Source organism: Nitratireductor sp. WH36-1 (assembly GCF_058725515.1).
Genome location: NZ_CM178970.1, coordinates 3,285,296 through 3,342,966 on the forward strand (window position 1 = coordinate 3,285,296; position 57,671 = coordinate 3,342,966).

Genomic DNA, 57,671 nt, shown 5'->3' on the forward strand with positions numbered 1-57,671 from the left:
GCGGCGCTCGCCCGGCGTAGGTTAAAGTTAAACCTGCAGGTGCCAGATCTGGCAGACTTGTTGGCCACCGGAAAGGTATAAGGCTTCTGAAAAGTCTTATGCTAACTGGTGGCCAAAGGAACAGGCGCATAATGCAGATGAGGTCTGCGACGATCAGGAAGCCCCACAGCATGCCACTCGATAGCCAAACTCCCAATGTGCATGTGAGTCGGCAGAAGTTTGCTGAGGTGAAGGCCGCCGCAGAAGAGACCAAACTCCGGCAAAACGCATTTCGTCAAATGCTGCGTGAGGGGAGCCTGTTCTCCCTGACCAAGGCGCTCATTCGTCGGCTGGGCTCTAATCTTGAGAGCGCCGTCAGGATGCAGGGCGGGTTGCGCAACACATTCCGGCAATCCGTCAGCGAGTTGAAGCGCAGTGGCCCGAAAGGCTTCGTTGCGAAGATATACCGTCGACTAGGTGCCCATACCGAGTTTGAACCGCTTGTGGACCAACCCGCACGTGCGAGCCTCTACGACAAAACGGCCCCTTACCAGTTCAAGCCCACAAGCGAGTACGAAGCACTTTATCAGAACTATCTTGATCACCGGACGGACCAAAGGAAGATCGCGATTTTTCGCGCTGTCACCGGCGGCTATGACGCGGTATTGCCTTATGAGCATTACCTTGCCGATGCGGACTATTTCACCTTCACCGACGCCCCCATTGCGGTTCGCGGCCTTAATCTGCCTGTGCCCTATTTCGATGCGTCTCCGACCCGCCGTGCCCGCTTCGTCAAGCTTCACCCACACATGCTGTTCCCCAACCATGATGTCGCCGTTTGGCACGACGGCAATGTCATGATCCGTGACGATATCACGCCCCTAATCGAGGCCGTTCTTTCTTCCGGCCTGCCAATCGGAACCTTCCTTCACCCTACCCGAAGCGATGTCTATGACGAGGCCAAGGCCTGCATCGAACAGAACAAAGACAACGCGGATACAATCCTCCGTCAGATCAAACGCTACAGCGAAGAGGGTTTCCTGACCGATCAGTTGGTCGAGAGCAATTTTGTTATCTACAATCTCCGGCATCCAGAATTGAGGGACGCCTTGACGCGCTGGTGGGCGGAGCTTGACCCGGGCTCCTATCGCGATCAGCTGTCGTTCAACTATGCAGTGGATAACACCAAGACCGCCTTCCTGCCGTTGGCGCAGCGTCCAACATGCGTTCGCAGCTATCCCGCGTTCGCATTCTTCTCAAGTCATGGTCACGAAGGGCGGCAGGCCAATGCCGACAACGCGACCAAGCCTGAATTCGACCTCAACGCAATCGCCACTACGCGCAGCGTTCAAACGACGGCAGATGTTCTGGTCTGTGTTCATAACGCACTGGACGATGTGAAAGACTGTCTGGCTAGCGTGGTCAGAAACGGCCAGCAATGCGTTCAGCACATCATCATTGTCGATGACGGCTCAGAGGAGGAAACGCAGCATTGGCTAGAGCACTTCGCCTCGTCCCATCACAACGTTGTTCTGCATCGCAATGACAAAGCCACAGGCTATACCAAAGCGGCCAACAAGGCGATTTCGCTCTCAACCGCAGAGCACGTTGTTCTTCTTAACAGCGATGCCATCGTCGGAGCGCAGGCCATTCAGAAGATGCTTGCCTGCATGAATAAGCTGGAAGGCTGCGGCGTCGTTGGGCCCCTCTCCAATGCCGCAAGCTACCAGTCTATTCCGCATCACCTCAGCGCGGCCGGGCAGACAGCGGTCAATGCGCTTCCAACCGGCTATTCGGTCGATGACATGGATGCGTGGTGCGCCAAAAATTCCGTAGGCCTTCCAGCGCCTGGCGTCCCATTGGTCCACGGCTTCTGTATGTGCATAAAGCATGAAGTATTCGAAAAGATCGGGCGTTTTGACGAAGAGGCTTTCCCATACGGCTATGGGGAAGAAAACGACTTTTGCATCCGGGCTGCAGAGAACGGCTTTCGCCTGAACATCGCCATCGACGCTTTCGTCTTCCATGCAAAATCGAAGAGCTATTCGAATAACGTAAGGCGCAAGTCCCTCATGACGGCCGGCAGCGCCAAACTCCGCGATATGCACGGAACCGACCGCCTCAACCGTCTCATACAGTCAATGCAAAACAATCCGATCCTAGCACAGATGCGCGACAGGGCCTTGAAGCTCTACAGTTAGGACGAGTGCTGCGTCCCGCTCTTCCGGGCGGTGCCACCCCTACGCCATAAGCGCGGCCATCGTCTCATCGCCAAGCGGATAGAGCGCGTTTAGAGACCTGATGCACTCATAATCGCGGGCGAAAATCAGTTTGAGGTTTTCCCGCGCGACGCTGCTCAAGGACATGTTCTTTTCAAACAGGACATCCGCGCTGACGTTCTGGCGGCCGACATCCCGAACGCCGAGAAATTCCTCTATGTCTGCGCCCAGATTGCCCTGTGTAAAGACGCCAAAGATCTGTTCTGCCGACAGATGCTCGAGCAGACCGGTTAGGTAATATGAAATGTCATGTCGGAAATGTGTGATTTCCAACATGGATCGCATGGCATCATTTGAAAGGCGACCGTCTCTCACGAGGCTTTCCGCGAGGTTGTTCAGGTTCTCGTACTTCGTCAGCGCCTCGAACTCTCCAGGATACTGAAACTCCCGAGATTTCTCTACGACAACTTTTTCGTAGCGCCAGGCGAAGGCGGATATAAGCCGGTCGATCGGGTTTCGGAGCACAAGGAGATACCGCGCATTGCTCTGATAGTAAGGTGGGCGCAAGTGGATCCGCTTGACGCTTCGAAAGCGGCTCTGGATTTCAGGGCTGCTGGCCAGCGCATCTGCAACCGAATACCCGCCACATTTGCCTATGTGGATAAACGTCAGCTCGTCCTGCGACCCATCGGTATATCGCTCGTCACGGAGCACACGCTCGCGCTCCAGGCGGTCGACAGGCGCGAAACGGTAAAACTTTGGACGCGGTTGGCGCGCAGGCCGCTTGGGAGCCTTTACCGGCTTTACAATGTCAGCTTCCGCGTCGACCTCAACTGCCGAAGAAGCCTTAACTTCCGCGCTAGCCTCAGCGGCAACTTCAGCCTCGCTGTCCGTTGCCACGTTTGCTTCGGCTATAGCTTCGGTATCCGGAAGTGTCTCGGTTTTGGCCTCAGACTCCAGACCGTCTGGATCGGCATGGACGTCAGCGTCGGGGACAGCGTCAGCAACGTTATCGGTTCCTACAAGCGTCTCAGTATCGGCGTCTGCGACTTTTCTGGGCAACTGACACACCTCTTTCCCAAATGTCTCGTACGACTTAAATGTTGGCCGAAGGTCATCAACCAGTTTAGGCTATGCCCGAAATGATATGGGGTATAGCTGCTATGGCACCACCGTCTCAGGCTGCATCGCCGCCAACTGCTATGTGCCGAGCATAAGTTTTGCTGGCTATGATTCTTAGTGCAAATAACCGCGGGATCAAGCAAGTCCCACTGAGAAGCTCAATCCCGACTATCCAGCGAGATCGCCTTCAGACAGTGATTCAGAGACACAAACCATGGCGAGCTCCGAAAGCCAAAGGCGTCTTCCAGCTTTGAGCAGTCCAGACGTGAGTTTCTGGGTCTGATCGCCTTTGTGGGGAACGCGTGTGTCCCGACAGGCTTAACCCGCGCCGATGGCAGGCCCAATGCCTCGCTCTGGCGGAACGTTTCTCGTGCCAGATCACACCAGGTCGCAGTGCCAGTGCCGGCGAGGTGATAGATACCCGATGTATCAGCACCAGCATCGCCGGTCGCCGCCAGCTTCTGAGCGACAGCAAGCACGCCATCCGCAATCTCAAAGGCCGACGTCGGGCACCCGTACTGATCATCAACGATTGTGAGCTCACGGCGTTTTTGCGCAAGGTGCAGCATCGTCTTAACAAAATTCTTGCCGAAAGGCGAGTACACCCAAGCTGTGCGTAGAATTATGTGCCGCGGGTTCTCCTCGGCGACGCGCAGCTCGCCTGCCAGTTTCGTCCTACCGTAGACCGACAATGGATTGACCGGATCATCCTCAACCCAAGCAGACGATTTTGAGCCGTCATATACATAGTCGGTGGAAAGATGGATCACCGGTGCACCAACCATTGCCGCGCCTCGAGCGACCTGTCCAGCACTCTCTCCGTTGGTGCGCATAGCGGCGCTCGGCTTATCCTCGGCCAAGTCAACCGCTGTCCACGCCGCCGCAGAGACGACAATGTCCGGCCGATAGGAGGCAAGTGTCTTGCCAATTTTTTCGGGCTGGTCGAGGTCCAGCTCTGGTCGACCGATTGCGATCAGTTCCATGTCATCACGCTGGGCACAACGGTGCTTCAGGGCCGTAGCCACCTGCCCTTGTGTGCCAGTGACGAGAATTCTCACGATCCGCTGCCGGGGCGCTTATTGCGTCCCGCCTCGCCGCTTGAGAGCCTCTTGGGCATCGCGCAGAGGGGCCCACCACCAAGAGTTGTCGATGAACCAGGAAATGGTCTTGGCGATGCCGGTTTGGAAAGTCTCCTCAGGTTGCCAGCCCAACTCTGTGCGGATTTTCGTCGCGTCGATCGCATAGCGCCGGTCGTGGCCTGGCCGGTCGGTTACGAATGCGATCTGCTCGCGATAGGAATTTCCATCTGTCCGCGGCTTCTTTTGATCGAGGATGTCACAGATGGTCTCAACGACGCTGAGATTCGTGCGCTCGTTGTTACCGCCGATGTTGTAGGTTTCCCCAACCTTGCCCGATGTGATGACAAGCGTCAGTGCCCTCGCGTGGTCGTCGACATAGAGCCAGTCGCGCACATTCTCGCCGCGGCCATAGATCGGCAACTCGCGACCATCGAGCGCACTCAGCGTTACGAGTGGAATAAGCTTTTCCGGGAAGTGATACGGACCATAGTTGTTGGAGCAATTGGTGATCAGGATCGGCAAACCATAGGTGTGATGCCAAGCGCGCACAAAATGGTCCGACGCGGCCTTGGAAGCAGCATATGGCGACGAGGGAGCATATGGCGTCGTCTCGGTGAAGAGGCCGCCATCAAACGGTAGATCACCATAGACTTCGTCGGTGGAGACGTGATGAAAGCGAAAACTGTCGCGCCGATCTGCCCGAAGGGTGTCACGATACTTGGTCGCGGCGCGCAGCATCGAAACGGTGCCGACAACATTGGTATCAACGAATACACCAGGGCCATCGATGGACCTGTCCACGTGGCTTTCCGCAGCAAGATGCATGACGCCGTCGACATCATGCGTCTTCATGATCTCGAAAATCTTGTCCATATTGCATATGTCGGCCTGCACGAACGTATAGTTCTTGCGCCCCTCGATTTCCTTCAGCGAAGCCAGATTTCCGGCATAGGTGAGTTTGTCGACATTGATGACCTCGTGATTTTCTTTCACGAGGTGCCGACACACCGCCGATCCGATGAAACCGGCGCCTCCGGTAACGAGTATGCGCACTTCATGCACCTCCTGAGTATTCGTGATTGTTGTCCACATCGGCCAGATGCATTGCATCCCGGTCCTTGTCTGAGACAACCAATGTCTCGAGATCCAAAGGCCAGTCGATCCCTATTTGGGGGTCATCATAGCGAATTGCCCGCTCTTCGCCCCGCGCATAGTAGTTCGACACCTTGTAAAAAATGTCCGTGTTGGGCTCGAGCGTGACAAAACCATGCGCAAAGCCTTGGGGCATAAACACCTGATTGCCCTTCTCGGCCGAAATCTCGAAGCCCACCCACTGTCCGTAGGTCGGGGACCCTTTTCTGATGTCCACGGCGACGTCGAAGATCGAGCCCGACGTCACCCAGATCAGCTTGGCCTGCCCATAGGGAGCCCTCTGGAAGTGGAGCCCGCGCAGTACACCGCGATATCGGGAATGCGAGTGATTATCCTGAACGAACGTCTCATGAATACCGTATTCAGCAAGACGGCGGACGCTGTAAGTCTCGGAAAAAAATCCACGGGGATCAATGAAGCGATCTGGTATGATTTCTAGGACGTTAGAGATTGAGGTTTCGTTGACAGTTGCCATAAATAAACCACTCAAATCAGGCTTCGCAGATACGTCGCGTAATTGGTCTTCCCAAGTGCTTGGGCGCGAGTTTCAACCATCCCAGCGTCAATCCACCCATTAGAGAATGCAATTTCCTCAGGGCAGGCGATCTTGATGCCTTGCCTATGCTCTATTGTGCGTACGAATGCACTCGCCTCATGCAGGCTGTCGTGGGTACCGGTATCGAGCCAAGCATAACCCCGGCCGAACTTTTCAACCTGCAGCTTGCCACACTCCAGGTAACTCCGGTTCACATCCGTAATCTCCAGCTCCCCGCGCGCGGAAGGCTTGATGCTCGCGGCAATATCAAGGACATCATTATCATATAAATAGAGGCCAGTTACAGCCCAATTAGACTTTGGCTTGGCCGGCTTTTCTTCAATCGAGATTGCCCGTCTATTCTGATCAAATTCGACAACACCATAGCGCTCCGGATCAACCACCTGATAGGCAAACACCGTTGCGCCTTCTTTGTTCCCGATTGCTGCCTGGCAAGTTCGTGAGAGGCCAGCGCCGTAGAAAATGTTGTCGCCCAGGATCAGCGCGACACTGTCGTTTCCGACAAACTCTTTGCCAATGATGAACGCTTCCGCCAGCCCGTTGGGTGCCGCTTGCGTTGCATAGGTAATATTGACGCCAAAATTAGAGCCATCACCGAGAAGCGAAGTAAATTGCGCGGCGTCATGTGGTGTAGTGATCACCAGAATGTCGCGAATACCAGACAGCATCAGCACCGACAATGGATAGTAAATCATCGGCTTGTCGTAAACGGGCAACAATTGCTTGGAAACAGCGATGGTACAAGGGAAAAGTCGCGAACCCGATCCGCCTGCCAGTATGATGCCCTTCAAAATAGCCTACCTATCAATTGCTGATGTCTTTGAAAGTGTTTTAAAGGCGTCCCATTAGTGACGCAAGATACAATGAAGCTGTGCCTGCCTTCGTCTGCCTCCATACACCAGATTTCCTTAGCCAATTCAAGCGTTCGAAATGTGACTGTGCCCGCGCCGATTTGAAGGATTGCAAGGCGGCGTGCGCTTCGGCGGTGAGTTGGCCAAGATTGTCATCAAGCAATGCCAGGTGCTGGTCTTGCCAACGCCCCCACGTGCCGTCCCAGACCATGCGTAATCGCGTCAATCGGGCAAAGTAAGAACGGTTCTCGCCGATAAGGTTACCACCGTGCTGTCGGTAGAGGGTCAATGGCTCCGGGTCGTATTTGACGATGCCGCCGCTCCCGCTGACCATAATGTAGGCCCACCAATCGTGACTCACCGGGGGCCCCTTGGCAAGCGAGCGCCTCAGGATATTGAAAGCTTCGCGATTCATGGTCATCGTGTTGCCGCCAGCAATGGACTGGACCAGCGCATTCTCAAAAGCCGGAGGATGCGCGAAGAGCGGAGACAAGCGACCGATATCCCGACCATCGCGATCGATCATACGCGTTCGACCACAATAGAGCGCAGGCACATCGCTTGGCTGTTGGCGAAGCCAGTCAAGAGATCTCTGCGACTTGTCTGCGACCCAGATATCGTCTTGGTCGCTGAAGGCGTAGAATTCCGTTTCGGGCAGAGCGTTGAGCAGAAGGGCCCGGAAATTTTCGGCAAAGCCTTTTTTAGGCCCTTCGGAGTAATGCAGGTCGATATTGGCGATCCCATGTGTCAGGCGGCCCAACGCCTTGCGCGTTCGGTTTGACTGACTGTCGTCGGAAACCACGAGGCGGATGCTCGTTCCAACCTGATTTGCAAAGGACTCAATCTGGGGCGCGAGAAACTCTTCACCTTCATAGGTGGCCATCAGGATTGTTAAATCGCTGGATTTGCCATTCATTTCTCTACCAAACTCCCATTCCGCAATGCGCTGCGCACCATCTCAACCAGCCCGCGAGTCGGTTAGAAGACACTGCGACTAAGCGCACGATTCGAGCAACTGGCGCAACATCAGGGCGTTCGCATCGTTCCCGGGCATGCCGCTTCCCCGACTTATCCGAGTTTCAACCCCATCCGCCTTTGCATGAAGCCTGTAGCGCCATAGTGGTGGCGCGCAGAATGCCTCTGGCCCCTCTATATCGTCGACTTGTTGGCGAGCGCAACGGCGACAAGCATGGGTGGCTTTCGGGTCAGCATGCGCTCCAGCCACACTCCTTGAGCTAATGGGATGAACTGCCTTCCCACCGAGATGCAGCTATTGTTGCGCGTAATGATGAAGAAGAAGGAGCATTCTGATGGACATCACGGTTCGTCGGATTGATCTGGGCAAGTCGGTTTGTGGCCTTGCGGGGCTTGATGCCAGCGGCCCTGTAATTTTTCGCAGACATCTCAAACGGGTCCCGCTGCTGGATTGCTTGGCGGAATTGCCAAGCTGTATTGTCGCAATGGAGGCCTGCGAAGACGCAAATCACATCGGGCGTTTCGGCGACACACGCTACTGCCGCTGGATGATTGTCTTTACGCGCTGCAGCCATCGATCCCACATCTGACACGCTCAGCGCCGCAGCAGTGCCTGCAGCGCCTCGGCATCTCTCGGTTGCCTGACGTGGAAGGCGACAAGCCAAAGCGGTCGAAGTTCACGCAGCACATGCTCGAGGCCGTGCCAAATCAGGACCACACCATTCTCACCGACAACGGCATTCAGTTCGCCGAGCAGCCTCGAAACCGCAAGACCATCTACTCCAGGCCCATGCGCTTCGACATGATCCGTGAGGCTAATGGGATCGAACACCGCCTTACAAAGCCCAATCCTCCTTGGACCAACGGTCAGGTCGAAAGATTAAACCGGACGATCAAGGATCGCGACCATCAAACGGTTCCATTACGACAGTCACAACCAACTCCGCGCCCATCTCGCCGACTTCGTGGCGGCCCACAACCATGCGCGCAGGCTCAAGCCCCCCCCCAGCAGCCTCACGCCCTATGAATATCTCTGCGAGATATGGACATCGGAGCCAGGCACTTTCATCCTAAATCCGATCCACCGGATGCCGGGACTGAACACCTGGGATGTCGCCATCTTCGGCACTTGAAGCTAATTGAAGAGCTTACCGTAAACCTCCTCCGCCATCTCCGGCGGCGATTTTACCGCGCCCCTGAGGATGATATCGGGGGTTTCTGGCGGCTCGAAGGGGCTGTCGATGCCGGTGAAGTTCTTGATCTCGCCCTGGCGGGCGCGAGCGTAAAGCCCCTTGGGGTCGCGCGCTTCGCAGACCTCGAGCGGGGTATCGACAAAGGCTTCGATGAAGGTGATCTCCCCGGCAATCTCGCGGGCCAGCCGCCGCTCGTTGCGGAACGGGGAGATGAATGAAACGAGGACGATCAGCCCCGCATCGGCCATCAGCTTTGCCACCTCGGCCACCCGGCGGATGTTTTCGATACGCGCCGCCTCGGTAAAGCCCAGGTCCTTGTTGAGCCCGTGCCGCACATTGTCGCCATCGAGGATGTAAGTGTGCTTGCCCTCGGCGATCAGCCGTTTTTCCAAAAGGTTGGCAACGGTCGATTTGCCCGACCCCGAAAGCCCTGTGAACCAGACGATGGCGGGTGCCTGCCCCTTTTGCCGGGCGCGTACGTCGCGCGTGACGTCGAAGGACTGGTAGGAAAGGTTCTCGGCCCGCCGCAGACCGAAGCTGATGGTGCCCACCCCCAGCGTCTGGTTGGCGATGCGGTCGATAAGGATGAACCCGCCCATGATGCCGTTCTCGGCGTAAGGGTCGAAGGCAATGGGCCTGTCGGTGGCGATGGTGATCGTACCGACCTCGTTGAGTTCGAGCCGCTTGGCGGCGGTCTTTTCGAGCGTATTGACGTCGGTACGGTGCTTGAGTTCGGTGATCGTCGCCGGGATGAGCTGGGTGCCGAGCTTTAAGAGATAGGAACGCCCCGGATAGGCCGGCGCGTCCGCCATCCACACCATCTCGGCCTGGAACTGGTTGGAATATTGCGGCGTCCGGCCCGGATGCGCCAACACATCGCCGCGCGAGACGTCGATTTCACCGTCCAACACCAGCGTCACCGCCTGCCCGGCAACCGCGTTTTGGAGATCGCCGTCCATGGTGACGATGCGGGCGATCCTGGCCGGCTTCCGCGAGGCGGCGTTCAGCACCTTATCACCGGTCTGCACCATTCCTGAAGCGACCGTCCCCGAAAAACCGCGGAAATCGAGATTGGGCCGATTGACCCACTGCACCGGGAACCGGAAAGCGGCCTCGGAGCGATCCACATCGACAGCGATCTCTTCGAGATAGGGCAAAAGCGGCGCGCTTACGAACCAGGGGGTGCTGGCGCTGTTGGTGACGATATTGTCGCCCCTAAGCGCGGATACCGGTACCGCGGCGATCGAGGCAAAGCCCAGATCTTTGGCAAACTCCCGGTATTGACTCTCGATGCCCATGAATATGTCGGCGTCATAGCCCACAAGGTCAATCTTGTTGACGACAAGGACGATATGCTTCACCCCCAGCAGCGAGAGGATAAAGCTGTGGCGGCGCGTCTGCGTCAGAATGCCTTTTCGCGCATCAACAAGAAGCAGGGCCAGATCGGCGTTGGAGGCGCCGGTGGCCATGTTGCGGGTGTATTGCTCGTGCCCCGGTGTGTCGGCCACGATGAACTTCCGCTTTGCCGTCGAAAAGAAGCGATAGGCCACATCGATGGTGATGCCCTGTTCGCGCTCGGCAACCAGCCCATCGACCAATAGCGAAAAATCGATGCCCTCATCCCCCACATGCCGGTTGCGGCTTTCCTTTTTGAGGGCGGCAAGCTGGTCATCGAGAATGAGCTGGCTGTCATAGAGCAGCCGCCCGATAAGCGTGGACTTGCCATCATCGACCGACCCGCAGGTCAAAAACCGCAGCAGCGATTTATCGGTCTGTTCGGCAAGCCAGTCCGCAATACCGGCGTCGGGGGCCAGAGGAAAGGTGGCCGTCATCAGAAATAGCCCTCGTGTTTTTTCTTTTCCATCGATCCGGCCTGATCGGAATCTATCAGCCGTCCTTCGCGCTCGGAGTTGCGCGAGGCCTGCATTTCCATGATGATCTCGGGCAGCGTTGCCGCAGACGAGCGGATCGCCCCGGTCAGCGGATAGCAACCCAGCGTGCGAAAGCGCACCAGTTCCTCGCGCGGCGTCTCGCCCGCTTCGAGCCGGAACCGCTCATCATCAACCATGATCAGCGTGCCCGCGCGCTCGACGACAGGCCGGCACTTGGCGAAATAGAGCGGCACGACGGGGATGTCCTCAGCATGGATATAGGTCCAGATGTCGAGTTCGGTCCAGTTGGAGAGCGGGAAGACCCGCATCGATTCCCCCGTATTGAGTCGCGTGTTGAACACCCGCCACAGTTCAGGCCGCTGGTTCTTGGGGTCCCAGGCGTGAGCCGCGTTGCGGTGCGAGAAGATGCGCTCCTTGGCGCGGCTCTTCTCTTCGTCGCGCCGTGCCCCGCCGATCGCTGCATCGTACTGCCCGGCACCCAGCGCCTGCCGCAAGGCTTGCGTCTTCATGATGTCAGTATAGCGGGCCGAGCCATGATCGAACGGGTTGATATTGGCGGCCTGCCCCTCGGGGTTGGTGTGCACGCGCAACTCGAACCCGTATTCTGCCGCCACCCGGTCGCGAAAGGCGATCATTTCGCCAAACTTCCATGTCGTATCGATATGGAGCAGCGGAAACGGGATGCGCGAGGGATAGAACGCCTTGCGCGCCAGATGCAGCAGGACACTGGAATCCTTGCCGATCGAATACATCATCACCGGCCGCTCAAAGCTCGCCGCAACCTCGCGGAAAATCTCGATGCTCTCGGATTCGAGTCGGTCAAGATGTGTGAGTTGATTGTCTATTTTCATTCAAAGCTCAAAGTTTACTGTTCGCACTGAAGTCGATACGATCGATAATTGAATGATATCCGATGGCGCAAAACTCAGGATGTCAAAGTCGCCGTCATGGGACTGAATCCCCTTGCCGCAAACCTAGGGCTTGCCAGCCATATAAAAAAACATCCACCTGCGGCTCGAAGAATAGCATCTCCTGCAACCGTATCTCACTCCATCGTCCTGCCGAAGCGAGGGTAGAGGTCGGCTTCACCTTCTGCAATGAGGCAAAACTTGAGAGAAGATCCAACGATCTTGAACTTCTCCTCCTGAACGCGCGATATCCGAGCGTCACTTCTTTCGACCCCATGCGAGCGGCTTCCAACAAGGGTTATACCCTCTTCGGGTAAGTCACACACCATGATCTCAACCCGAGAAACGATCTGGCCGTTCTGAAGGAAACCAACATGCGCACCTAATGGCAGAGCACCCCAACAGATGCGACCTATACGCTTGTGCACAATCCATCGAATCCGGCGCATGGCGCCGACGATCAAGAGCTTGTGGATATCTGCCCGCACCAATTTCTCTGACCGAATCCAGACAGGGCTTGCCGCCCGTCGATCGCAGTCGGAGGACGAGGTCCAACCCCGCAGCGAAGTTCCGTCCGCTCGCGAAGGTGCGTAGATCCGGCGCGAACGCCATAGTCGCATCCGCCGTCAGTGGACCAACCTGTCCCATATCTGCCGATTGCGACATCGACCGACCAAGCGTAGTTCCAATTCAGCCGCCACCGATATAATCAGTTGCAATCCGCACATTCGCTGGAGGCGCACTATCAAACCGGTTGCGACCTAGCAGAACACGAGAAGATCAGGCTTAGACATGAACATTGTTGTTGTGGGATTGGGCTATGTCGGTACGGCGAACCTGCTCATGCTCGCCCCGAACCACAAGGTGATCGGCGTTGACCTCAACCCCGAACGTGTGGCGGCCATTGAACAGGGCTCTTGCCCAGTTTTTGACCCTGATGCTGCGCAGTATATTGCCGAAAACAGGCTGGATCTATCAGCCACATTGGACGGCAACTCGGCTTACGAGGGCGCCGACGTTGTCATCGTCGCCACCCCCACTGACTATGCCCCCCAGACCAATCGCTTCAACACACAATCAGTTGAGTCCGTCGTGCGAGCAGTTGTTAACGTGAATAGCGCAGCAACGATCGTTATTCGCTCGACCGTACCAGTGGGGTTTGTGCGGCAGTTACGAGCAGAAATCGGAAGTGACAGAATCGTGTTCGTGCCGGAGTTTTTGCGTGAAGGTCGTGCTCTTCATGACAGCCTGCATCCATCTCGAATTGTCGTCGGAGACAATTCCAAAGTCGGCAAGGCCATCGCCGACCTTCTCCTCACGGGAGCACATAAAAAAGATGTTCCCTTGCTTCTGACCGGGACGGACGAGGCAGAAGCCATCAAGCTGTTTGCCAACACTTATCTCGCAATGCGTATTGCATACTTTAACGAACTCGACAGCTACGCCATGGTTCACGAACTCAATACGAAGCAGATCATCGATGGTGTTGGCTTGGATCAGCGCATCGGAGACCACTACAACAATCCTAGCTTTGGCTTTGGCGGCTACTGTCTTCCTAAAGACACCAAGCAATTGCTGGCCAACTACGCAAACGTTCCCCAGAATCTTATTGAAGCAATCATTCAAGCTAACCAGACGCGTAAGGATGTTATTGCTGAAGAAATATTGAAGCGAAAGCCCTACTGTGTCGGTATCTATCGACTCACAATGAAAATGGGTTCGGACAATTTCCGTGATTCAGCCGTTCAAGGCATCGTTGAGCGCATCAAGCTGCGAGACGTGAAGGTTCTCATTTTTGAACCGATGCTCGAGGAAGGCAAATATTACGGTTCGGAGGTTACATCAGATTTTTCACGGCTTTTGGATGAATGTGACGTCATAGTCGCCAACAGAATGACCCCAGAACTTGAGCCCTTAAAGGATCGCGTTTTTACGCGTGACGTTTTTGGCAATAATTGAGTAACCCGTTGCCAAGATCTCAGTCTGTTCTGAGTCCGTAAAACTGGATCGCTGCTGGTTTGAGTTTTCCGCTGAGTTGACGCGCACCCCGTTTTTGGACCGGCCCGAACCGGAACTTCCGGGGTGTCTGGCTCAGGCGGCAGGATGTGCCAATGAGCCTTTCATGAGCGATATCGGCGGCTTGTTGCCGATTGCGCTGTTGACGTTGCCCCCAAGTTTTATCCAGTTTGACGGAGACTCTGGCGGTGGGTTTGGCCGATATGGCCGGGGCTATTGACGGGGTCTGACGCGGAGCTCGCGAGCGAGCGGAGCGGCAGATCCCGTTTCGGGTTCAAGGTGTCGGCATATTCGGTCGGGATCAGCCAACCGAGCCGGGAGTGTGGGCGGTTGAGGTTGTAGTCGTTCCTCCAGGCCTGAAGAGTTGCTCGGGCGTGCGAGAGCGACGGGAACAGCGTTTCGTTCAGCAGTTCGTCCCTCAGCCGACCATTGAAGCTCTCGATGAAGCCGTTTTGCATGGGCTTTCCCGGCGCAATGTAGTGCCAGTCGATCTGCATTCGATCAGCGAAGCCCAGGATGGCGTTCGAGGTGAACTCGGTCCCGTAGCACCTCGGGAAGAAGCGCTTGTTTGAGGTTATGGCCGCGCGCGCAGCCCCCAAATAGCGCAGCGGGTGGCCATAACCGGGTCTCAGGTCTCAACAGTGGTTTTGCACAAACCACACCGCTGAGGAGACCGCTATGACCGCCACCGATACTACCGCCTCGACCTTGTTGGTCGCCATCGACATTTCCAAGCACCGCCATGAGGTGCTGATCGGCGCGCCTGGCAAGAAGCGCCGCCGTCGATTGACGATCACAAACACACTCGACGACTTTCGGCGCTTGGCCGCCATCCTTATGGACTACGGTCTGCCTGTGAGGATCGGGTTCGAGGCGACCGGCAACTATCATCGACCGTTGGCGCATCATCTCGGCCAGGCCGGGTTCGATCTGAAGCTCGTGTCCTCTGTTGGCCTGGCTCGAACGCGTGAGGCCCTGCACAACAGCTGGGACAAGAACGATCCGAAGGACGCCCAGGTCATCCTGCGCATGCTGGAGATCGGCGCGGTGCAGTTCTTCCACGATCCGCTTGCGACCGGCGTTGCCGACATCCAGGAGTTGTCGAAGACCCATGAGATCGTCTCGCGTTCGAAGACCGAGCTCTGGCACCGCATTCTGACGCATTACCTGCCGCTCTACTTTCCCGAGGCCGAACGGTTTCATCGAAGCTCGCGAACCGACTGGTTCCTCGCCTTCCTCGAGAAGTATCCAACGCCCGGCATGATCACGGCCATGAGCAAGGAGGTCTTCGTCGCCGACGCCTGGCAGGTGGTCGGCCGCAAGGTGTCCAAAGAGCGCCTGCTCTCAGATATTTACTCAACGCGGTTGGCTCTGTGGGCCAGCCGGTTCACCCGGATTCCGACGCCGTGCGCATGTTCCGCCTCGTGTTGGCCGAAGGCCGAAGCCTGGTTCGCCAGCGCAACGAGATCGAGGCGCGGGCCGTCGAGCTTCTATCCGATCATCCCGATTACCAGCTTCTGACAACCATCCCCGGGATCGGCCCGATCAACGCCCTGACCATCCTGGCAGAGGCCGGGGATTTGCGCCGTTTTCGCCATCACCGCCAATTCCTGAAGTTCTGCGGCATGGACCTCGCCACCGTCCAGTCCAGCATGCTCCGCGGCCAGAGCCGGATCTCCAAATACGGCAATGCCCGACTCCGCCGAACCTTCTGGATGGCTGGGCAGGTTGCCGTGCTCAAACGCACGAACAGCTTCCGCGACAAGTTCGAACGCTACATCGCACGAGATCGACATAACGCCCATTTGCGCCGCAAGGCCTACACCGCCATCGCGGCCAAGATGGCGCGCACCGTACACGCTGTGGTCAAGCACGGCGAACCCTATCGCCCCTTCTTCGAGGGGGTGAGCCCAGGCGGAAGGACCCTTGTCTGATAAGAGCCGTGGAGGCAGTTCGCTGACCTCGTAGATAATGTTCAGGTCTTCCGCTTGGGAATTTGGATCTCGTCTTAAGGACGGTGAGGGCCGCAATCGTGCGTACCCTGTGTTTGCTATGGGAGAGACCGCTTCTTGACGGCGGAGACCGCTTGGGCAACCATATCAGGGCATCCGGGACACCGGATGCCCCATGACCTGCTGACCTAAGCAGCCAAATCTTCCCGATATAGGGCGTTGTCGCTGACCACCATCTTCGGCTTGCCGCGCCGTGCCAGGAGCGCTTCCAGTTCGCGGGCTACGCGAAGACCCGAGAGCGATGTGTCGGCGACCAAGGCCAGACACTCGCGGGTGCAGTCATCCACGATTGTCAGGACCCGGAAGCGCCGGCTGTCGGTCAACTGGTCCGAGACGAAGTCGAGCGACCATCTCTCGTTCGGGGCCATGGGGATCAGCATCGGCCGCCTTGTGCCCATTGCCCGTTTCCGGCCACCTCGTCGACGTACCGACAGCCTCTCTTCCCGGTAGATGCGGAACAGGCGCTTATGATTGACCACATGCCCTTCGCGGCGCAGCAGGACGTGTAGCCGTCGATAGCCGAACCGTCGCCGCTCATGGGCAATCGCCTTCATCCGCTCGCGCAGAACCACGTCGTCCGTTCTCCTGGTCTGATAGCGCATCGTCATGCGGCAACAGCCAAGGATCTTGCACGCCCGCCGCTCGCTCATTCCAAACGCGATCTGGAGATGTGCGACGGCCTCTCGCTCGACGGCGGGCGTCACCATTTTTTTGACAGAAGGTCTTTCAGCGCAGCGTTGTCGAGCATGCTGTCGGCAAGGAGCCTCTTCAGCTTGGCGTTCTCGTCTTCAAGCGTCTTCAGCCGCTTCGCCTCGCTGATGTCCATGCCGCCATACTTGGCTTTCCACTTGTAGATGCTGGCGTTGCTGACGCCGTGCTTGCGGCACAAATCCGCAACCGGAACACCGGCCTCGTGCTCCTTCAATATCCCTATGATCTGTTCTTCGGAAAATCGGTTGCGCTTCATCTCTGGTCCTTCGCGTGGGGCCAGAGCCTACTTCAACCTGGATTAATTCATTGGGGCAACGTCAGGCGGAGTCAGGCAACAGGGGAGTGAATAACATTTTTCTGACAAAAAATTTAGGTGGGTTAGGATTCACTTGGATCTTGAGCCGGAAAAGTCTCCGAAAAGAAGCTTTGCAACTTAATCACGGTATCATCCAAGAGTTGTTTATGCTCGGGAAGAACGGACGTCTGACCAGCATCAAGGGCTAACGCATTGCATTCCTCTATCGCTCCCCAAAGCTTAGAGTAGCTATCAATCCAATCCTTTTCAGGAAACATCAGAGCATATCTTTCGGCATCAATCTTGCCTGCCAATGCAGGAAGTGAAACCCTTCCTTGCTGGAAAGAGGAAAGCAGGTCGGAAAGGCACTGAATAACATCGGCATTGATTTTGTTGCCGTAAAATGGATGCGTCATTTTACAGTAACCACCCGACCAGAAGAGTTAACCACCACATTCACTCCGTTGATGTTGTCTATGTACTCAAACGTTCCCGCAGCGTTGCCCGGAATAATCTCTGCCATTTATGGTGGCGGGTTGATTAATAACCGGCTGTGTCGGACCATTGGTCGTCTGCGGTATCTGCCGTCCGGAGCCGTCTGGCTGAATACCATCTGGGCCGGTGTCATCAAAACCAGTCCGCCGTCCTACCGGTGTGGATGCATCAACTGCATCATCGACCGCGCCCCCGCCCCCTTTGCGACCTTCTCTCCAAACTTCTTACCGACGAATTTCCCGAGAACAACGGCCTTGCCAACAGGCACAAAGCCAACGCCGTGGATCACGACGCCAATCACGTCGCCATTTTTGACGGATTGGACCACGCCAACAACGTCACTAATGGGTGAGAGTTCATAACCAAGTTCGACAAGGCTTGCGATCTCGTGGGGATCGACCAACGGCGGATACTTGGCGAGTTCCATCCCCACAGCGAAGACATCGACGTCACCCGAAGAGGCGTAGCTTTCGACCGCATTCAGGATCGTCGTGGGGTTGTAGATAAGATTCCCGTTTGCCAGGGCGGCAAAACCCGCAGGATTAGCCCGGTAGGCCGCAACCAGGTCTTCTGCCGCTCCGGCCGGATCGACCTCGACGCACCTGATGATTTGCAGGAACGCCTGCTGTACACGCAACACCCCACCAGTGTTTATATCAAGCTGATCGCTGCGGGCGGCTCAGATGATGCAACGGATGAGCCTTGACCAAGAAGCACGACCGGGCTTCCACCATGGCGTGAGACCAAAGGCCGAACCTGTCGGGCGCGTAAAACAAAACATGAGCAGCTAAAAAAGATCCCCGATGGATGACAACACCCTGCGCGAAACCTCACCGTCTTCACCCAAGAGCTGCAACACACCCAGAAGAAACTCGGCGTTCTCAAAACAAACGCTGGCGCTATCGCCCCGCGTCAGACACAGCACACCACCGATATCCGCGACCTCTCCTCCGGTCCGCCACAACCCGCCGCAAACATGTCGCCAACAACAACGCCTTCATGGGCAACCTCACCCACAAGTTCGCAGGCGCTTTCGATGCCAATGTCGAACGAGACCGCGATCTTCGCGACACAACCAAAAACCTTCAGGCCCTCACCTCCCGCCTTGAAGAGCGCGATCAACAATCAAAATGGGACTTCGTCAAGCTGGACCGGCATGGCAATCGCCGCGCTGCTGGCAGGCGGAGGCGCGGTTTATTTCACAAAGCAAAAGCTGGATAACGCGAACTTCCAAGACGCAATCAACCTCATCCAGAACGATGACGACGCATACTGGTGCGGGGCGGCTCAAGCCTAAATAGTCCAAGATCGCGACGGAACACACTACTGCTCAGTCCAGATGCCGGGGTATCAGGTGCCTGAAGCAAATCGGGAATAAGGGGTTTACCTCTTTCGAGTAAAAGAAACTCCACTTCGCGGCCAAACGGAAAATTCCAACTCCTGAATCAACCCGCCATCTCCAAGGGTAATGGTAATTATCTGTCGGCTCTCATCCAGTCGGACACAAGATAGGCATTCATCAAATACGCGCACAACTTCTGCGCCACTCTTGGCCATCGATAGACCAAAAGTCCGATCAACACTTCCAATCCACATCTTGGAGATGTCACCCAACTCATCCTCGAACACATACTCTTCGGTGTGGGCCTGCTGGTCAAAATTCACGTCGCAGCCAAAAGCTGCGACAAAATCCTCAGAAGCTGGAACAACCAAATCTTCGCGGTGAATAGCGGCACGTGTCATAATTCTCTTACCGATAAGGAATAGTGGTAATGAAACGGCTTGTGCCGTCAGCCATCACTTCAAACGTTGTCTCCAACCGGACAAAACCGCCAGGCCCCGGAAGCAACGACTCTCTCACTGTGAAATTTTGAGTGACCCCATCGCGGGTCTCCGAAAAAGTCCGCACAATGCTAGACGAGTCAGAAGCCACATCATCAAAGTGGTTGGTTAGAATACGGCGTCCATCTGCCGTATCGTAGATGCCAATGTGCGACAATTCACTTTGGAGTTGTTGAGAGCGAGCTGTGTTATGCGGGTTCGATGTAACCCGGCCAAAGAGATAATTGAACTTCCCTTCGTCAATGATGAGTGTCTTATTTGCGGTCGTCCTTCCGAACAGGTTACCAACGCTGTCCCAAATCGTCACCCCCTTGGCTTTGAAGTAGTCAGCGGCCTCCTTCCAAACGCCCCATCCAGCAGCGGTGCGAAGCACCTTTACGCCATTGACGACAACAAACTTTCCAGCAATTGTCACGACCGAGCCGGCAGCCAAAGCCACATCGAAGATCCCATCAGCCGTCTCGACGCCGCCATACCTGATATCGACCCTGGCCACCCTCTCGCGCGCACGATCGACAAGCCGGTTCGCCTCACCAAGATCGTAATCTTTGATCTGTTGTTCGACCAAGATGGACAACTCAGTCGCCCCGACATCGTCAGCACACAGGAGGTATGAAAAATAGGCCTGCTCCAACTCCGCCACGATGGCCTTGTAACGTGTACCGTTCTCGAACGTTGGCTCCCCGAAGATTATTAGTTCAAGCGCCGCTGCATATTCCGGCTGCAGCCTGCGGATGTCTTCCTCCGCCTTGGCGACGAGATCTATTGCGGCTTGCTCGCCACCTGCCGTATCAACCGAGCCATTCCACATCACCTGAAAGTAGCAACCCGAACCGTAGGGGCCGCAATCAATCCGGATTGCCGGCTCCCCCTGTGAGAAGTCGATGTTGACGCCCTGCGCAACTGCAACCCGCACTGCCAGAGGCACACTGGCCGGCGAGCCGTAGAAATCGACGGCGCCGTTCCAGTTCTGCTGCATCGACACCAGAGACTGCACTTCCGGAGATCGCAGCGCCTCTCCCGCCTGATCGGTGGTAAAGCCACTGGCCAGAAGTCGGCGGAAGTAATCGACACTCTCCGGGCCCTGCGCGGCAATCGTGTCCGGGACAATGGCGTTCATCGCCCGCACATAGTCCGCGATCGCCTTGACGTTCTTGCTGAAGGCGGCAAGGTCTCGGACATTGAGAGCGCCGGAGAGTTTTGTGTGCGCATCCCTTGTGACCTCCTGCCAGCTGGCCGCATCCCGGTTCACGGATGCGATCAGCTGTTCGGCCACGGCCCTGTCGGCATCGCGAATGGTGACGCCGAGCATGCCCGCAGCATCAAGCGTCGTGCGCGTCTCGCCCTGCCTGTCCTTCTTTTCGTAGGAGAAGCCGACCGTATCGACCGCGCCGCCCTTACCCCCGATGGAGCCGCCGACACTGCCGTAACGGCCCATGTCGTGATTGTCGGAGACTGTGAGCGTCCCGGTCTCAAGCAGAATGTCGCCGTCCGTCGCCTGAAGCAGCGCACCCTGGAGAAGGGTATCCTCCCCAACGACCAAATCCAGGCTGTCGCGGGCAATGACGGAGGACCCGGACGACCAGCTTTTCGCGCCGTCCTCCTTCGAGCCGGAAATCGAAAATGCGGAGGGATTGAGCCCGACGCTCAGACCAAAGGAAAAGCCGTCGCGCCACCCTTGAGCCTGGGGCGAGAGAACCGCCAGGTTGCGATCAACATCGAGGGACACAGTCTTGCCGGAAACATTGCCCCCGGCAATGGTTGTGTCCCGCCCCGAGGTCAGCCGGACATCGCCGCCCGCTGCGACCCCCGCATTGGTCAGAACTTCGTCATAACCTTTCGACTTGCCGACATTGACGCCGAGCGAACCCGGTGACAGCGACATACCAAAGGAGGAGGACTTGTCCCTCGCATAATCGACCAGCGCCGCCATCAGGATATCGCGCTCGGCTTCGACCGTGACATCCCCGCCCGCGATCAGCTTCGTCCCCTGGTCGAGAACAGCGTCGAGGCCGGCCCGCATGACCACATCGCCACCAGCCACAAGTTCCGAAGCCATGCTTTCCGACCAGCCCTGCTCCTTCTTCCACGAAGAAATGGTGAGCCCGACCGTCGAGAGCACAGAGCCGGGCGTGATGCCGCCATCGGTCCCGCGGAACTTGCCGAGGGGGTCAAATTCGCCTGAAAGCGCCCCATTTAGTGCAGCATTTGACCAAGTCGTGTCTGCCCCGCCAGCCGCTCGTGCAGCCCCGCCGAACACCGACGCGCCACCCGTCACGGTGTTGACCGCCGCCAGTCCGGCCGCCAGACCACTGTCGGCATGGGCGAGCCTGGCCAGTGACTGGGTCAACGGGTTGAGATCTGCAAGACCGGTCAAGACATCGTCAGTCGAGCCACGGTTCAACGCCGCGTCCACCGCGCCGGAGCCGGGAAACGACAGGCCTATATAGAAGCCCTTTTCCGTGAACCAGCGCGCATCCTGCGCTGCAGACAGGCGGATGTCCTCGTCCGCCAGCAGCATCAGGTCGGAGGCCGCAGCGATCTTCACGCCGACGCCGTCGATGGCCCCGCCGGCTGACAGCGTGATGTCATCGCCCGAAAGACGCGTGCCGCGCGTGTCGATTTCGTTCCAGCCCCGCTTGACGCTGCCCCAGCCGAGGCCCTGGAAGCCCCACGCCCTGTAGCTGTTGACCACTTCGGCCGAGACCGTGCCCATGTCGATGTCGCCACTCGCCTTGACAGCGAGAGCGCCATAGGCCGAGACCATCGCACCGTTGAAGATCGCGTCGGACGCTGCCGCGCCCTCCCTGCGGCAGAGATCACCGCCGTCGCACAGCGAATAACCGGCGAGGATCTTCATATCGCCAAGGAGTGTTTCAGCAGCCGCTTCCTGCGTGGTGATGGCATGCTCGACCACCTTGAGGCCTGACAGGAAGCCACGCTGCCGGTAGTCCTTCAGAAGGTAAGTGTCCTGCAGGGTCTCGAAAGTGACCTCGCCGGCAGCAGCCAGAAGCATGTCGTTGACGGCGCCGATCGAGCCGCCACGATTGGTCAGGTCACCGCCCACGATGACAGTGAGATCCGCACCGGAAGCGATCTGTGCGACATTCCAGTCGGTTCGCGTCGTGCCACAGGCCTTGCCGATGCAGCCGTCCATGAAGTCGACGGCGCGCTTGACCTTCATGGTCTCGTTGACAAGGTTCCCCCCGATGCGCAGATCCATCGCACCCGCCGTCGAGATGGCCCCGCCCCGGTTGATCAGATCGCCATCCGTCGTCATCAACAGCCTGCCGGCCGAGATGAGGCCAGTGTCGCCCCGGCCGAAGGCGCCTGACGAGGCCCCGTCGGCGCGGAACTGCGTGCCGTGGTCAGCCACCCGCTCATTGAGGAGGTCGCGCACGGTGACCGCGGCAAGATCCTTCGCGACAATCGCCCCCTTGTTGGTCAGACGCCCATCGAGTTTGATGACGAGCTCATTTCCGGCAACAAGCCCGGCTCCACGTCCGCCGCGCAACAGATCGTCTGCAGGGGGAAGATAAAGAACCGGAACAAGGACGCTGGCGCCATCGACGATACGGGTCTCGTGCCAGACAAGCGGTTCGGTGAGTGTAGCGCGTTGCGCTTCTGTCAGCCCCACGCCGTAGCGCGAACCCGTCGCGTCGGCGAACGCCTGGGCATTTTTGTAAAGCTGCTGTCGCGCTTCCTCATCGCCAAGACCGTCGAGGGTCATGGAACGACCGGAAGCCCGTCGCATTGCATCCGCAAAAGCCGCCGCCTCCGCCACGGGATCAGCAAAGAAGCGAATCCCCGAACCTGCAATGTTCGCGTCGCGCAGCAGACTGGCGGCCTCAAGCGAACCTGTATAGGCCTCAAGCCGACCGAAATCGCTCGGATCTGGGCTCCAGGAAGGCAGAGCGTCGATGGGGCCAAAATCGAGGACCGGAACGTACACGTCATCGAGCACGAAGTCGCCGCCAGCACCGTTATTCAGCCTGCCCCCTTCGATCGCGACAAGATTGCCGGCCAGCGTGCTGCGGTTCGTCGTCGTGTCAATCTTCAGCAGAAGGTCACCGCCCGACTTGATCAACGACCCCACCGAGACTGTCGATTTTCCGACAAGCGTCTTCCTGTGATTGCCGTAGGGCGCGCTGTTGATATCGACACGGCGATTGCCGATCATGATCACGCTTGGAACATTGTCCGGATCAACGCCGAGCGCCTCAAGATCGAGGAGGCTTGCGATATCCGCATTTTCGATAATCTCGATCTGGCCGCTGGAAATGACACCCGCCTGGTATTTCCCTTTGCCTGCATAGGTAACCGTGACAGGAGATTTGCCGCTGGATATGACGACCATGCGCTGGCCGCCCCTCGCGAGAGCGTCGAGCCCCGCACTCTTGAACACGTCTGCGCTGTACGGACTCACCAGCCAGTCAGGGTGGCCCCCTACGGGAGCGTGAAACGCGCCGCTGCCGTTATCCATGAAGCGGCGGCCGCCGCCCCATTCATGCCGATAATGATCGACCGTGTAGGTAAGCGCATCATTGAGCGTACGATCCATCTTGATGGACAGATCGCCAGCCGCAAGGATACGCCCATCCAGGTTCTCAAGGCTGCGGCCCTCAATGCGCATGTTCCCGCCAGCACGCACCATTCCGGGAAGGTTCAGCCGGATGGTCCCGGAATATTCATCGCGGGCGGCGCGCATGGTGCCCCAGTATCGGGCTGGCCCACTTGTTCGCTCGGTGGCGTAGAGAATGTTCAAATCACCGAGTTCATTGACATCCTGCGTTCCGCCATCGGTTCCGGCAAGCGCACTGTTGACCAAATCCGTCGCACTGATGTGCAGGTCGCCCGTTGTCTCGATCGCGCCGGAGGTGTTGGTCAGCGTCCCGGATGTGCGCAGTATCAATGGTCCAAGCGCCTGAATACGGCCAAGCACGTTATCCAAGCGTGCGCTTGCTTCGATATTGAGTCCACCGCCCGACACGATCTTCGTGTTGGCGCCGGTGTTTTCAAGTACATCGGCCTTTAGTTCGAACTGACCTTCGGATTGTATGAGACCACTGTTTGCAACAAGGTCCGCCGCAATCAACCGCAGCGTTCCGGCGGATATGATCTTGCCGAGATTGCTAAGATCTCCATTGAGATCCAGCCTCATCCCGGAGCCTCCCGCAATCGTCCCGCCATCGGTTCCGGCAAGCGCGCTGTTGACCAAATCCGTCGCACTGATGTGCAGGTCGCCCGTTGTCTCGATCACGCCGGAGGTGTTGGTCAGCGTCCCGGATGTCCGCAGTATCGATGGTCCAAGCGCCAGAATACGGCCAAGCACGTTATCGAGGCGTGCGCTCGCTTCGATATTGAGTCCACCGCCCGACGCGATCTTCGTGTTGGCGCCGGTGTTTTCAAGCACATCGGCCTTTAGTTCGAACTGACCTTCGGATTGTATGAGACCACTGTTTGCAACAAGGTCCGCCGCAATCAACCGCAGCGTTCCGGCGGATATGATCTTGCCGAGATTGCTAAGATCTCCGTTGAGATCCAGCCTCATCCCGGAGCCTCCCGCAATCGTCCCGCCATCGGTTCCGGCAAGCGCGCTGTTGACCAAATCCGTCGCACTGATGTGCAGGTCGCCCGTTGTCTCGATCACGCCGGAGGTGTTGGTCAGCGTCCCGGATGTCCGCAGTATCGATGGTCCAAGCGCCAGAATACGGCCAAGCACGTTATCCAGGCGTGCGCTCGCTTCGATATTGAGTCCACCGCCCGACACGATCTTCGTGTTGGCGCCGGTGTTTTCAAGCACATCGGCCTTTAGTTCGAACTGACCGTCGGATTGTATGAGACCACTGTTTGCAACAAGGTCCGCCGCAATCAACCGCAGCGTTCCGGCGGATATGATCTTGCCGAGATTGCTAAGATCTCCGTTGAGATCCAGCCTCATCCCGGAGCCTCCCGCAATGACCCCCGTCGCCGTATTGGTGAGATTATCCGCGTTGACGGCCAGACTGTCGCGCCCACGCAGAATGCCGTTGTTGATGACGGAGCCGTTGGTGACGACATCGATATCCGCCCGGTCGATCGCCCCACCTCCGCTGACGACAAGATTCTTGAAAGCCAGATCGAGCTGCCGGTAATCGAGATCGCTGACCGTTGTGCCAATTGTAAGTGTGTCGGAGGCGGCAGCGTTGAGAGTAGTGGTATCGAACAGCACGTTCGATCCGAGCGCCACATCCGTGCCGACAATCTCCGCCTTCAACGGCGCAATCAGCCAGGAATTGACGAGATCGGCGGTTCGTCCAGCAAGCTGGATTTGCGGCGACTGAAGCGTGGCGTCGGCAACAGAGAGGAGACCGGATGCCTCAAGACCCACGGCCTCACTGGAAGCGGCCAGACCGCTGAAACGCGCGTCACCTCCTGCCTTCGCCGTCAGTGCGCCACCTGCCTTGAGCATAGCAGCCGACTGAAGGTCGCGAACGGTTATGATCGAAAGTTCTTCACCGGTCGACACCCCGGAGGATGCGAGCAGTGAGGCGTCCTCGGCCGCAATCGCAATATTTCCACTTGCTGCAAGGTCACGGTTGATCGAAAGGCGGCGGGCTGCCGTCAAAGCGATGCCACCTGTTGCCTGTGCGGAGACGATCTTCAACGCGCCTTGCGAGGCAACCGACACATCCCCCGCCACGCTGGAAGAGCCTGTAGCCTGCAGATTGCCCGAAAGCACCACGCCCATATCGACATCAGTCGACAGCGCCATGATGGAACCAGCCGAAATCGTCCCCGCCGATGTGGATACGATGGCGTCGGCTCCTGACACGGGGCCGACACCAGAGAGCGCGGAGATCTGACCCGTGGCGTCATCGTAACGTGTTGCACCGGCGATGATGCGCAGCGTCTCACGCGCCTTCACCACGCCGTCGATCAACACCGTTCGACCAATAAGGTTCACATCGCCAAGCGGCTGGTCGGCAGGAGCACTGACACCACCGCCCGCAATTGTCACATCACCTGATCGGGTCTGCCATGAGATCGTTCCGGCATTCGCGTCCACATCTGGAACCCCGGATGAAAGCGTGACATTACCGGTGTTGATGAAACCGCAGCCAATACAGCCCACTCCGTTCGGATTGGCTACAATGACATCCGCTTTCGTTCCGAAAACCTCTGTCATCCCGTTCAGCAACGAGCGGTTCGTGCCCGTCACTTCGTTGAGAATGATCCGCGCGGATCGCCCTCCTGTGAGATTGGGATTGGCTGCCACCGCGCCGCCCAGTACGGATGTCCCGCCCGCACCTGAATTGTTGAGGATCAATCCGCGTGTATCGATGTTGTATTCACGGAACTTGTTGTGGCTGATCCCGCCCTGACCGGGTTTCACGATATCGACTGTCGGCGTTCCGTTCCCCGAGGACGTCACGCGCGGCTGGAATTCGATTGGCGCTGTCGGGTCCGTAATTGTCTGCGCAAAGGCCGGTGTGAACGACGTCGCGAGCGTCGAGAACAGAACGCCCGCCGCTGTCGCCGAAGATATTGATCTTGTGAGCAAGCGCGTTCGCGTGGCGCGGACTACGGCCGTCCGCAGCGCTGAGCCGTTCTGCATATTGTCTGTCCCATGGATTTAATCTGGAAAGGCCTGCCTAGCCCCTACTGCGCACCTGGACGGGTCACCGGCTTCCAGTTCCTCGCCCGCGACTGCGCATCAGCAATTTGCGCCGGCTTCATCGCCCCGGTGACTCGCATGAGCGCATCACGCGCGGCGGGATGTCCGCGCTCGCTGGCAAGATTGTAATAAAGGTGGGCGCGCACCGGGTCTGGCGCAGCGCCTTCGCCACGCTCCAACATCTCACCGAGATTGAACAGCGAAACGGGGTTACCAAACGATGCGCCACGCTCGAAGAGCTTGAGCGCCCGCTTCGGGTCGGCTGCGGTTCCTGTCCCCGAGCGGATCAGCGCTGCCAGCATATTGAGCGCTCCGACATGTCCGGCAGCCTCGGCTTTCGCAAAATAGTCATAAGCGGCTTTGGGATCCCGTTCGCGCCCTGTCCCTTCAAGTGCAAGGCCGGCGCAGTTAAAAGCGCCTTCCGCATTGCCTTGATCAGCCGCCTTGCAAACGAGTTCCGCCCCCGCTGCATAATCCTGCCGTACGCTCTCGGCGCGAAGATACATCAGGCCGAGCCTGTTCATCGCCGCTGCGGAGCCTTGGTCGGCCAAGACGATGTAAAGAGCGCGCGCTTTTTCGAGGTCGACCTCAAATCCCACGCCAAGCTCGATCATGCGCGCCAGATGGAAGCCGGCCTCGCTGTCTCCGTTGTCAAATCCTGCAGCGAACTTCCTGGCTGCTGCGGAATAGTCCTTACTTGCGAGCAGTTCCTTTCCGTCGGTCAGTTCGTTCGCCTGTGCGACGATCGTCGATGCAGAGCCGAGGAACAAAGTGCATAGCGCCGCGCGTAGCGTTTTCCAGAAGGCGTTTCTCATCATCAAAATACTTTCATGCGTAGTGTTACGAACAGTTCCCCGGGCGCATCTCCTTCCTGCCGGCTTCCCGGCTCGCTGAGGAGGCGAAGCGCATAACCTGCGTCGAATGAAAGCGATGGCCCGCCATAGCGGACGCCTATGCCGGCACCGATCCGGTATCCATTGGCGTCGTTGGCAATGTCATGACCAAAGCCAGCATCGAGAAACGTGTATGGATTGATGTGCGACAGGACCGCCGACACCGGGTCAACCGTTTGCGCATTGTCGGCATTTTCACCGCTTGACCCAGTCAGCGAGATTGGCAGGGCAAAGGCCACCTCATTGCGCCATATCAACCCGCTATCCGCCTTGAGGCTGCCATTGGAGAAACCCCGCACCGATGCGCGCGAGCCAATCGTCAATTGATCATCGGAATAAAGAGGATCGGCAGACCACTGCCCCGACAAAGAAGACGAAAAGGAAGCCTTTCCCGGCATGACGTAGGAACCCGAAAACGAGCCCTCCAGCTTGGCGAACTGGCTGTGCGGGGTTTGTCGACCGAGGTCGTCGGGATCAATGCGGGCATGGAAGGTCGGAACGCCCACGGTTGAGGCGATGCGTGCGGACAGGGCCCCATGCTCGAAAAAGCGGCTGTAGGTGAGACCAGCCTGGAGAGCCGAGACCCGTTGATCCGTCAGCCCGATACCGTTGATGTAGCGGTTCTGCTCACGATGCGTAAACGTCATGTCGGCGGCAAGGCGCTGTTTGCGCGAGGCGTGGACGATGTAATCCGCGCCCAGACCAACGTTCCATGTCGCGGTGAACAGCTCGGAGAGCGGGCCAAGATCAGCAGTGTTCTCCGACCAGTCTCCCCGCGCACGCAGTGTTGCGCGGCCCAAGGGGACGGAAACGTCTCCGGCAAGCTCATTTGTGTCGATGCCCGACTTGAGTGTCAGGCCCCAACTGTCGTTGATGCCAACAAGATTGTCCTTCTGTACGGTCACCCCGAAGCGCAGCTTGTCGACACCTTCGATCGATTCCGTATCGTAACCAGCGTAAAGTCGGAACGCGTCCTCAATACGGTTGGTGATTTGAACATGCGAAGTCGCCGGGCGTCCGCCCGGTGTCAGGTCCGCCTTGGCCTTGCTGGAGGGCACCCGGTTAAGGCTGTCCAGCGTGTCCTGTAGTTGATCGACATGGACGACGTCATCTGCCTTGGTCGTTCGAGCAAGAGCAATGCGTACCGATGCCGGCAGCAGAGTCAGCGCGTCCAGATCATCGTCGAGGCCATCCCACCAGGCGGCCATGCGTTCGGTGAACTCGTTTAGTGAATGAGAGCCGACAAGCTCAGCTCCCAGCGACGTCATTCGGGGGAACGGCCCACGATACGGTTTGCGCTCCTCCCTGTAGATAATCTTGTCGATGCGGCCAGCAACGACACGCACCACCAATTTCTGGCTCTTTGCAATATCCTGCTCGGGGAGGAAGGCCTGCGTCGTAACGTATCCTCTGTCGACGTAGACCGCGCTTAACGCCTTCAAAAGCGCTCCGACACTCTCGTTACCCTGGCAGGAACTGGCAAAGGGACGCGCAGCAGCCTCCAAAGCAGCCTGATCGACGAGATCATGTTGCCCCTCAATCCGAATTGCATCAACGGCAAAGCAGGGAGCATCCTCGCTACGAGAGTTATCATCCGCCGTTGGGATCATCAGAGGTGCAGGTTCTTCGTCCCGAAGCGAATGACCTGTCGCCTCGGCTGTTCCGGCCGCCAGCGTGCCCGCGATGGACAGTCCCGCCAGCGCAGCGCCGCAAATGATGGATGGCCTTGGGAGAAGGCAGAGGTGGCCCCACATCCTACTCTCCCACCAATTGGCTGAAGTGCCCGACCGGACGCTTTGCGGTCGTAAGCCCGGTGAGCGGTGCTCGCACAAGTGCGACCCCGCCCGGGACCGTGACGCCATTGCGCGCTTCCAGGACGCCGGCATCAACAATGACGGGTTTGAAGGCTTCAATGGCAATGGAACCGAGCGGCGCGGTCATAACACCCCCGACATCCAGCTCTCCCATCCAGATGCTGGAGCCGCCCCAGAAATTGTAAAGACCGGGCGACCGCCGATAGATGCTCGCGACCCGTGTCCCTTCAATCGTCACTTCAGGTGCCTGAAGATGCAGATCACCGTAAGACGTGACCTGCCCGGCGTTGGAGATCGCATCCCTGGCTTTTAGAACGACGTCTGAATGGCCGTTGATTGCACCGCCAAGCAGAGCGATGTCCGAGCGGCCGGAGCCGATGCAGGAGAGCCCGCACGTCTGGATGAAGGACAGGGAACCGGTAGCAGGCGAACGATTTTCGATCGCGACAGCCTCGATGCTGACGCTCCCGCCAAACCCGGCTGCGTCGCCATTCGCATTGATGGAGCCACCGATATTGACGACATTTCCCGTGGCTGTGAGCGTTACGTCGGAGCCGACGATGTAGGCCTGCTGACCCGCGATCCGCTCATGGCCATAATCAAGGGACGCGTATGTAGTGACCAGACGCTTTTGCCAGAGCGAATACCAGATCCGCTTTCCGACATCTTCTCTGTAAGTCCACTCGCCCGCGGGTGATGCTCCCTCGACGATATCAACCGTGTTCGTGATATCGCCTCCCGCATCGATCCGCGTTTTACCGTTCGCCAACAGCCTGCCGGTGTTGTTCGTGATGGAACCGCTCGCATGGACGTCGAGGTTTTCAGCCGAGGCGAAAACGATGGCGAGCTGATCGGCATGTTCGCTCAAAAGGCGGATATCTCCGGCCGCTTCGAGTGTGACACCGCCCTTCGATAGAACATTATCTGCATCCCGTGTCGCACCCGATATCAAGACACCGGTGTTCGCTATGTCGCCAGACGCTGCCACAAGAGTGAGCGCACCGCTTACTGCCTCCACCGTGGCCTGAGATTTGCGCACATTCGAACGCGCCTCTATTTCAGCCCCCTTGATGGTGACATGACGCGCTGCCTTAATATTTGAGGCAATGGCAACCTTGCCACTTGCGTCGATGACAAAATCACCGCTGGCGGCCAGTCCGGAACCTGCATGGGTGACACCCGCACCGTTGTCGGTTGCCAGGATGCGTACTGTGTTGGCCTTCAGTGATCCTCGCTCGGTGATTTCGATCGCCCTGCTGTTCGCCGCCGTGGCGGGAACGACGCTCAACTCACCCCAGCTTTCGAGGTCCGCATTCGCAAGCACAGCACTGTCGTATTCAACACGGCTGCTTCCGGCATGCAGCCGGATCTCTGATCGCACACTGTTCGACGTGGTCTCTACGGGGCCGTCTATCCTGATCTCGCTGGCAAGCAATTGGAGGCTCGCCATTGCACCTGACAGCCCTGCTCCCGTGACATCGATGCGTCCGGAAGCCGTTTCCAGAACGACATTGTCCATGCTGACGCCCGGCGCTTTATGGGTCGTGATGGATACGCTGCCGGTCGAAAGCGCCACCCCGCCTGTATTGATGAACACGCCTCCATCGACAACGATGCCGTTCGGATTGGCCAGAATGACGTGAGCGGGAGCGCCAAGCACCTCCAGTGCGCCGTTCAGATTGGAGATCCTCGAAGACGTCACTTCGTTGAGGATCGTGCGGGCAATGGCGCTGCGATTGTCGAGGTTAACACCGGCTGCCGGAACCGAGAATTCCGTATAGGTGTTGTGGCTGATCCCTGACGGGCTGGATGGCGCGATCGAGACAGTTGAAACGCCCGCCGCATCAGTGGAAACACTCGTTGCCGTACCCCCATCGGGAACAACCTGCGCCACCGCATCCGGCATTGGCGCAACCAAGGCAACACCAGCAAAGAGCGCCACGCACAGTTTTGGTCGACCTGATACAATGGGGCTCATCGCGACTGCTCCGCTGCCCGCTCTGCCTTGCGGCCAATACCGAACGGGCAGTTGACTTGCATTACAGCAGGACCGCCGGCGACCCACACAAAGTCAAACTCATCCGTCTCCCGCATTGCCTTGGCATCCACGGCAGAAAACGCGCCAATAACAACAATCTTTCCGGGTTTCGCATCAGCCTGCTGCATCAATGCGTGGAACAGCGATCTGTCCTTACGGACGTGGCCACGGCCGGCGTGGACAAGAACGGCAGGATCGGTCTTTGATCGGGCTGCCAAACGCGTATGTAGTGCGATCGCCCGCTCAGCCATGGACAGGTCTCGCATGATCTGCTGCTCGCCGAGCCGGGCCGCTTCCTTGCTGTCGATAAGTTCGCAATACGCGCGTTTCATCGCGCTCGCCCAGGAAGCACGGACTGCGGTCAGATGCCCTCCCAGCCAAGGCTCGGGCGAGGACACGCTTCCCTCACCGGCGTCCCCCCCTTTGATATCGATCCTCAATGAGAACGCCCTGTCAAAGAGGGCAAGCCAATGTTCGAACGCCGGCCAGCCGCGCTTCCACCATTGGAGTACCACTCCAAGCCCGGCAGCATTTTCCGGATTTTCCCTACGATAACGATCAACCACCGGCTGATCGTCTACAGACAGAATCTCCACCACCAGACCCGCAGGCCGGCCGCCTTCTGCCAGCATGGACAGCAGGCAAGCTGACGCTCGCGCATGCTCCGGCACGCCATGCACTTCGCCGAACAAAACAACTCCGGCGTCCCGCACCCGCTCTGCCAGGACGTCAAATGTCAGTGTTTCTCCGGTCTCGGTCGATACAACCACCCCAGGACAGTCGGCATATGCGCCCGGATATCCATCGGCCGGCGTTCCAGACGCAGACCACAGTCCAAGAGCTAGAGAGAAAAGTCGCGCGCTCGAGCCAATCTGCATTCCCAATGACCAGCCCGACATCATTGCGCACCCGCCCTGTCGTCTGAGCGGCCGCCCTGGCTGAGTTCTTCAAGACGCTTCAAGCCTGCCGTGATCCCCTTAAGCGACACGGTAACCGGTATTTTTTTCGAGCGTCCATCCTGCAGAGAAGCGACGAGCTTCGCACCTCTCTTCAAGGAAACCAGAAGCGCCTCATTGAGGGCGAACCCGGCGTGACATCCCCTGATATTACAGGTTTCGAATGCTGCGCGCTGGGTCTTCCCCCGATCAATCGTCAACTCGACGCCGCCCGGAAGGTAAACGTTCAGCGGCGCGGACACGATCGCAATCGGCTCACTTTTCTGCAGGACGATGTTGAACAGAAATGCAACATCCCGACCTCCATTAATCGCCTGGGCCTGCTGAAGCCGGCAGGCGCTCGCACCCGTCGCATCCACCTCCCGCACCACATTTACCTGTGCGGATGACCTCGCGCATACAATCTCCCAATCATCGAAACGCTCAGCATGTACAGGCGGCAGGATCTGCGTATTATTTTCGCCTATCTGCTCCGCCCGAGCGGACACACCAGACAGCAAGAGCAAGCCGATGACCGCCACTGCGAAACGCATGTTTCGATTGGAGTTAGCCGGCACCATCCGAGAACAGGGCGCGTTTTGGATCAGGACTACACAGACATAAGCACGGCAATATTCTGCCCACACCCAGAGCCGACGCGCTGTATGCATGATAGAAAATCCAATTATTATAAATAATATAAATCAATTAAATTATTTATATTATAATTTTCATTATATAAATTCGAGAAACCTAATTCATCACTATGTATCAGGCTTTCAAAAAATACAGAATACCCTTGTCTAGAATTTTAAATTCACAAATGAAAATGTAATCAAAAATAAAATATGTTTATTATCTCTAACTTTATATTCAGTAGAAAAAATCTGTAACATTGGGGCAAATGAAATATTACGGATGGTTTCGTTCAATATTTTACAGACCCTAAAACCATCTGGGAAGATCCCATCGAACTTGCGACCGCATTACAGCGTGCCGCGAGAGATTTTGGCGTTCCGGATTTAGATAACAAAACTGGGCTAGCAAGATAGAAAGCCTCAGCCTGCGGTAAACTCCATACGCTGGCATGATGGTCTTGGCCATCTGGCGATGAATGTCGATGGTGACCTGTCTGGAGGCCGGAATGGGGAAGCACGCCTGCGCATCGCTGGAAGGCAGTGAGGCCGATACAAGGGGAGTTTCCATTGCAGCGCCGCAGCGTTTTTACGTTGCCGCTGATAGGGATTGAAAGCCTGGTTCCATTGGCGCAAACTCTCGCCCAATGGGCCAAGTGACCCGCTGATCGAAAGGCTGCCCAGGGCTGGACTGACGCCCAAGACAAAGGGGCCGGAGGGAAGCACTATTCGCCCCCCGGCAGCTCTCACGGCAGACGCCGCTCCCGCGCCCTACCCCCGCAAAATTCCCGTATCAACGCCGACCCGCCGATAGGCCGCGCCGGCGACGAAGCCGCCATCGATGAGAAAATCCTCGCCTGTCACGAACCGCGAGGCGTCCGAGGCGAGATAGAGCACGAGCTGCGCAACCTCCTCCGCCTCACCGGAGCGCCCCGCAGGGGTCAGGTCGATCATCGGGCGCAGATGCGGTGACTCGCGGTTCAGTCCCGTCACGATCAGGCCGGGGCAGACCGTATTCACGCGAATGCCATCTGCGGAAAACTCGTTCGCCGCCGACCGTGTCAGGCCGCGAAGCCCCCATTTGCTGGCCGTGTAGGCCGGATCCGCATGGCCGGAGAATGCGGAATTGGAGGAGATGTTGATGATGCTGCCGCCGCCGCCCTCCACCATCAGGGGAGCTGCGGCGCGGATGCCGAGAAAGGCGCCCGTCAGGTTCACATCAAGAAGCCTGCGCCAGGCTTCGGGCTCCGTCGACGCGATCAGCGTGCGATTGATGATCCCCGCATTGTTGACGAGGATATCGAGCCTGCCAGCCCAGTCGTGCATTGCCGCGACCGTATTTCCCCAGGCTTCCGCATCGGTCACGTCCAGCTGACGAAAGCACGCGCGCTCGCCGAGCTCTGCCGCCAGCGCCGTTCCTTCATCCACGAGCACATCGCAGATCATGACCTGCGCGCCGCACTCGGCCAGAAGGCGCGCTTCCGCCTCCCCCTGACCGCGCGCGCCCCCGGTGACGATTGCCGCCTTGCCGGAGAGATCCGTCATCTGCGCCCGCCATTCGGCAGCCGTGCTCACGCCTGCACCATCGTCTGACGCTGCTCACCGAGACCGGAAATGCCAAGCCGCACGACCTGCCCTTCCCTCAGGAAGGTTGGCGGCTTCATGCCAAGGCCGACGCCGGGCGGCGTGCCCGACGAAATGACATCGCCCGGCTCCAGCGTCATGAACTGGGAGAGATAGCTGACGAGTTCCGCCACACCGAAAATCATCGTGCTGGTGTTGCCGGTCTGCCGTCGCTCGTCATCGACATCCAGCCACATGTCGAGATTCTGCACATCGGCAATCTCGTCCCGCGTCACAAGCCAGGGGCCAATCGGGCCAAACGTGTCGTGGCTCTTGCCCTTCGTCCACTGCCCGCCTCGCTCCGACTGGAAACGGCGCTCGGACAGGTCATTGATGAGACAGAAACCGGCGACATGATCCATCGCCTCGGCTTCGGAGATGTATTTCGCCCGCGAGCCGATCACCACGCCCATCTCGACTTCCCAGTCGGTGCGGTCCGAGCCACGCGGAATTTCGACATCGTCATTGGGTCCGCAGATCGCGGAGACGGCCTTGGCAAAGACAACGGGTTCGCTCGGAGGCTCCTTGCCCGTCTCGCGCGCGTGGTCGGCGAAGTTCAGTCCGATGCAGAGAAACTTGCCGACCCGACCGACGCAGGGGCCAATCCGTGGCGAACCCTCGACCGCTGGAAGGGAAGCGATATCCAGCGCAGCAATCGCCGCGAGCCCTGCGGGAGAAAGAGCATCGCCGGCAATGTCGGGAACATGGCGCGACAGGTCACGGATCTGACCCTCCGCATCGACCAGACCGGGCTTTTCCTGCCCTTTCGGCCCATAGCGCAGCAACTTCATCTGTGTTTCTCCTCCTTGAATGGGTCGGGCTTGGATGGATCGGGCATTTCGTCGGCGATCACGCTGATCGACGAACTCAGCCCCGATAGACGGGAACGCGGCGCGGACGCGCTGCCGCGGTTGGTGCGGTTGCGGCAAATTTGCTGGCGCGCAGAATGCCGTGCTCGATTTCGGACGCGATGTGGCGGATCTCCTGTGCCAGCGCATCACGCTCGAGACTGTTGAAATGTTCGATGGACAGGACGAAGACGACGCTTCCCAGAACGCGCTCTTCACCGTCGCGGATCGGCGCGGCTATTCCCACGAGACCGTCGACCACCTCGCCCTGTGTAATGGTCACGCCTGCACTGCGGATTTCCGCCATGCGCGCGAGGAACGCTTCCAGCGTTTCGCCGAGGCCACTTTCGCGAATGCGCTCGGCGTTCCACGAATGGATGCTCTTCAGCTGCGAAGGCGAGAGATTGGCCAGAATGACCTTCGCCATCGCACCCTTGAAAATCGGCATGGAACGGCCGGGCTTGTAGATCTCCGGGATGCTGTGGTCGGGCCATGCATTGTCCGCGCAGAGCACCTTGTCGCCATAATAGCTGCACAGCATGATGTTCATGCCCATGCAATCGGCATAGTAGCGGATCAGATAGCGCGCCGCGCGCAGGAGCGGATCGTTCTCCCGCTTCAGCATTTCCAGCTCGATCACGCGCGAACCGATCACGTAGCTGCCGCCGCTCGCGGGCGTCAGCAGGCCCGACCGCGTCAGCGCCTGCAGATACCGATAGGCGCTTGCACGGGACGAACCCGACAGTTCCGCCGCCTGGGCGACATCGATCATCAGATTGTCTTCGTTGAACCCGTTCAGAACGGACAGCATCTTGTCGAGGCTGTTCATCTTGCCTTCGGTTTCGTCTTCCAACGGAGCCATGACGTGTCCCTAATTTCCAGAAATGAAGTTCGCCGGTACCATAACGATATCGGGGAACAGGATAAGCAGAACAAGCACGGCAATCTGCGCCAGGATAAACGGTCCCACGCCCTGAATGACCCGTGCGAGCGGTATCCGGGCCACGCCGGCCACGACGTTGAGCACGCTGCCGACCGGCGGGGTCAAAAGACCGACGGCCGCCGCGATCATGAAGATCACTGCAAAATAGACCGGATCGATCCCTGCCGCCTTGATGGTTGGCATCAGGACCGGGACGAGGATCAGGATGATCGGCACCATGTCCATTGCACAGCCAATCACCACGACCAGCCCCACCACTGCCGCCATCAGAAGAATGGGATTGTCGGCAAAGGGCGCAACCAGCGCCGAAATCTGCGCGGTCAGGCCGGCAATCGTGATCATCCAGCTGGAAACCAGAGCGGCAGCCACGAGGAACATGACCATGGAAGTGGTCTTGGCCGCGCCAAGAAACACGTCGAAGAGCTGGGCGACGCTCAGTTCCCGATAGATCACCATCGAGACAAACAGCGCGTAGACGGCAGCGATCACACCGGCCTCGGTCGGCGTGAAGACGCCAAAGCGCAGACCGACGAGAATGATCACGGGCAGCATCAGCGCCCAGATGCCCGACCACGCTTCTTTCATGACAACCGAGAATGGCACGCGTTCACGCGTCACCGTCTCTTCACGCCGCGACACCAGGAACCAGGTGGCCGTCAGCGCAAGCGCCATGACGAGGCCGGGCACGATGCCGGCGATGAAGATGCGCGTGATCGAGATATTGCCCACCACGCCAATCAGGATAAAGCCAATGGACGGCGGAATGACGAGGGCGGAAATGCCCGCCGATGCGATAAGCCCCGCCGAGCGCCCCTGATCGTGCCCCGCCTTCACCATCATCGGCACGAGGATGGCAGCAAGCGCTGCGGCGTCGGCTGCCGCAGAACCCGAAAGACTTGCAAGGATCAGGGCCGCAAGGATGGCCACATAACCAAGCCCGCCGCGCACATGGCCAACGGCTGCAACCGAGAGATTGACGATCCGGCGCGACAGGCCGCCCGCATTCATCACTTCACCGGCGAGCATGAAGAAGGGAACCGCCATGAGCGGAAAGCTGTCCGCGCCGTTCAAAAGGTTCTGCGCGATCACCTGGGCGTCGAAGAAACCCAGATACCACATCAGCGCGATACCGGTCATGATCAGCGCATAGGCGATGGGCATGCCGATCGCCATGCTGCCGAGCAGGCTGACGAGAAAGACACCAAGCGTCATCTCACTTCACCCCGCTCTGCTGGAGAGCCTGCAGCTCTTCATCGAAGGTCACGACACGGTCGAGCCTGCCGACAACGATCAGATAGAGCCGCCAGACCAGAATGGCGCCGGTCGACACGCCAAAGATCAGCCCGACGCCCACGAGGAACGAGATCGGCAATCCGGTCGCCGGCGCATAGGTGTGCATGTTGAGAAGAAACTGCGTGTAGCTGCCGGAGATGATCAGCCATGTGGCAAAGATCATCAGCACATGGGCAAGGCCGAGGCAGATCCTGCGGAGCGGGCGCGGCAGGCTGTTGACCACGAATTCCAGCCCCAGATGGCCATTTTCCCGGAGAACGACAATCGCCCCCAGAAACACCATCCAGACGAAGAGCCAGCGCGAGAACTCCTCGGACTCCGTAATGCCCGAGTTGAAGGCGTAGCGCAGCACCACATTGCCGAAAACCAGCAGAACCATGCCCGCAAGGCAAACCACAATCAGTATTTTCAGCAGTCTGAAATAGGCTTCGATCACCTTGGACATTGGTCCTCCCCCTCCAGGATCATGAATGTCACGCGCGCCCCTCTTTCCGGGGGCGCTGCGCTTGGTCGCTTATGCGGGACGACGATAGCCTTCCAGATCGCTGTCGGGAACGTCTGGCAGGTTGACCACGATATTGTCCGGCGTCCGGCAGGTCAGCCAGACCAGCTCCTCGGTCGTGCTCATGTTCACTTCCACATGCGGCATGTGCGGCGGCACGAACACGAAGTCGCCGGGCATCATGTCCACATAGTCGCGGTAACCCTCGCCGAAATAGATGCGGCCGTGGCCGGAGAGAACGTAGCCGCCCGTCTCTGCTTCGCCATGATGATGCGGCGGCGAGCGAAAGCCCGGTTCGTTGGAAACCTGGCCAAACCAGATCTTCGTTGCCGGCGTGTGCTGCGGGCTGACCCCCGAGCGGCGAACGCAATCGCCGGACTGGCCGGTCTTGTCGCTCAGCTCATTGGCGCGGGTAACGACGGGGACGACGGGTCCACTCATCACAATCTCCTGTTGGATTGATGTTGAAGTCGGTGAGACGGCAATCGCCGCCTCAGTTCATGTGCATGCCGCCATTCACATCGACGGCAGAGCCGGTCATGTAGGACGACAGGTCGGATGCGAGGAAAAGGCAGGTGTTCGCCACATCCTGCGGCGCTCCAAAGCGACCGATCGGGATCTGCGGCAGAACCCGCGCCGTCTGCACATCATCATAGAAATCACGCGTCATGCTCGACATGATGACGCCGGGGTTCACCGCATTGATACGAATGCCGTCCGGAGAGATTTCGCGCGCGACCGACTTCACAAGCGACAGCACGGCTCCCTTGGAGGCGGCATAGTGAGCGCCGCCCATCAGGCCACCGCCACGCTGGCCGGCAATGGATGCGATGCAGATGATCGATGCGCCGCTTTCCATCATTCCCAGCGCGCCCTGGGTCATCATCACCGTGCCGCGCAGATTGATGTCCATGATGGCGTCGTAATCGGCAGCGGTGATTTCGGTGAATTTGCGCGGCTGGGTGATCCCGGCATTGTTCACCAGAACATCGAGGCGGCCGAAACGCTCGCGCGTCACATCGAAAACTCGCCGGCAGGCTGCCTCGTCACGCAGGTCTGCCGCAACACCGACAGCCCGTTCGCCGAGCGCCTTTACGGCCTGTTCGACGGCTCGCTCGTCACGGTCCACGACCACGACGGATGCACCCTCGGCCACAAAGGTCTGCGCAACGGAAAACCCGATGCCTTCAGGGTTGCCAGCGCCCGTGACCAGCGCAATCTTGTCTTTCAAAAGCAATGACTTCTCCCACGCACGAGAAACGCAGCACAAGGCTGCCCATCCTGCCGCGCGGCCGAACCACGCGGCAGGACAACCAAACTCAGTTGGCGCTTTTCGAAGCTTCGATCTCGGCCATGAACTCCGTCACGATCTCCTGATCGAGCTGTGCGCTCACTTCCTCGACCACCGGCTTGACGGCATCGCGGAAGGCCTGAAGGTTCTCGGCCGAGATCGTGTCGATCTGCATGCCCTTCTCCTTCAGGAATTCGAGCGTTTCGCCGCTCGAGGCGTTGATGATCTCACGATTGTAGTCGGAGCTCTCCGCACAGGCGGCGCGGACCGCATCCTGCTGGGACGCATCCAGACCATCCCAGAACTTCTTGCTGGCATAGACAACCGAGATGGTGGTGAAGTGCTGGGTCTCGGTCAGGTAGTCCTGAACCTCATAGAAAGATGTCGAGCGGGTGACATCGTTGGCGATCTCATTGCCGTCGATCGCGCCGGTCTCCAGAGCCGTAAACGTCTCCGGGAAAGGCAGCGGCGTCGGGTTCATGCCCATGGCTGAAAGCGCGTCGATATAGACCTTGTTCTGGATCGTGCGGATGCGCAGCCCCTGCACATCGTCGAGGCTGGTCACGGGACGCTTGTTGTTGGTGATGTTGCGGAAGCCGTAATCCCAGAAGCACAGACCGACGAGGTTGTTCGGCTCCATCTTGTCCAGAATTTTCTGCGACACCGGGCTGCGGGAAACCTTGTCCAGCTGCTCGTAGCTGCCGAACATGAAGGGAAGCTGGAAGACGTTGAATTCCGGCACCATGGCGGCCAGGCCTGCGGTCGTGGTCACCGCCATTTCGACGATGCCGCCCTGTGCGGAGGAGATCGACTGGATCTCGTTACCGATCTGCGCCTGCGGGAACTGGCGCACCGTGACGGCCCCGCCGGTCTTCTCCTCCACAAGCTCTGCAAACTTCGTGACGGTCTGCCCCATCGTGCTGTCCTGGGCGACGGGGTAGCTGAACTTGATCTCTGCGGCGGACACGGCGCCCGCGCTGAGTGCGGCAACCGAAACGGAAAGAGCGGCGGCTTTAAGCAGTTTCATGAATTCCTCCCAAAAAACACATCTTGGCGATGGCGCAATTTCCGTAACATCACCATACGATATCTGTCAAAGTTTTTTGACCTTTTTCGAATTACAATTCTCACAATATGATTTTTACATGAAACTTCACCTGTACGAGGGACGCTGCTTCAGCGCCGCATCTCCCTTCGCAACCAAAGGGTTGAGCCACAGAACGTCGTTTTCCCCGAAAACCTGAACGACCGACGCCGGGACATGCTTGAGATTGGCGATTGCCGGTGACATGTTCGTGTCCAGAGGAAACGCATTGATCAAAATTCTGCACACCGCCGACATTCACCTCGACTCCCCGCTCAAATCGCTCGCCCTGCGCGATGTGACGCTGCGTGAAAAGGTGGAAACCGCCAGCCGCGCCGCCTTTTCGCGGATCATCGACACCGCGCTCTCGGAAGAGGTTTCGGCGCTGCTGATCTCGGGCGATCTCTTCGATGGCAAGGAGCGCAGTGCGCGCACCGCCGCCTTCCTCACCGGACAGCTCGATCGCCTGCGCGCGGCGGGTGCCCGGGTCTTCTACATCAAGGGCAACCACGATGCCGAAAACCCCATAACCGGTACGCTCGACCTGCCCGATCATGTGCATGTCTTCGACGCACGGGGCGGAAAGGTGCAGCTTGCGGAAAATGTCTGGGTGCACGGCGTCAGCTTTGCAGATAGACACGCGCCCGACAGCCTCCTGCCGCGCTTTTCGGCCCCCGTGGCCGGTGCGGTGAACATCGCCATGCTGCACACATCGCTTGCCGGGGCGGCGGGGCATGACACCTACGCCCCCTGCACTGTCAGTGAATTGTCAGGGATGGGCTTCGATTACTGGGCGCTCGGCCATGTCCACAAGAGACAGGTCCATTCGCAGGCGCCATGGGTGGTCATGCCCGGCATCCCGCAGGGGCGTGACATCGGAGAGGCAGGCCCGAAATCGGCGACGCTTCTGAGCGTCAACGACGGTGGCATTCGCGTCGACGAAATCCCCACATCGGCGCTGGAGTTCACCAATTCCGCGCTCGACATCACGGCGGCGCAGAGCGACGAGGCGTTGCGCACGCTCCTGCGCGATCACCTGCGCACGACCGCCGGTGAGCTTACGGCAGATGCCGGCGTTCTGCGCCTCACCCTGCAGGGCGCGCCGGAACGCCACTGGCATTTCCTGCGCGACCGCGATTACTGGGGCGAGCAGATCAGCGAACTGGCGCGGGAGACCGACCGCCTCTGGATCGAGAAGCTGGACTTCAGCCTCGACGCGCCGGCGCAGCACGACGGCGCGCTTAGCGCCACCGACGAGCTGGCCGCAACGATCACCGCAATCCAGGCGGAACCCGGCTTTGCGAGCGCGGCCCAGACCGAAATCGATGAGGTTCTGATGGATCTGCCGCCGGCCATTCGCGCGCGGCTCGTGCCCGATGAGGCCGCAGCGGAAAGGCTCACCCAAAGCCTTGCCGAAGCCGGAAGCGAGCGTGTTCTGGCGCGGCTGAAGGGTGCTGAAAACTGATGCGTCTGCGCAAACTCTCCATGGACCGTTTCGGCCATTTCACGGGCCGTCAGTTCGACTTCGGCGAAGCCGGAGAGAAACCCGATTTCCACATCATCTACGGGCCCAACGAGGCGGGCAAGACGACCACGATGGAGGCGGCGCTGCGCCTCTTCTATGGCTTCCCGAACCGCGAGGGCTACGCCTTCAAACACCAGCGCAGCAATCTGCAGGTGTCCGGGCAACTGGAAATCGACGGCGACCTGCGCTGGTTCACCCGCCTTCCCACACGCAGCGGCGCGCTGGTGGATGAGGCAGGCGCGCCCCTGCCCGAGACCGCCATATCGGCCCTTCTGGCTGGCCTTTCCGAAGAGGATTACCGCCACCTTCTGTGCCTTGACGACGAAACCATCGAGCGCGGCGGCGAAGAAATCGCGCAGGCGCGCGGCGATATCGGGCGGCTTCTCTTCTCCGCAGCCGCCGGCGTGGCGGATCTGAGCACCGTTCTGGACAAGGTGCGTGAAGAAGCGGACGAAATCTGGCGCAAAAGGGCCAGCAAGACGCGCATCGCCATTCTCAAGCGTGAGCTGGCGCAGCTTGAAAAGGACATTCGCGAGCGCGACGTTTCAGCAAGCGCATGGCGCAGCCTCAAGAAAGAGCTGACCGATGCGCGCAAGGCGGAAAGCGAAGCCAGAACCGCGCGCGATGGGCTGCTTGAGAATGCAGCGCGGATTGCAGCCAGACGCCGCGCCCTGCCCATGCTGGCCGAAATCGAGGCGCTTGCAGCCCGCATCGCGCCCTTCGCATCCTTCCCCGAAAGGCTGGATTTCGAACCGGAAAGCCTGGTCACACTGCTTGCCGAGGAAAGCCGGACACGGGCGGACATCGAGCGCCTGACCACGGAGATCGATGAGGCGAGCGCGGCGCGCGATGGCCTGAGCCGCACGCCGGAACTGGTGGCCCTCTCAGAGACGCTAGACACGCTGAATGAGCTAAGCGCACGTGACGTGACCGCAGGACTTTATCTGGAACGCCGGCGAGCCAGTCTTTCCGAAGCCGAGAGCGCCATAGTTCGCGCAGTCAGAGACCTTGGCGCTGACGGGACCACCAATCCGCGCAGCCTTGTGCTGACGCCCGCCCAGATTGCCAGCCTTGAACGCGCGCGCGATGAATTGCGCAGCGCCGAGCAGACGCTTTTGGCCGAAAGCCGGGAGATCGAGGATCTGGCGGCGCGTTTCGAGCAGGCGGAAACGGCACATGAAGCGGCGGCAGCGAAGATCCCGGCCGCGTGCGGGATCGGCGAGATACTCGCCCGCCATGATGTGGAGCGCCTTGTTCCCCTTATCGCACGGGCCGAGCAGGCGATTGATGCGGCGGCCGCTGACGAGCGCCTTGCGCGCGAAGGCCTCACGGTCGGCGCTGTCCGTTTCGAGACACTGCCGGACTGCCCGACAAGCCTCCTGAAGGCGCAGGACTGGGCCGAGGCCCACGCGGAACTTACGCGGCAGATCGCCCAGGCCGAAGAAGCGCTTTCGCAGCATCGTGAGGATTTGGCCGCCCGCCGCGCGCAGGCCGCCCAGCTCGCCTCCGACACAAGCCTTGTTTCAGATGGCGAGGCAAACACCCTCAAGACCGAGCGGGACCGGCTTTGGCAAAGACACCGCGCGGAATTGAACGACGGGAGTGCACAGACCTTCGAACATGCGCTTCATGCGCTTGATGCGGCGATGCAGTCGCGCGTCCTGCAGGCGCGCGATCTCGGGCAGCTGCGCCAGATCGAACAGGCCGGTGCTGAGTTGCAGGCGCGCGCCGATCAGGCACAGGCGCGACTGACAGCGCTTCGCGAAAAACAGGCCGCGCTTGAAAGCGCCGTGAACGATGCCGCCGAATCCGCCGGCCTTCCGCGCCCGCTGTCGCCGGCGGAGTGGCTCGACTGGGTGAAGCGCCACGAGGCGGCGGCAGAGGCTTCGGCCAGAACCGCGCGTCTGCGCGAAACGCATCGCCCGACGCTGGCGCGGGCGGAGCATCTGCTTGATACGCTCCTCCCCCATCTGAACCTCGAGAACCCGGTTCTGGACAGCGCTCTTGCCGCAGCCCGCACTCTGGCCGAGGCGGAAAGCGAGGCGATTGCCGCCGCAGCACAGGCTCATGAGGCGCGCCGCACGATTGACGAAGAGCTGCGCCGCAGAACGAAAAGGCAGGAAGCTGCAAAGGAAAAGGCCACACAGGCCAAAGCTAACTGGCGTGATCTGGTCCGCGATCTCCTGGGTTCAGCAGTAAATGAGGAGAGCCTTCTGGCGACACTCGATCCGCTGCGGGCTCTGCGCGACGGCGAAGAAAAACGCGCCGACGCCGCGCAGCGCGTCGCGACCATGGAGGCCGATCAGGCGCTTTTCGAAAGCAGGGTCACGGCGCTCGCCGCCACCCACGATATTCCCGTGGCCGAAACCGCAGCTGCAACATTCTCGCTGCTGCGTGAACGCTCCGAAGCGGCACGCGCTGCGGAAACACGCGCGGCGGAGCTGAGCGCAAATCTCGACCGGGCCAGCGCCCGGCTGACGGAGAAAGAGAAGCGGCTGAAAGACATCGACCGCGAGGTCGAAGTGATGGGGCGGATTTTCCCCGAAGACGCGCCGGTCGACACACTCGATGCCATGCGCCGCACCGCCACACAGGCCCAACAGGTCATCGCCGAGCGACAGGAAAAGGCCAGGCTTGAACGCACGGTTCTCTCCGAACTGGGCCTGGAAAGCATGGAGTGCGCCCGCGATCTGCTGCAAGGCGTCACAGCTGCCGCCCTTGAAGCCGAGGCGGAAAGCCTGAAAGCTGACGTGACGGAGGCCGAACGCCAGTTGACCGCAACGACCGAGAAGCGCGTGACGGCAGAGCAGGCGCTGCTTCGCGTGACCGGCGACGCCGACATTGCCGCCATGACGGAGCGCAAGGCCACGCTTGAATTGGAGTTGGAGGAGGCTGCCCGCGATCATCTGGAGCTTTCACTGGGCTACCGGCTGGCCGACGAGGCGATCCGCCGCTACCGGGACACCCATCGCAGCGGCATGATGGCCGCCACCGAAAGCTGCTTCTCAACGCTGACGCAGGGCGCTTATGAACGCCTGACGACACAGCCCGAAGGCAATGACGAAACGCTTCTTGCAGTCGCTCGCGACGGAACGGCCAAGCGGGTGGCTGAGCTTTCCAAGGGAACACGCTTCCAGCTTTATCTGGCGCTGCGCGCCGCCGCACACGAGCAGCTGATCGCGCAGGGCACCCGCCTACCCTTTTTCTGCGACGATATTTTCGAGACATTCGATGAGAACCGCACCAGCGCCGCCTGCCGGGTGATGGAACAGATCGGCCGCCGCGGCCAGGCCATCTACCTGACCCACCACCGCCACGTGATCGACCTGGCACAAAACGTCTGCGACACCCCGCCCCGCGTTCATGAGATTTGAAGAAGGAAGAACCCTCTGGGTGCTCGCCCAGGTGAAAGATATTTAGGAACGACGGGCGGGTATTTTCCGAAAGCACCACGCAGGCAGACCAAAGGGGCAGACCAAAGGCGAGCATCCGTATGCGCCTTCCGAACGAGCCATTACCGCACGCAAAGTCGCATCCACGATGCATCGTCATCGCCTGCCCACCGGCTAAAAGCCAAGGCGACCATATTAATGCATCAATTGGATAATATCACTCAAAGAACTCTTGGCTCTTTGCGCACTGGTTCTCGCCCCGCCGCCTCAGGCGCACATGGCCCTGAGGGCGGCTTCGTCGACCACTTCCACCGTGCGCGTGTTGGCCAGGCGGACGAGGCCCTTGCTCTTGAACTTCGAGAAAGTGCGCGAAACCGTTTCGATGGTCAGGCCCAGATAATCGCCAATATCGGTGCGCGACATGGGAAGCTGCACCTCGCGGGCATTGTCCTGACGCTCCATCATGTCGAGAAGGAAGGCGGCGACGCGTTCGGCGGCGTTCTGCCGGCCAATCACCAGAAGATGCTCCTGCGCACGAACGAGCGCCCCCAGAGCGGCGTCCAGCGTCTGGCGCCAGTTGCCTTCATTGGCAGGCTGACGGAACACGCGAATGCCAGCCGGGCCAACGGCTTCAGCAAAGAAATGATGATGGCCGTCGGCTTCGAAACCGAACACTTCGCCCGCCACATGGAAGGCGCTGATCTGACGGCGACCGTCCGACAGGAGGCGATAGAGGCGAACCGCACCGAACTCGACCTGATAGAGCGCATTGGCGCGCTCGCCCTGCGCATAGACCTCTTCATTGGCCTCGAAGAAGGCAATCTGGTGCGGCTGGTCGGGAGAAAACGACGCAGGCGCCGGACGCGCCTCGGCAAGACGCTGATGCCCCCGGAAAGGAGCTGTCGGTGCGTGTGCGGTTGCGGCCTGTGCAAACATGGGTGCCTCCGTCGTTTGGATGCTCCATTACTGCCGCAATGCCCGCACGCGCGAAATTCGGTTTTGTCCCTACGGGATTCTACGTAGCGCCTCTCAGATCGCGATGCCGGGCCTGCTCCAGAAGGTCGTGAACCGCGTTGACGACGGCGCTCCCAAGGAGCGGTTTTTCTATGGTTCTTATGTGCCCGGCCTGCGGCATCTCATCCAGCGTATCGGCCAGAAGAACGAGTGGCCCGGCCCCGCCAAGCAGCCGTTCAAGCGGCACCTTCATGTCGGCAAGGACTTCATGATCCACAATCGTGCAGGCAGCCGTGCGGCGCAGCCGTTCAACCTCTTCCAGATTGCGCGGCACGACAACGTCGTACCCCTCCGATTCAAGCATGAATCGCAGTGACAATCGAAAGGCTGAATCGGGCGCCACCACGAGAATCATTGCATGCACATCCCGGCATCTCCTCACTGCCGGGCAACGCAAATCAGTCACCGCGGCAGTGTACAATCTCTGCCGTCGGTCGCCATCGTGCTTTGCGTTGGATCAAAACGCCCAGTGAAAGGCGAAATCAGTCGACCGGATCACCGGCCTGCAGGACCATGCGAACCAGTTCCGGCAGGTTTCTGGCCTGCATCTTGGACATCACATTGGCCCGGTGAACCTCGACCGTGCGCGGGGAAATATCGAGTTCAAAGGCGATCGTCTTGTTGGGCATGCCCGCCACGATCCGGCGCATCACCTGCTGTTCGCGCTCCGAAAGCTGCTCCACCCGTCCCCGCACCAGCGCCGCATCGGCGGCGGCGGGCGGCCGCTTGTCGAGTTCGCAGATCGCGCGGGAAAGCGCCTCCATGAGCGTGTCGTCGGAGAACGGCTTTTCGATGAAGTCCAGCGCGCCCGCCTTCATCGCCTCGACCGCCATCGGCACGTCGCCATGGCCGGTGATGACGATGGCCGGCAGCATGGCGCCGTGCTCGTTCAGCCGCTGCAGAAGCTCGACGCCGCTCATGTCCGGCATTCTCAGATCGGTGATCAGGCAGGCACTCTGCAGCCCGGGCGCAACCTTGAGAAAGGCCGTTGCCGATTCATGCACCCGCGCCACATGCCCGGACATGGTGAGCAGAAAAGCCAGCGATTTGCGCACCGGCTCTTCATCATCAACGATATGGATCACCACATCATCAGGCATTCTGCAATTCCTGCTCTTCCATTGCGGGCAGCGTGAAACGGAATGTCGTCCCCTCGCCCGAACTCACGATCAGTTTCAACATGCCGCCATGGGCTTCGGCAATCCGCTTTGAGATCGCAAGCCCCACGCCCATGCCGCCCCTCTTGGATGAGACAAACGGCTTGAAAAGGTTCTCGGCGATTTCCTCGGGCACTCCCGTTCCCGTATCGGACACGTCAATGTCTATGGCGTCGCCTTCCTCGTTGAAAGCCACGGTCACCTTGAGTTCGCGACCGTCACTCTCGCGCATCGCCTCCATGGCATTGCGCATGAGATTGATCAAGATCTGCTGGATCTGCACCCGGTCCACGAAAACCCTGCCAAGCCCGGCTTCGAACTCGAAGACGGTGTGCACGCCGAGCTCGCGTGAGCCCATCAGGGCGAGTGCGGCGGCCTCCTCGACCAGTTTTTGCAGGTCTTCCGGGTGCTTCTCGCTCTCACCACGCGAGACGAATTCACGCAGATGACGGATGATCTGTCCGGCATGAAGCGACTGCCGCGCCGTCTCTTCCAGCGCATCGCGCATGCGCTCGGCCACGGGGTCATCCAGATCGTTCAGGAGCCGCTTGCAGCCCTGCACATAGTTGGAGACGGCCGAAAGCGGCTGATTGAGTTCATGCGCCAGGGTCGAGGCCATTTCCCCCAGCTCGTTGAGGCGGGCAAGACGCGCCAGTTCCGCCTGCACCTCTTCCATCTGCGCTTCGGTTTCCGCACGCTCGGTCAGGTCGCGGATGAAACCGGTGAAGAAGGTGCGCCCGCCACTCTTCATCTCGCCAACAGCGAGCTTCATGGGAAAGGTGGAGCCATCCTTGCGCTGACCGACCACCACGCGGTCGATGCCGATGATGCGGCGTTCACCCGTGGTCTTGTAGCGCTCGATATAGCCGTCATGCTGCCCGCGATAGGGCTCGGGCATCAGCATTTTCACATTGTTGCCGCGCGCCTCGTCTTCCGTATAGCCGAACTGGCGCACTGCAGCGCGGTTGAACGACACCATCGTTCCCTTGTGGTCGATGACGACGGTGGCGTCCGGAACCGTGTCGAGAATGGAGTTCAGATGCGCGTCGCGCGCCGCAAGCTGCTGGCGCACCAGCTTTCCCGCATCCTCGGCGTTGAAATAGGCAGCGCCCACATGGGCGATAAGGATGAGAAAGGCGATGAGCGCGGCAAACACGGGAAGCGAGAGCGGCAGCGTGTCCACGACGCCGACCAGCGCCACGGCTCCGGCAACCAGCGCCACCGCGACAATTCCGGCAACACGCCCGCCAAGGATCGCGGCGTAAAGGGCCGTGAGCGATGCAAGGAAAATGATCCAGATGCCGCTGAACGCCGGCCCCATCCACAGGCGGGCGGCCAGAAGGATCAGACTGCCGCCCATGGCAACGACATAGCCCGGCACCCCGGTGCGGCGCGCCGGTTCAGCAATATCGAAATCGTGACCCAAGATTGCCCCTTCCGCAACGGGTTCGTTTGTGGTGCGCATTATTTCCGCACGTGCGTGTCACTGCAAGCCTCGGCCATGGCACAATTGCCAACTGTTTGATCCAGCGCAAAGCGCACTGTATCGTAATGGGTGATAGTCTCCGATTAATGTTTGGAGTCGGAAATGAAACGCTTGTCCCAGAAAATTGAAACGCATGCCAAATTGATGGGCAAGATGATGGACCGCTGCGATGTGGATTTGCAGCGGCTCGCTGCCGATCGCCTTGGCCTGACGCTCGCCTCGGCCGTTCGCACCTGCGCCCGCTGCCGCAATGCCGATTCCTGTCAGGGCTGGCTGGCGGCAACTGCCGGAGAAACAAAACGCCAGCCGCCGTCCTTCTGCCCGAACGCAGTTCTCTTCAATAAAATGACACGCCTTGAGGAAGAGACTCAGGACGAACGCCTCGCCCTGAGCAGCGCCGGGCTGTAGATCAGCGCAAACCCGAGAAACGCGATCATCCAGGCCGTTCCGGAAATGTGAACCCAAGCCAGTCCCGGCTCGAAAGCAGCCCAGACGCGCACGATTGCGGCCACGCAGACAGCACCGAAGATCACACCTCCCGCCAGTCCGGCCTTCAGCATGCGCCCGGTGTGCCCCAGCGTCGCGCGCATCATAACCGCCAGCGTCATCGCGCCAATGGCGCCGCCGCCGAGCGCATGAAACCCGGCGGCCTGCGGCACGCTCTCGGGCAACAGCGCCGAGAGCGCCAGCAGCCCGAGACCGAAGGGCACGAAGGCATAGGCGATGTGCAGCATGAGCACCAGCGCGTCCCGCACGGTGCGCTCACCGGCCCAGCGCGTCAGGCGCACGGCCTGCGAGACTGCGGCGATTGCGAGCAGAACGCCCGTCAGCAGCGCCTCGGGCAGGAACACCCACAGGGTAAGCGCCGCCGTTGAAACAACAAGCGAAGCGACGTCATATTGCCCGAACGGCACGGGCAGACGCCCGGGATTTTCGCGCACCAGCCAGTTGCGGGTGAAGCTCGGAATGATGCGCCCGCCGATGATCATGATCAGGACAATGGCCGCGCCAAGGCCAAGCCGGCGGCTCACATCGGAGATCCCTGCCGTCTGCACCTCGACATGAAACAGGATGTTGGCGAGCAGAAGAACCGCGAGCGGCATCAGCACCTTGAGATTGCGCCAGTTGCGGCCGGCAACGATTTCGCGCACAGCCGCCAGCGTCAGCGCCACGAGAAACGCATTGTCGATGATGGCGGCCTGCCACCATCCAAGCGATGCGGAATAGTAGATGGCCACGCGCCCCGCGATCCACAGCGCAACCAGAACCGCGAGCGGCGTTCCCTGCACGGGCAGCCGCCCGGTCCAGTTGGGAATGGCGGTGAGCAGAAAGCCGGCGACGACAGCCGCCAGAAAGCCGAACAGCATCTCGTGCACATGCCAGTCGACCGGCAGGAAAAGGCTGCGCGTTTCAAGAAGCCCCATATAGATGGGCAACCAGGCGAGAATGGAGAGGCCCGAATAGGCTGCGCCCAGAAGGAAGAAGGGCCGAAACCCATAGGACAACACCGCCGGCCCCTCATAGGCCCGCAATCTCGGTACAGCCATCGCCAACTCCTGAAAAGGTAGGGCCGGACGGATGCTTCCCCCATTCCGTCCGGCCGGCTGCTGCGTCGACGCTACCGGACTGGCCGGTGCGCACCGCCGCTGGTTGTCGCAGCAGCATCTCATGAAGAGCCGTTGGATATCCTTTTGGGTGGCTCTCTGAGTGTTTTTCTAGCGGCTTTCGCGCCGCGAGAATTTGCGCTAGCGCAAAGACGGTCTAAAAAAAGCGCGATTTTGAACGCGGAGTTGCAAATGCCGGGCCTCGACCCTTCGCTGATTGCCGATCTGCCCAGCTTTTCGGGGCTGGAGCGCCGGGAGCTGGAGACGCTTCTGGGCTATGCGCAGCCCCTGCGCTTTTCCGAAGGCGCGACAGTCTTCGCCCAGGGCGATGAAGCGGAATCGTTTTACGTCCTGCTCGATGGCCACATTCGCGTGGTTCGCTCAACGCCCGAGGGGCAACAGGTGATCGTGCGCTATATCAGCGTCGGCGAACTGTTCGGCATCGCAGCCGCCCTTGGCCGCAGCACCTATCCGGCGTCCGCTGTCGCCGCAGCAGAATGCGTGGCGCTCGCCTGGCCCAATGCGAAATGGGACGAACTGACCGCACGCTTCCCCTCACTTGGCGCGAACACCTACAAGACCGTCGGCGGCCGTCTGCAGGACGCGCACACGCGCGTTGTCGAAATGTCGACCGAGCAGGTCGAGCAACGGGTGGCGCATGCTCTCCTGCGCCTCGTCAAGCAGACCGGACGCAAGACCGCCGAAGGGGTGGAGATCGACTTTCCGATCACCCGGCAGGACATCGCGGAGATGACCGGCGCGACGCTGCACACGGTCAGCCGCGTCCTTCAGGCATGGGAGAAGGACGGCATCGTTCGCGGTGGCCGCAAGCGTGTCGTGGTGATCAGCCCGCACCGCCTGCTCCTGAAAGCCGAGGCCCGCAAGGAGAGCTAGGGTCAGGACCCTAGGGTCAGAATCCGTCAGCCCTCCGTGATTGCCAGTTCCAGCTCACGCCTGAATGCCTTTTCATCGATGCCATGTTCCTGGCAGGCGTCGCTCACCGAATGAAACGCGGTAATCGGGCACCCCACGCACAGCATGTGATGGCGCAGCATCACCGCGACCGTGTCCGGCCAGTGCGCCATGATCTCCTCAAGCGTCATCCCGGCACGCAAATGCGTCTGTCGCATCGTCGCCTCCTCCAGACCGAAACATCCTCCACTCAGGCATTCAGCTCGATGGCTTCGACACGCAGGATAGCGGCCTTCGGGCCACGGTTCATTGCGCTGACGCAACAAGCCGCGCGTCGGTCACACGGCAGCAGAGTGGCGCGCGCCGCCACGCTTCAGATACTGGTCGAACAGCGCAGCCGTCGAACGTACCAGCGGCCGCGCCTCGTCGCGCAGGCTGAAGGTGCCGCCATCTTCCACCAGTCCGGCCTCTTCGTCCGCCTGACGCGCCTCGCTCACGATCCGCCGCCCGCATTCGCCGAATAGCCGGATCGCCTCTTCGCCCGAAAAGGCGAAGTCGCACATGAGCCGCTCGATCACCCAGGCCCGCGCCTGATCCTCTTCGCTGAGCGCGATGCCCCGCGCCGTGGCAAGACCGCCTTCGCTGACGATGCGCTCGTAATTCGCAGTCGCCGGCGTGTTCTGCGCATAGCCCTGCGGCAGGCGCGACACCGATGAAGGCCCGAGCCCGATCAGCGTCCGGCACGCATCTTCCGTATAGCCCTGGAAATTGCGGAACAGCCGCCCTTCCCGCGCAGCCACCGCCAGCGGATCATCCGGCTTTGCGAAATGATCGAGCCCGATCACCTCATATCCGGCCTCGCGGATGATGCGCGCCGTTTCCTGCTGCTGCGCAAAGCGCTCTTCCGGCCCCGGAAGAAATGCCTCGTCGATCATCGTCTGGTGCTTCTTGAACCAGGGCACATGCGCATAGCCGAAAAGCGCGATGCGATCCGGCGAAAGCGTCAGCGCCTGCCTGATCGTATCGGCCACGCTTTCAAGCGTCTGGTGCGGCAGGCCATAGAGCAGGTCCAGATTGACCGAATGCACGCCGCGCGCGCGAACGCCATCCACAACGCCCCTGGTCTGTTCAAAGGTCTGCTCGCGATTGATGGCCGTCTGCACCTTCGGGTCGAAATCCTGCACGCCAAGGCTGGCGCGCGTCATGCCGATGGCCGCAAACGCGTCGAACCGCGCATCGTCCATATCGTTGGGATCGAGTTCGACACTGATCTCCGCATCATCGGCGAAGTTGAAGGCGTCTTTCAGCGCCGCGCCCAGCCGCAGCACGTCTTCGGGCCGGAGCATGGTGGGCGAGCCGCCGCCGAAATGGAGCGCGCGGATGCGCCCATTGCCATCCAGCACGTTTCCCACAGTCTTTATTTCACTAAGGAGCGCGTCCAGAAACGCCGCGACCGGCTCGTAACGGCGGGTCATTTTCGTGTGGCAGGCGCAGAACCAGCACAGCCGATCACAAAAAGGGATGTGTAAATAGAGCGACACGTCGTCGCTGCTGCCCGTCTGTTGCAGCCATCCACGGAAGGTTTCTGCGCCGATTCCTGCATGAAAATGCGGGGCCGTCGGATAGCTCGTATAGCGCGGAACCGCTTCTGAATAACGGGTTGCCGGCACTGTCCCGGTGATCTGTTCGCCTGCGCGCTGCATGTTGACCATCCCTCATAATGAACGGAAACTGTTTTTCATGGCTGGGGGCGCGCAGCTTTGACGCAGATCAAGGCAGTTCGGTTCCCGTTAAGAGATGCGTTGAATGTGGGAATCGGGGAACGGATTCCCGCGAGCTTTTCTGGATTGGGGAAACAGCAATGAGATTTGGCACCGAGATCGTATTGGTCGGCCTGGCTGCTTTTGCAGCTCTGGCCGCTGCGGGTCTGGCGCAGGATTCAGCTTTTCAGGCCCATATGTGGGTTCTGTTCTTTGTCCTGCTGGGATCGGCGATCGTGTTGATGCGCAACACCAGCTTTGCGCCCGAGGGCGCGGCATCGATACCGCTCAAGGCCGACACCGACGGCTATATGGACGGTCCGATACGGTACGGCGTCATCGCAACGACATTCTGGGGCGTTGTCGGCTTTCTGGTTGGCGTCATCGTGGCGCTCCAGCTTGCCTACCCGGATTTGAACATCGAACCGTGGTTCAACTTCGGCCGCACCCGGCCGCTGCACACCTCGGCCGTTATCTTCGCCTTCGGCGGCAACGCGCTGATCGCCACCTCGTTCTACGTGGTGCAGCGCACGAGCCGGGCGCGCCTGTTTGGCGGCAACCTGGCCTGGTTCGTGTTCTGGGGCTATCAGCTCTTCATCGTCATGGCGGCAACCGGCTATCTTCTGGGCATCACCCAGAGCCGTGAATACGCCGAGCCGGAATGGTATGTGGACCTGTTCCTCACCATTGTCTGGGTGGCGTATTTCATCGTCTTCTTCGGCACGATCATGAGGCGCAAGGAGCCACATATCTATGTGGCCAACTGGTTCTACCTGTCCTTCATCGTGACCATCGCGATGCTGCACATCGTGAACAACCTTGCTGTTCCCGTTTCGCCCTTCGGTTCCAAGAGCTACTCGCTCTTTGCCGGTGTTCAGGACGCACTGACCCAGTGGTGGTACGGCCACAACGCGGTGGGCTTCTTCCTGACCGCCGGCTTCCTCGGCATGATGTACTACTTCATTCCGAAGCAGGCCGACCGTCCGGTTTACTCCTACCGTCTGTCGATCATTCACTTCTGGGCGCTGATCTTCCTGTACATCTGGGCCGGTCCGCACCACCTGCACTACACCGCCCTGCCCGACTGGGCGCAGACGCTGGGCATGGTCTTCTCGATCATGCTGTGGATGCCGTCCTGGGGTGGCATGATCAACGGTCTGATGACGCTTTCGGGCGCATGGGACAAGCTGCGCACCGACCCGATCATCCGCATGATGGTTCTGGCCGTTGCCTTCTACGGCATGTCCACCTTCGAAGGTCCGCTGATGTCCATCAAGGCCGTCAACTCGCTGTCGCACTACACTGACTGGACCATCGGTCACGTGCATTCCGGTGCGCTCGGCTGGGTCGGCATGATCACCTTCGGCGCACTCTACTATCTGGTTCCGAAGCTGTGGCACCGCGAGCGTCTCTACTCGCTGCGGCTCGTCACCTGGCACTTCTGGCTCGCCACCCTCGGCATCGTGGTCTATGCGGCCGTGATGTGGGTCTCCGGCATCCAGCAGGGTCTGATGTGGCGCGAGTACGACTCTCAGGGCTTCCTGGTCTACTCCTTCGCCGAAACCGTGGCTGCAATGCACCCCTACTACGTGCTGCGCGCACTTGGCGGCGTGCTCTTCCTGCTCGGTGGCATCGTCATGGCCTACAACCTGGCCATGACCATCCTCGGCCACCAGCGCGAGGAAGAGCCGATCGGCGGCACTGTCGTACAGCCCGCAGCCACCATTCAAAACGCCGGTTAAGGAGCCCACACGATGGCATTGCTGGACAAACACAAGATCATCGAAAAGAACGCCACACTGCTCCTGGTGGGATCGTTCCTCGTGGTTACCGTCGGCGGCATCGTCGAGATCGTGCCTCTCTTCTATCTTGAGAACACGATCGAGAAGGTGGAGGGCATGCGCCCTTACTCGCCGCTGGAGCTGGCCGGACGCAACATCTATGTCCGTGAAGGGTGCTACACCTGTCACAGCCAGATGATCCGTCCGTTCCGCGACGAGGTGGAGCGTTACGGCCATTACAGCCTGGCGGCGGAATCGATGTACGATCACTCCTTCCAGTGGGGATCGAAGCGCACGGGCCCGGATCTGGCCCGTGTGGGTGGCCGCTACTCCAACGAGTGGCACGTCGACCATCTGATCGAGCCGCGCTCCGTGGTGCCGGAATCGATCATGCCGAGCTACGCATTCCTCAAGGACACCCCGCTCGAGATCAACGATTTCTCGACCGAGCTCATCGCCAATCAGCGCGTGGGTGTGCCCTACACGGAAGAAATGGTGCTCAACGCCAATGCGGACATTCGCGCCCAGGCTGATCCGAATGCGGATACGTCCGGGCTCGAAGAACGCTATCCCAAGGCCGTTCTGGGTGATTTCGACGGAAACCCCAACGCGCTGACGGAGATGGACGCGCTGATCGCCTATCTGCAGATGCTCGGCACGCTGGTTGATTTCTCGACCTACGACGAAACGGCCGGATATCGGTGAGGAGGATAAATCATGGAAGCCTATACAGCGCTCCGACAGTTCGCAGATAGCTGGGGCCTACTGGCCATGACCGTCTTCTTCATCGGCGTGGTCATCTTCGCCTTCCGTCCCGGAAGCAAGAAGAGCGCCGAAGAAGCCGCACGCATCCCGCTTAAGGACGATTGAGATGAGTGAGAAGAAAGATATCGACGAGGTTTCCGGCGTCTCGACCACCGGCCATGAGTGGGACGGCATCAAGGAACTCGACAACCCCATGCCCCGCTGGTGGGTCTGGACCTTTTACGCCACCATCGTGTGGGCGATCGGCTACACCGTCGCCTACCCGGCATGGCCGCTGGTCAGCTCCGCCACCCAGGGCGTTCTGGGCTATTCCAGCCGCAGCGAGTTCTCCACCACCATGGACGTGGTCTCTGCACAGCAGGCCGATCTGCGTCAGGCCATCGCCGACAAGTCGCTTGAAGAGATTCTCGCCGACGAGACGCTGCGCCGCTTTGCGACCGCAGCAGGCGACGCCGCGTTCAAGGTCAACTGCTCGCAGTGCCATGGCTCGGGCGCGCAGGGTTCTGCCGGTTATCCGAACCTCAATGACGATGACTGGCTTTGGGGCGGAGACATCGAATCGATCCACCAGACCATCGCGCACGGCGTGCGCTTTGCTGGCGACGACGACACCCGCTTCGGCGAAATGCCGGCCTTCGGCGACATCCTGAGCGCTGACGAGATCCGTCAGGTGGCCGCCCATGTGGTGTCCTTCACCGGAACGCCGTCCGACCCGGCGCTGGCCGAGGCCGGTGCACAGGTCTTCGCCGACAACTGCGCTTCCTGCCACGGCGACAATGGCCAGGGCGACATCACCTTCGGTGCGCCGAACCTGGCCGATGCGATCTGGCTCTACGGTTCCAGCGAGCGGGAAATCGCCGCGCAGGTGCGTCAGCCGAAGCACGGCGTCATGCCAGCCTGGCAGGCCCGCCTTGGCGATCCGACGGTCAAGCAACTGTCCGTCTACGTCTACTCCCTTGGTGGCGGCCAGTAGCCGCAGCGCCATACGGAAAGCAAAAACCCGGCCATCTGGCCGGGTTTTTTGTCGCAGCGACGTAACGTCGACTTTCCCTGCGCGCAAAAAGGGCTTTGATCGGGATCAATGCACTGGTGCACCCTGAGAGACTAGAAATTTCAATACCGAGCAGTCTGCGAGCCGCCGAATGACCCTTGTTACGAACAATGCAGCCAGCAACGACGTCGAACGACTTGATGCCGAAGCTGTAAACTCCGCCGGCAAGCGGCAATCGCTTTACGCCGCGCGCAAGAAGATTTTCCCCAAGCGCGCCTCCGGGCAGTTCCGGCGGTTCAAGTGGCTGATCATGCTGGTCACGCTGGGCATCTATTACCTGACGCCCTGGATTCGCTGGGATCGCGGCCCCTACGCACCCGATCAGGCCGTGCTCGTGGATCTGGCCAATAGGCGCTTCTACTTCTTCTTCA

Annotated in this window: 46 protein-coding genes and 4 pseudogenes (2 of these 50 running past the window's edge); 16 read left to right on the plus strand and 34 right to left on the minus strand. The window is 59.6% G+C overall.

Annotated features, from left to right (window positions below; all coding sequences use genetic code 11):
• On the plus strand, positions 1–20 hold the 3' portion of the coding sequence (locus AC4PTT_RS15870) for an NDP-hexose 2,3-dehydratase family protein (protein ID WP_492161618.1). 1,258 nt of this gene lie to the left of the window's left edge; the window shows 20 of its 1,278 coding nt (coding positions 1,259–1,278); its start codon lies off the left edge, out of view; its stop codon occupies positions 18–20.
• Positions 21–170: 150 nt separating this feature from the next.
• A complete protein-coding gene (locus AC4PTT_RS15875; protein WP_492161619.1) occupies positions 171–2,180 on the plus strand; it encodes a glycosyltransferase in 2,010 nt (669 codons plus the stop codon).
• Between the two features lie 39 nt (positions 2,181–2,219).
• On the opposite strand, the gene AC4PTT_RS15880 is transcribed toward AC4PTT_RS15875, so the two are convergent.
• The 6 genes from AC4PTT_RS15880 to AC4PTT_RS15905 form a co-directional block, all read right to left on the minus strand.
• Positions 2,220–3,260, minus strand: coding sequence for a hypothetical protein (locus AC4PTT_RS15880; RefSeq protein WP_492161620.1), 1,041 nt, complete (start codon positions 3,258–3,260; stop codon positions 2,220–2,222).
• Between the two features lie 218 nt (positions 3,261–3,478).
• Complete coding sequence (gene rfbD, locus AC4PTT_RS15885; protein ID WP_492161621.1) at positions 3,479–4,378, minus strand: dTDP-4-dehydrorhamnose reductase; 900 nt, start codon at positions 4,376–4,378, stop codon at positions 3,479–3,481.
• Between the two features lie 18 nt (positions 4,379–4,396).
• Positions 4,397–5,452, minus strand: a complete 1,056-nt coding sequence (gene rfbB, locus AC4PTT_RS15890; RefSeq protein WP_492161622.1) for a dTDP-glucose 4,6-dehydratase — start codon at positions 5,450–5,452, stop codon at positions 4,397–4,399.
• 1 nt (position 5,453) lies between these two features.
• The gene (gene rfbC / locus AC4PTT_RS15895; RefSeq protein WP_492161623.1) at positions 5,454–6,026 is read right to left on the minus strand and encodes a dTDP-4-dehydrorhamnose 3,5-epimerase; all 573 of its coding nucleotides are present in this window, start codon (positions 6,024–6,026) and stop codon (positions 5,454–5,456) included.
• Between the two features lie 11 nt (positions 6,027–6,037).
• The gene (gene rfbA, locus AC4PTT_RS15900; RefSeq protein WP_492161624.1) at positions 6,038–6,898 is read right to left on the minus strand and encodes a glucose-1-phosphate thymidylyltransferase RfbA; all 861 of its coding nucleotides are present in this window, start codon (positions 6,896–6,898) and stop codon (positions 6,038–6,040) included.
• Between the two features lie 40 nt (positions 6,899–6,938).
• Entirely contained in the window at positions 6,939–7,874 is a 936-nt protein-coding gene (locus AC4PTT_RS15905) for a glycosyltransferase (RefSeq protein ID WP_492161625.1), read from the minus strand.
• 394 nt (positions 7,875–8,268) lie between these two features.
• On the opposite strand from AC4PTT_RS15905, the gene AC4PTT_RS15910 reads away from it, so the two are divergent.
• Together AC4PTT_RS15910 and AC4PTT_RS15915 are read left to right on the plus strand one after the other, a co-directional pair.
• Positions 8,269–8,523 (plus strand): hypothetical protein, encoded by a 255-nt coding sequence (locus tag AC4PTT_RS15910; protein WP_492162627.1) that lies wholly within the window; start codon positions 8,269–8,271, stop codon positions 8,521–8,523.
• A pseudogene (locus tag AC4PTT_RS15915) lies at positions 8,451–9,066 on the plus strand (integrase core domain-containing protein); the annotation flags it as partial. The gene AC4PTT_RS15910 and the pseudogene AC4PTT_RS15915, both read left to right, overlap by 73 nt.
• A gap of 2 nt (positions 9,067–9,068) precedes the next feature.
• On the opposite strand, the gene cysN reads toward AC4PTT_RS15915, so the two are convergent.
• Positions 9,069–10,958 carry a sulfate adenylyltransferase subunit CysN gene (gene cysN, locus AC4PTT_RS15920; RefSeq protein WP_492161626.1) on the minus strand — a complete coding sequence of 630 codons (1,890 nt, stop codon included), beginning with the start codon at positions 10,956–10,958 and terminating at the stop codon, positions 9,069–9,071.
• Positions 10,958–11,869 (minus strand): sulfate adenylyltransferase subunit CysD, encoded by a 912-nt coding sequence (gene cysD, locus AC4PTT_RS15925; protein WP_492161627.1) that lies wholly within the window; start codon positions 11,867–11,869, stop codon positions 10,958–10,960. Before cysD ends, cysN begins: the two co-directional genes overlap by 1 nt.
• 849 nt (positions 11,870–12,718) lie before the next feature.
• Between cysD and AC4PTT_RS15930 the strand changes: the two genes are divergently transcribed.
• Positions 12,719–13,885, plus strand: coding sequence for a nucleotide sugar dehydrogenase (locus tag AC4PTT_RS15930; RefSeq protein WP_492161628.1), 1,167 nt, complete (start codon positions 12,719–12,721; stop codon positions 13,883–13,885).
• Positions 13,886–14,103: 218 nt separating this feature from the next.
• Here AC4PTT_RS15930 and AC4PTT_RS15935 read toward each other — a convergent pair.
• Positions 14,104–14,484 (minus strand): annotated as a pseudogene (locus AC4PTT_RS15935) (integrase core domain-containing protein); the annotation flags it as partial.
• Positions 14,485–14,620: 136 nt separating this feature from the next.
• Between AC4PTT_RS15935 and AC4PTT_RS15940 the strand changes: the two are divergent.
• A pseudogene (locus tag AC4PTT_RS15940) lies at positions 14,621–15,876 on the plus strand (IS110 family RNA-guided transposase).
• A 236-nt stretch (positions 15,877–16,112) separates the two neighbouring features.
• Here the strand turns inward: AC4PTT_RS15940 and AC4PTT_RS15945 are convergent.
• From AC4PTT_RS15945 to AC4PTT_RS15955, 3 genes and pseudogenes are all read right to left on the minus strand, one after another.
• A pseudogene (locus tag AC4PTT_RS15945) lies at positions 16,113–16,921 on the minus strand (IS3 family transposase); the annotation flags it as partial.
• Positions 16,922–17,043: 122 nt separating this feature from the next.
• The gene (locus AC4PTT_RS15950; RefSeq protein ID WP_492161629.1) at positions 17,044–17,376 is read right to left on the minus strand and encodes a hypothetical protein; all 333 of its coding nucleotides are present in this window, start codon (positions 17,374–17,376) and stop codon (positions 17,044–17,046) included.
• A 230-nt stretch (positions 17,377–17,606) separates the two neighbouring features.
• Positions 17,607–18,092: a hypothetical protein gene (locus tag AC4PTT_RS15955; RefSeq protein ID WP_492161630.1), complete on the minus strand. Its 486-nt coding sequence runs from the start codon at positions 18,090–18,092 to the stop codon at positions 17,607–17,609.
• 405 nt (positions 18,093–18,497) lie between these two features.
• Here AC4PTT_RS15955 and AC4PTT_RS15960 point away from each other — a divergent pair, with 405 nt between their 5' ends.
• Positions 18,498–18,752 (plus strand): hypothetical protein, encoded by a 255-nt coding sequence (locus AC4PTT_RS15960; protein WP_297558295.1) that lies wholly within the window; start codon positions 18,498–18,500, stop codon positions 18,750–18,752.
• Positions 18,753–18,838: 86 nt separating this feature from the next.
• Here the strand turns inward: AC4PTT_RS15960 and AC4PTT_RS15965 are convergent, their stop codons facing one another.
• From AC4PTT_RS15965 to dctP, 15 genes are all read right to left on the minus strand, one after another.
• Entirely contained in the window at positions 18,839–19,198 is a 360-nt protein-coding gene (locus AC4PTT_RS15965; RefSeq protein WP_297558298.1) for a hypothetical protein, read from the minus strand.
• Positions 19,199–19,205: 7 nt separating this feature from the next.
• Positions 19,206–26,894 carry a two-partner secretion domain-containing protein gene (locus tag AC4PTT_RS15970; protein ID WP_492161631.1) on the minus strand — a complete coding sequence of 2,563 codons (7,689 nt, stop codon included), beginning with the start codon at positions 26,892–26,894 and terminating at the stop codon, positions 19,206–19,208.
• A 44-nt stretch (positions 26,895–26,938) separates the two neighbouring features.
• The gene (locus AC4PTT_RS15975; RefSeq protein WP_432516000.1) at positions 26,939–27,772 is read right to left on the minus strand and encodes a tetratricopeptide repeat protein; all 834 of its coding nucleotides are present in this window, start codon (positions 27,770–27,772) and stop codon (positions 26,939–26,941) included.
• Positions 27,772–29,601 carry a ShlB/FhaC/HecB family hemolysin secretion/activation protein gene (locus tag AC4PTT_RS15980; RefSeq protein ID WP_492161632.1) on the minus strand — a complete coding sequence of 610 codons (1,830 nt, stop codon included), beginning with the start codon at positions 29,599–29,601 and terminating at the stop codon, positions 27,772–27,774. The genes AC4PTT_RS15975 and AC4PTT_RS15980 overlap by 1 nt, the downstream gene beginning before the upstream one ends.
• A gap of 1 nt (position 29,602) precedes the next feature.
• Positions 29,603–31,639 (minus strand): filamentous hemagglutinin N-terminal domain-containing protein, encoded by a 2,037-nt coding sequence (locus AC4PTT_RS15985; protein WP_492161633.1) that lies wholly within the window; start codon positions 31,637–31,639, stop codon positions 29,603–29,605.
• Positions 31,636–32,601: a ChaN family lipoprotein gene (locus AC4PTT_RS15990; RefSeq protein ID WP_492161634.1), complete on the minus strand. Its 966-nt coding sequence runs from the start codon at positions 32,599–32,601 to the stop codon at positions 31,636–31,638. Before AC4PTT_RS15990 ends, AC4PTT_RS15985 begins: the two co-directional genes overlap by 4 nt.
• Positions 32,598–33,305 carry an invasion associated locus B family protein gene (locus tag AC4PTT_RS15995; protein ID WP_492161635.1) on the minus strand — a complete coding sequence of 236 codons (708 nt, stop codon included), beginning with the start codon at positions 33,303–33,305 and terminating at the stop codon, positions 32,598–32,600. Before AC4PTT_RS15995 ends, AC4PTT_RS15990 begins: the two co-directional genes overlap by 4 nt.
• A 735-nt stretch (positions 33,306–34,040) precedes the next feature.
• The gene (locus AC4PTT_RS16000) at positions 34,041–34,844 is read right to left on the minus strand and encodes an SDR family NAD(P)-dependent oxidoreductase (RefSeq protein WP_492161636.1); all 804 of its coding nucleotides are present in this window, start codon (positions 34,842–34,844) and stop codon (positions 34,041–34,043) included.
• Complete coding sequence (locus AC4PTT_RS16005) at positions 34,841–35,683, minus strand: fumarylacetoacetate hydrolase family protein (RefSeq protein WP_492161637.1); 843 nt, start codon at positions 35,681–35,683, stop codon at positions 34,841–34,843. Before AC4PTT_RS16005 ends, AC4PTT_RS16000 begins: the two co-directional genes overlap by 4 nt.
• A 76-nt stretch (positions 35,684–35,759) precedes the next feature.
• On the minus strand, positions 35,760–36,602 hold the full coding sequence (locus AC4PTT_RS16010) for an IclR family transcriptional regulator (RefSeq protein ID WP_113154387.1): 843 nt from the start codon (positions 36,600–36,602) through the stop codon (positions 35,760–35,762).
• Positions 36,603–36,611: 9 nt separating this feature from the next.
• Positions 36,612–37,895 (minus strand): TRAP transporter large permease, encoded by a 1,284-nt coding sequence (locus AC4PTT_RS16015; protein ID WP_113154386.1) that lies wholly within the window; start codon positions 37,893–37,895, stop codon positions 36,612–36,614.
• 1 nt (position 37,896) lies between these two features.
• On the minus strand, positions 37,897–38,421 hold the full coding sequence (locus AC4PTT_RS16020; RefSeq protein WP_206544764.1) for a TRAP transporter small permease: 525 nt from the start codon (positions 38,419–38,421) through the stop codon (positions 37,897–37,899).
• Between the two features lie 69 nt (positions 38,422–38,490).
• On the minus strand, positions 38,491–38,919 hold the full coding sequence (locus tag AC4PTT_RS16025) for a cupin domain-containing protein (RefSeq protein WP_113154384.1): 429 nt from the start codon (positions 38,917–38,919) through the stop codon (positions 38,491–38,493).
• 52 nt (positions 38,920–38,971) lie between these two features.
• Positions 38,972–39,709: an SDR family NAD(P)-dependent oxidoreductase gene (locus tag AC4PTT_RS16030; protein ID WP_492161638.1), complete on the minus strand. Its 738-nt coding sequence runs from the start codon at positions 39,707–39,709 to the stop codon at positions 38,972–38,974.
• A gap of 88 nt (positions 39,710–39,797) precedes the next feature.
• Positions 39,798–40,796: a TRAP transporter substrate-binding protein DctP gene (dctP, locus tag AC4PTT_RS16035; protein WP_206544762.1), complete on the minus strand. Its 999-nt coding sequence runs from the start codon at positions 40,794–40,796 to the stop codon at positions 39,798–39,800.
• A 286-nt stretch (positions 40,797–41,082) separates the two neighbouring features.
• On the opposite strand from dctP, the gene AC4PTT_RS16040 reads away from it, so the two are divergent.
• Positions 41,083–42,318 (plus strand): metallophosphoesterase family protein, encoded by a 1,236-nt coding sequence (locus tag AC4PTT_RS16040; RefSeq protein ID WP_492161639.1) that lies wholly within the window; start codon positions 41,083–41,085, stop codon positions 42,316–42,318.
• Positions 42,318–45,752 carry an AAA family ATPase gene (locus AC4PTT_RS16045; RefSeq protein WP_492161640.1) on the plus strand — a complete coding sequence of 1,145 codons (3,435 nt, stop codon included), beginning with the start codon at positions 42,318–42,320 and terminating at the stop codon, positions 45,750–45,752. The genes AC4PTT_RS16040 and AC4PTT_RS16045 overlap by 1 nt, the downstream gene beginning before the upstream one ends.
• Positions 45,753–46,037: 285 nt before the next feature.
• On the opposite strand, the gene AC4PTT_RS16050 is transcribed toward AC4PTT_RS16045, so the two are convergent.
• The 4 genes from AC4PTT_RS16050 to AC4PTT_RS16065 form a co-directional block, all read right to left on the minus strand.
• Complete coding sequence (locus AC4PTT_RS16050) at positions 46,038–46,706, minus strand: helix-turn-helix domain-containing protein (RefSeq protein ID WP_113154379.1); 669 nt, start codon at positions 46,704–46,706, stop codon at positions 46,038–46,040.
• Positions 46,707–46,785: 79 nt separating this feature from the next.
• Positions 46,786–47,088 (minus strand): hypothetical protein, encoded by a 303-nt coding sequence (locus AC4PTT_RS16055; protein WP_222473822.1) that lies wholly within the window; start codon positions 47,086–47,088, stop codon positions 46,786–46,788.
• 178 nt (positions 47,089–47,266) lie between these two features.
• Positions 47,267–47,884, minus strand: coding sequence for a response regulator FixJ (fixJ, locus tag AC4PTT_RS16060; RefSeq protein ID WP_432515984.1), 618 nt, complete (start codon positions 47,882–47,884; stop codon positions 47,267–47,269).
• On the minus strand, positions 47,877–49,301 hold the full coding sequence (locus AC4PTT_RS16065; protein ID WP_390881194.1) for a PAS domain-containing sensor histidine kinase: 1,425 nt from the start codon (positions 49,299–49,301) through the stop codon (positions 47,877–47,879). The genes fixJ and AC4PTT_RS16065 overlap by 8 nt, the downstream gene beginning before the upstream one ends.
• 228 nt (positions 49,302–49,529) lie before the next feature.
• On the opposite strand from AC4PTT_RS16065, the gene AC4PTT_RS16070 reads away from it, so the two are divergent.
• Positions 49,530–49,835, plus strand: a complete 306-nt coding sequence (locus tag AC4PTT_RS16070) for a DUF6455 family protein (RefSeq protein WP_492161641.1) — start codon at positions 49,530–49,532, stop codon at positions 49,833–49,835.
• Here the strand turns inward: AC4PTT_RS16070 and AC4PTT_RS16075 are convergent.
• Positions 49,796–50,974: an NnrS family protein gene (locus tag AC4PTT_RS16075; RefSeq protein ID WP_492161642.1), complete on the minus strand. Its 1,179-nt coding sequence runs from the start codon at positions 50,972–50,974 to the stop codon at positions 49,796–49,798. The genes AC4PTT_RS16070 and AC4PTT_RS16075 overlap by 40 nt on opposite strands.
• A 249-nt stretch (positions 50,975–51,223) precedes the next feature.
• Between AC4PTT_RS16075 and AC4PTT_RS16080 the strand changes: the two genes are divergently transcribed.
• Positions 51,224–51,925: a Crp/Fnr family transcriptional regulator gene (locus tag AC4PTT_RS16080; protein WP_113154375.1), complete on the plus strand. Its 702-nt coding sequence runs from the start codon at positions 51,224–51,226 to the stop codon at positions 51,923–51,925.
• Between the two features lie 26 nt (positions 51,926–51,951).
• On the opposite strand, the gene AC4PTT_RS16085 is transcribed toward AC4PTT_RS16080, so the two are convergent.
• Positions 51,952–52,161 carry a DUF1858 domain-containing protein gene (locus tag AC4PTT_RS16085; protein WP_206554366.1) on the minus strand — a complete coding sequence of 70 codons (210 nt, stop codon included), beginning with the start codon at positions 52,159–52,161 and terminating at the stop codon, positions 51,952–51,954.
• Positions 52,162–52,281: 120 nt separating this feature from the next.
• On the minus strand, positions 52,282–53,646 hold the full coding sequence (gene hemN / locus AC4PTT_RS16090) for an oxygen-independent coproporphyrinogen III oxidase (RefSeq protein WP_492161643.1): 1,365 nt from the start codon (positions 53,644–53,646) through the stop codon (positions 52,282–52,284).
• Between the two features lie 158 nt (positions 53,647–53,804).
• Here hemN and ccoN point away from each other — a divergent pair, with 158 nt between their 5' ends.
• From ccoN to ccoG, 5 genes are all read left to right on the plus strand, one after another.
• Complete coding sequence (ccoN, locus tag AC4PTT_RS16095; RefSeq protein ID WP_113154373.1) at positions 53,805–55,445, plus strand: cytochrome-c oxidase, cbb3-type subunit I; 1,641 nt, start codon at positions 53,805–53,807, stop codon at positions 55,443–55,445.
• Positions 55,446–55,457: 12 nt separating this feature from the next.
• The gene (gene ccoO, locus AC4PTT_RS16100; RefSeq protein WP_113154372.1) at positions 55,458–56,189 is read left to right on the plus strand and encodes a cytochrome-c oxidase, cbb3-type subunit II; all 732 of its coding nucleotides are present in this window, start codon (positions 55,458–55,460) and stop codon (positions 56,187–56,189) included.
• Positions 56,190–56,201: 12 nt separating this feature from the next.
• Positions 56,202–56,354 carry a cbb3-type cytochrome c oxidase subunit 3 gene (locus AC4PTT_RS16105; protein ID WP_113154371.1) on the plus strand — a complete coding sequence of 51 codons (153 nt, stop codon included), beginning with the start codon at positions 56,202–56,204 and terminating at the stop codon, positions 56,352–56,354.
• 1 nt (position 56,355) lies between these two features.
• Positions 56,356–57,222 (plus strand): cytochrome-c oxidase, cbb3-type subunit III, encoded by an 867-nt coding sequence (gene ccoP / locus AC4PTT_RS16110; protein WP_206544753.1) that lies wholly within the window; start codon positions 56,356–56,358, stop codon positions 57,220–57,222.
• Between the two features lie 169 nt (positions 57,223–57,391).
• Positions 57,392–57,671 carry the start of a cytochrome c oxidase accessory protein CcoG gene (gene ccoG, locus AC4PTT_RS16115; protein WP_492161644.1) on the plus strand. Its footprint extends 1,298 nt past the window's final position, so 280 of the gene's 1,578 nt are visible here — the first part of the coding sequence; its start codon is at positions 57,392–57,394; its stop codon lies beyond the right edge, outside the window.

Coding starts and splice junctions, on each gene's coding strand:
- AC4PTT_RS15980 (WP_492161632.1), bottom strand. CDS start 29,601: ATGTGGGGCCACCTCTGCCTTCTCCCAAGGCCATCCATCATTTGCGGC.
- AC4PTT_RS16015 (WP_113154386.1), bottom strand. CDS start 37,895: ATGACGCTTGGTGTCTTTCTCGTCAGCCTGCTCGGCAGCATGGCGATC.
- AC4PTT_RS15960 (WP_297558295.1), top strand. CDS start 18,498: ATGTCGAACGAGACCGCGATCTTCGCGACACAACCAAAAACCTTCAGG.
- fixJ (WP_432515984.1), bottom strand. CDS start 47,884: ATGCCTGATGATGTGGTGATCCATATCGTTGATGATGAAGAGCCGGTG.
- AC4PTT_RS16005 (WP_492161637.1), bottom strand. CDS start 35,683: ATGAAGTTGCTGCGCTATGGGCCGAAAGGGCAGGAAAAGCCCGGTCTG.
- AC4PTT_RS15905 (WP_492161625.1), bottom strand. CDS start 7,874: ATGAATGGCAAATCCAGCGATTTAACAATCCTGATGGCCACCTATGAA.
- ccoN (WP_113154373.1), top strand. CDS start 53,805: ATGAGATTTGGCACCGAGATCGTATTGGTCGGCCTGGCTGCTTTTGCA.
- AC4PTT_RS15975 (WP_432516000.1), bottom strand. CDS start 27,772: ATGATGAGAAACGCCTTCTGGAAAACGCTACGCGCGGCGCTATGCACT.
- cysD (WP_492161627.1), bottom strand. CDS start 11,869: ATGAAAATAGACAATCAACTCACACATCTTGACCGACTCGAATCCGAG.
- AC4PTT_RS15950 (WP_492161629.1), bottom strand. CDS start 17,376: ATGACGCATCCATTTTACGGCAACAAAATCAATGCCGATGTTATTCAG.
- rfbC (WP_492161623.1), bottom strand. CDS start 6,026: ATGGCAACTGTCAACGAAACCTCAATCTCTAACGTCCTAGAAATCATA.
- AC4PTT_RS15930 (WP_492161628.1), top strand. CDS start 12,719: ATGAACATTGTTGTTGTGGGATTGGGCTATGTCGGTACGGCGAACCTG.
- AC4PTT_RS16065 (WP_390881194.1), bottom strand. CDS start 49,301: ATGGGCGGCAGTCTGATCCTTCTGGCCGCCCGCCTGTGGATGGGGCCG.
- AC4PTT_RS15910 (WP_492162627.1), top strand. CDS start 8,269: ATGGACATCACGGTTCGTCGGATTGATCTGGGCAAGTCGGTTTGTGGC.
- AC4PTT_RS15970 (WP_492161631.1), bottom strand. CDS start 26,894: ATGCAGAACGGCTCAGCGCTGCGGACGGCCGTAGTCCGCGCCACGCGA.
- AC4PTT_RS16080 (WP_113154375.1), top strand. CDS start 51,224: ATGCCGGGCCTCGACCCTTCGCTGATTGCCGATCTGCCCAGCTTTTCG.
- cysN (WP_492161626.1), bottom strand. CDS start 10,958: ATGACGGCCACCTTTCCTCTGGCCCCCGACGCCGGTATTGCGGACTGG.
- ccoP (WP_206544753.1), top strand. CDS start 56,356: ATGAGTGAGAAGAAAGATATCGACGAGGTTTCCGGCGTCTCGACCACC.
- AC4PTT_RS16070 (WP_492161641.1), top strand. CDS start 49,530: ATGAAACGCTTGTCCCAGAAAATTGAAACGCATGCCAAATTGATGGGC.
- AC4PTT_RS15990 (WP_492161634.1), bottom strand. CDS start 32,601: ATGATGTCGGGCTGGTCATTGGGAATGCAGATTGGCTCGAGCGCGCGA.
- AC4PTT_RS15985 (WP_492161633.1), bottom strand. CDS start 31,639: ATGAGCCCCATTGTATCAGGTCGACCAAAACTGTGCGTGGCGCTCTTT.
- ccoO (WP_113154372.1), top strand. CDS start 55,458: ATGGCATTGCTGGACAAACACAAGATCATCGAAAAGAACGCCACACTG.
- AC4PTT_RS16010 (WP_113154387.1), bottom strand. CDS start 36,602: ATGGCTCCGTTGGAAGACGAAACCGAAGGCAAGATGAACAGCCTCGAC.
- AC4PTT_RS16045 (WP_492161640.1), top strand. CDS start 42,318: ATGCGTCTGCGCAAACTCTCCATGGACCGTTTCGGCCATTTCACGGGC.
- dctP (WP_206544762.1), bottom strand. CDS start 40,796: ATGAAACTGCTTAAAGCCGCCGCTCTTTCCGTTTCGGTTGCCGCACTC.
- AC4PTT_RS16025 (WP_113154384.1), bottom strand. CDS start 38,919: ATGAGTGGACCCGTCGTCCCCGTCGTTACCCGCGCCAATGAGCTGAGC.
- AC4PTT_RS15965 (WP_297558298.1), bottom strand. CDS start 19,198: ATGACACGTGCCGCTATTCACCGCGAAGATTTGGTTGTTCCAGCTTCT.
- AC4PTT_RS16055 (WP_222473822.1), bottom strand. CDS start 47,088: ATGCTTGAATCGGAGGGGTACGACGTTGTCGTGCCGCGCAATCTGGAA.
- AC4PTT_RS15875 (WP_492161619.1), top strand. CDS start 171: ATGCCACTCGATAGCCAAACTCCCAATGTGCATGTGAGTCGGCAGAAG.
- AC4PTT_RS16085 (WP_206554366.1), bottom strand. CDS start 52,161: ATGCGACAGACGCATTTGCGTGCCGGGATGACGCTTGAGGAGATCATG.
- AC4PTT_RS16105 (WP_113154371.1), top strand. CDS start 56,202: ATGGAAGCCTATACAGCGCTCCGACAGTTCGCAGATAGCTGGGGCCTA.
- AC4PTT_RS16075 (WP_492161642.1), bottom strand. CDS start 50,974: ATGGCTGTACCGAGATTGCGGGCCTATGAGGGGCCGGCGGTGTTGTCC.
- hemN (WP_492161643.1), bottom strand. CDS start 53,646: ATGCAGCGCGCAGGCGAACAGATCACCGGGACAGTGCCGGCAACCCGT.
- AC4PTT_RS15995 (WP_492161635.1), bottom strand. CDS start 33,305: ATGCATACAGCGCGTCGGCTCTGGGTGTGGGCAGAATATTGCCGTGCT.
- AC4PTT_RS16050 (WP_113154379.1), bottom strand. CDS start 46,706: ATGTTTGCACAGGCCGCAACCGCACACGCACCGACAGCTCCTTTCCGG.
- AC4PTT_RS16020 (WP_206544764.1), bottom strand. CDS start 38,421: ATGTCCAAGGTGATCGAAGCCTATTTCAGACTGCTGAAAATACTGATT.